Origin of the sequence: uncultured Arthrobacter sp., from assembly GCF_947495145.1 — a bacterium.
Classification (GTDB): domain Bacteria; phylum Actinomycetota; class Actinomycetes; order Actinomycetales; family Micrococcaceae; genus Arthrobacter_D.
Genome location: NZ_CANLXP010000009.1, coordinates 1 through 55,366, shown reverse-complemented (window position 1 = coordinate 55,366; position 55,366 = coordinate 1). Strand labels below are relative to the sequence as shown.

Here is a 55,366-nt window from a genome sequence, read left to right as displayed (position 1 = left end):
GCCGCCCGGGTACCGGCACGGTATGGATCGTCCGAAGTGGCTCCTGCACGGGCAACCCAGGACCGCATCGACATCCCTGAGTTCGCCCCGAGCCTGCTGCCGGAAGGTGAAATTTCCGCCGACCGCTTCCTGGACCGCGAGCTGAGCTGGCTCCACTTCAACGCCCGCGTGCTCGATCTCGCGGAAGACCCGGATCTGGCGCTGCTCGAGCGGGTGAACTTCCTCTCCATCTTCGCCTCGAACCTGGACGAGTTCTTCATGGTGCGTGTAGCCGGCCTGAAGCGCCGCATCGCCACCGGCCTCGCCGTGCCCTCGGCCGCCGGGCTGAGCCCCATCGAGCAGCTCGAGACGATCATGACCGACGGGCTGGCGCTTCAGCGCCGTCACGCCGCCATTTTTGCCGAGCACATCCGGCCGGCACTCGCTGAGGAAAATATTCACCTCACTACCTGGGACCAGCTTGACGACGTTGCGCGGCAGGATCTGAACAAGCTGTTCGCGGAGAAGGTCTTCCCCATCCTGACCCCGCTCGCGGTGGATCCTGCGCACCCGTTCCCGTACATTTCCGGGCTCTCGCTGAATCTCGCCGTCGTCGTGCGCAATCCGGTGAGCGATAAGGAACTCTTTGCACGCGTCAAGGTGCCGGATCAGTTGCCGCGCCTCATTTCCGTGGATGGGCCGCGCGCCGGAAACGTGGCCGGCAGGACCGCACGCTTCATCCCGCTCGAAGAGGTAATAGCAGTCCACCTGGACCAGCTGTTCCCCGGCATGGAGGTCCTGGAGCACCACACATTCCGCGTCACCCGCAACGAGGACCTCGAGGTCGAGGAAGACGACGCCGAGAATCTGCTGCAGGCGCTCGAAAAGGAGCTGCTGCGGCGCCGGTTCGGCCCGCCTGTACGGCTCGAAGTGACCACCGACATCAACCCCAGCATCCGGGCGCTGCTTTCCCGGGAGCTGGGCGTCGAAGAAGACGAGGTCTACGATCTGCCCGCCCCGCTGGACCTGCGCGGCCTCAGCGTGATCGCGCGGATTGACCGCGGCGACCTCCACTACCCAAAACATGTGGCGCACACCAGCCGCGACCTCAACGAGAGCGAAACCTCGAAGGCCGCGAACGTTTTCGCCGCGATGCGACGCCGGGACATCCTCCTGCACCACCCGTATGACTCCTTTTCCACCTCCGTGCAGGCGTTCCTCGAACAGGCCGCTGTGGACCCGAAGGTCCAGGCGATCAAGCAGACCCTGTACCGCACGTCCGGGGACTCCCCCATCGTCGATGCCCTGATCGACGCGGCGGAGGCGGGCAAGCAGGTCCTGGCCCTTGTGGAGATCAAAGCCCGGTTCGACGAGCAGGCGAACATTTCGTGGGCGCGGAAGCTGGAGCAGGCAGGCGTGCATGTGGTGTACGGCATCGTAGGCCTGAAGACGCACTGCAAGCTCTCCCTCGTAGTGCGCCAGGAAATCGACGGGCTCCGCCGCTACTGCCACATCGGCACCGGCAACTACCACCCCCGCACCGCCCGCTACTACGAGGACCTGGGGCTGCTCACCGCCAACCACGAGGTGGGCGAGGACCTCTCCCGGCTCTTCAACCAGCTCTCCGGGTATGCGCCCAAGTCGACGTTCAAGCGACTGCTCGTCGCGCCCCGCTCAGTCCGCTCGGGCCTCATCGAACGCATTGAGCAGGAGATCGCGAACAGCCAGGCAGGCCTGGAATCCCGTGTGACCATCAAGGTGAACTCGATCGTTGACGAAGCGCTCATCGACTCGCTGTACCGCGCGTCGCAGGCCGGAGTGAGGGTCGACGTCATTGTTCGCGGCATCTGCTCCGTGCGCCCCGGCATTCCCGGGCTGAGCGAAAACATCACCGTGCGTTCAGTCCTCGGCAGGTTCCTCGAACACTCACGCGTCTTCGTGTTCGCCAACGCGGGTGATCCGGCGGTGTTCATCGGTTCGGCCGACATGATGCACCGTAATCTCGACCGCCGCGTGGAGGCGCTGGTCCAACTGTCCTCACCGGAGCACATCACCTACCTGATCTCACTGATGGACCGCTACCTCGACAGCGGTACCGCGAGCTGGCACCTGGACAGCGACGGCGAGTGGATCCGGCATCACAAGGACGACGACGGCAATCCGCTCAGCGATGTGCAGTCCTGGCTGCTGGCATCCCGCTCACGCAGTCGTCTGCGACCTGCCCGCCAGTGATGACGCAGCCTGACACGGCGGTCGACAGGGAGCACAGCAGGGAGGGCGCCGCCGTCGTCGCTGCCGGTGCGCTGTGTTGGCGCAAGCGATCCGGTGCACTGGAAGTCCTGCTCATCCACCGTCCCCGCTACGATGACTGGTCCTGGCCCAAAGGCAAGATCGACGCCGGTGAAACAACCCCGGAGTGTGCCGTCCGTGAGGTCCGCGAGGAAATCGGCATCACGGTGAAGCTCGGCATCCCGCTGCCCACCATCGAGTACCCCGTAGCCTCCGGGCTCAAGGTGGTTCACTACTGGGCCGCCAAAGCCGACGGCTTGACGCTTACGCCGGACGGCAAGGAGGTTGACGACTTCCTGTGGTGTTCTCCGGAGCGTGCAGCCGGGCTGCTCAGCAACCCATCGGACCGGGAGCCGCTGGAGGCCCTGGTGGAGGCGTTTGCCGAAGACAATCTGGCTACCTGGCCGCTGATCATCGTCCGTCACGCAAAGGCGAAGCCCCGCTCGTCCTGGACCCGGGCGGAAGGCGAGCGCCCGCTGGCTGCAACCGGGCGGCGGCAGGCACAGGCAGTGAGCCGCCTGCTGCAGGCTTGGTCCCCCGAACGGATAGTGAGCAGCCCCTGGGACCGGTGCGTGCAGACGGTGATGCCCTACGTCAAGAGGTCCAACGCCAAGCTGAAGTTGGTCGACGCCATCACCGAACACAATGCAGCCCGCAAGCCCGCACGGGCGGGCAACACGGTGGAGAAGCTGTTCGACCGGCGCGTTCCGGTGGCCGTGTGCAGCCATCGCCCGGTGCTGCCGCTGCTGTTCGACGCGCTTCGGACCCACATGCCGGCCAGGCTGGGGAAGATGCTGCCGGTGTCCGATCCGTACCTGGCGCCGGGTGAGGCCATCATCTGTCAGGTAAGTTCCAAAAAGGCGGGGAAAGTCGTCTCGGTTGAGCAGTTCCGCGCCTACGACGACTGAGCGGGAAGCGAACTTCGAACGACCTTGGGGGAACGATGGATCCGGTCACGTCAACATTGCTGGGGCTCTGTATCGGAGCGCTGCTTGTTTATGGAGTTCTTCGATTTGCGTCCTACACGCCGTCCAGGAATTTTGACCCTCGTCAGGCGGCGCGAACTCACGGCTTGTGGACCGCGGTCATCGCGCTGTTCGCGAGCGGAGCAACCAACAACCAGCGGTTTCGAGAGCTGGGGCCGGTGTGGGTCGATGAGCGACTCGCCTATCTGGAGAGCCAGGGGTTTCTCACCGTCCTTGTCCAGACATCCGCTCCCATGATTGCCCTGGGCGGAATCTACGTCACCGCCCAGTTCACCTGGCCTCGATCGAGGGCAGCAGTGCGCATCGCTGATCCGTCCGCTCGAAGAGGAATCGACTTCCTACCCCGGAACCTCGCTCTTGCCACCGTCGTCGTCGCAATTTTCGCTGGATCGCTGATTGCTGCCTCTGCATCCCTCCCCGGAGTTTCCGGTGAATCCCGGACTCGAGGCGAAGCGGTAATTCCCGTCGCCGACCGCGTGGATGGCGCCTATTTCGCGACAGTGCTCGGCGCAGCGCTTGTTGCTCTCCTGACAGGCGTGCTGCTGGCAGTGCTGGTGATCGTACGACGACGGCGGATTCCGACACTGAGCGCCGAAGACGACGTAGTGGTCCGGAAAATCGCTATCAATCGACTGCTGCGCACAACGATCCTTTCACTGACCGGCATGGCGACTGGCATCAATGCTGCTGATCGTGCCCGGGATACCGATCGTGCTGGCAATTTGGTACTCGTCAGACAGCGCGGCTCCGCTGGTTCTGATCGTCAGTGGGTATGCGGCATTCCTCGCGATCCAAATCGGCGTCGAGGCCCTGCTTCGCAAAAACCACGCCCCCGGGGTCAGACATCGCGTGCCTATCCGCGGTCTCTTACCAGTCTGGCTGTGCGTGGCCCTTCCTGCATCCACCTGCATCGCTCTGGCGACTGCTGCGGTCCTGGTTCATGCGTCGTCGTCGGTATCTGCACGATCGATTCTGTGGCTCGCAGCTGTGCTCCTGCTCTTCGTGTTGGCTGCGGCGGGGGCATGGTTATCCCTCACCCGGCCACCGCTGTCGCACGCGGACGGTGCGCAGGACCGATTGCTGAGGGCAGTGACCCTGTACAGGGTTTTCAGGGCGCTCACCTCGGCAATGCTGATGCTGACCGCGTCCCTGATCAGCACCCATGCGCTGACTCTGTCCACGGTGCTCGGGGTCTACCAACCGCCGTCGGCCGGGGTATCAACGGCGGTGACTACCGCGAACGCACTGCTTTTTGCACTCGCCGCCATCATCGTGCTGCTTCCCGGACCGGTTCGACCGCCAGCCACCGAAGAGGCTGGCGAGGCGAAGGCCCTTTACCCATGACGAGGTCAGCGCCGCCGGAAGAACATTAGACTTGGTGCCGTGACTACCCCGCTTCCCACTCCTTACGAAGACCTGCTCCGCGATGTCCTGGCCAACGGCACGCCGAAATCGGACCGGACTGGGACCGGCACCCGCAGCGTTTTCGGACGGCAGCTGCGGTTCGATCTGGCGAAGTCCTTTCCCCTGATCACCACCAAGCGCGTGCACTTCAAGTCTGTCGCCCTTGAGCTGCTCTGGTTCCTTCGCGGTGACTCAAACGTCCGCTGGCTGCAGGAGCGCGGAGTCCGGATCTGGAACGAATGGGCCGACGACGACGGCGAGCTGGGCCCTGTCTATGGCGTGCAGTGGCGTTCCTGGCCCACGCCCGACGGCGGCCACATCGACCAGATCGAGCGCCTCATCGAAGGGCTGAAGGCCAATCCCGATTCCCGGCGGCACATTGTCTCGGCCTGGAATGTCGCCGAGATCGAGAACATGGCGCTGCCGCCCTGCCACGCCCTCTTCCAGTTCTACGTTGCGGACGGCAAGCTGTCCTGCCAGCTGTATCAGCGCTCCGCGGACACCTTCCTTGGCGTACCGTTCAATATCGCCTCCTACGCGCTGCTCACGCTGATGGTCGCGCAGCAGGTGGGACTGGAGCCCGGCGAGTTTGTCTGGACCGGCGGCGACGTCCACATCTACGACAGCCACCTCGAGCAGGTTGCCGAGCAGCTGTCCCGCGAGCCCTACCCCTACCCGGCGCTGCGCCTGAACCGGAAGCCCGAGAGCATCTTCGACTACGAGCTCGAGGACTTCACGGTCGAGAATTACCAGCACCACCCCACCATCAAGGCGCCGATCGCCGTATGAGTGAGCCTTTGAACGCAGCGGCGCTGGTCGGGTCGCCTGTCATCGGCATGATCTGGGCGCAGACGGTCGACGGCGTGATCGGCAGAGATGGCAGCATGCCCTGGCACCTGCCCGAAGACCTCGCCCATTTCAAACGCACCACTGAAGGCCACCCCGTCATCATGGGAAGGCGCACCTGGGAGTCTTTCCCCGAGAAGTACCGTCCGCTGCCTCGCCGCACCAACATCGTGGTGAGCAGGCAGGAACTGGACGGGTCAGACTATCCGGGTGCCGTCGTCGTCGGCTCGCTTGAGGAGGCCCTCAGGGAGGCACGCGGCAGCGAGGGTGCTGACGAAATCTGGATTATCGGCGGCGGACAGATATATGCGGAGGCGACCGAGCACGCCAATGCTGCTCTCGTGACGGTGATCGATACTGCTGTTGAGGGCGACACTTACGCGCCCGCGTTGGCTCAGTCGTGGAACCTCACGGGAGTTGAACCGTCGGAGGGTTGGACCACCGCCCGGAACGGCACCCGCTTCCGGATCAGCCTGTGGACCCGGGCCGAGGGCGGTGGGCAGCCCTCCCCATCGCGGGACACCCCCTCCGCTGGGTAGTCTCAGGGTCGGGACGAAGATCAGGCGCGGGAAAAGACACGGGGAAAAATGACTGGGACGCTGGGGGCCAACCCGGATCAGCTGCGCTCGCTGGCGCAGCACTGCGGTACAGGAGCACAATCGCTGCTCGACATCTCGGCCAGCGTTTCCGCGGTGGTCAACAATCCCGGGTTCTGGAAGGGCAGCGACGCCGATCGCACCCGCCAGCAGTGGAACACCGTGTTGCGGATGCAGATCCTGTCTGCCTCCACGAGCCTCGACCGGGCCAAATCCGAGCTGTTGGAGCAGGCCGCCGACCAGGAGCGCACAAGTTCGGACGCCGATGGCCCCGGAGGACCAGGTGCCCCGGGAATGACGCGCGCGGGGAACCAGGAGCGCGCGCCCCTGCCTGGAGAAGACGTCCCCGGGCCGGATTGGCTGCTGGGGCCCGACTCCCCCTTCCGTGACGGCTGGGACATCTACCAGCTCATCAAGGCGTTCCCGAACATACGCGCCGGGCTCTTCGACATCGGCGCGATGCTGACGCCGGCTCTGCGCAGCGGGTTCGGAGACCCTGCCGCCTGGACGGCTTTCCGCAACTCGAACATGCTCAGCGGATTCTTCAACACCTCCGGTGACCTGTTCGACGGGAACTGGCATACGGCGCTGAACCTGACAGAAGGCTCCCGGGCGTTCACGGCCTTCGACATCCTGGGCAAGGGGCTCGGCGTCGTCGGCACCGGGCTGGACCTGTACGACACGATCAACCACCTGAATAACGGGGACACGGGCGATGCGATCTACTCTGGCGCCAAGACGGCTCTCGGGGTGGCCTCCTTCTTCCCCCCGCCGGTCGGCACCGTCGCCATGGTGGCCAGCGGAGCACTTGCCATCTATGACAACGTCCCGGTGGTGCACGACGCCGTCAATGCGGTGGGCGGGGCAATCGCCGACACCGCTGAGGACGTGGGCGGCGCTCTAGTCGACGGCGCCGAAGCTGTAGGTGATTTCTTTGGTTTCTAGGACTTCAATTGCACGAGGAGCAGCACGATGACCGAGACCGTGTCGAAGCCTGAGCAGGCCGACAGCCCGTATCCCGACGCCATTGGGTTCGGGTTCGCCGAGGTGGCAGCACTGCTGAACCTTGCGCCGGGCGCAGCCGCAACCGCGAGTGCCGCGGCATTGCGGGTGAGCGATGAAATCGGGGAGACCCGCATTGTTGCGGCGGGCGGCTCCTCACTGGTGGCGCGCGGGCTGGCTTTCCCCGACAACGACGGCGTGCTCTCGGTCGGCGGGCCCGTGGCCGCCGTGACCCGTGCGCTTACCACCGCCCAGCGCAGGATCGAGATCAGCCTGATTGCGCCCAGCTACTCGGACAGCGTGATTTCCATCGAATCTGCGGAGTACGAGATCCTGATGCAACCGCGCAGCCATCTCACCTGGTTCGCGATGGCCAAGCGGCCGGACATCACCGGCGCCGAAGCGAATCTCTTCATCGTGCAGTCGCACTGTGCCGAACATCCGGACGGCGGTGCAATCGTGAAGAACCGCGAAACCCCCGAAGCCGCTGACCTGCTGATCAAGGTTGAAGAGGGCGCCTGGACTGTTGGACACCGACTGCCGGGGGCAGATTCCGTTGAATCCGAGCGGGGCCTGTCCGAAAGCGATGTGCTGGCCCGACTACGCGCACTACGACAGGACTGAAACATTGGTTTACGACGCCGAGCGGGAACGTCGAGATACCCGGACGAGGGCCGCACACGAGGAGCAGGTAGCGCGGACCGGTGAGAATCGTGTGCTGACGCGCGGGATCAACGGTGAGCTGGTGAGCTACACACGGGAGGAGTACGGGGTGGGCCGCACCGGATTGGGCCCGCGTATCAACACGCGCTGGGGTCATCTCGTCTACGTGGTCGCTATCGCGGTCATCATCGGCATCTTTCTCTACCTCCCGCTGCAGAATGTCCTGGTTGAAGGCAATTCAGAAATGATCGGGTTCCTGGTAATTCCGGCTCTCCTGATCCTGTTCGAGGTGTACGCGGTGCGGAATCTCTTGCGGGAGTGGCGCGCGCACAAGCTCCGTGAAGCGCGTGGGCTACCGCGGCCGGCGTACTAGGATCGGCGTCGTTGTTTGACGTCATTCGTGTAACGGCTGCGGGCAGTTTGACCGGTTCCCCTAGACTTAATCCATGACTTCCGCAGCAAACTCGCCTTCTTCCGTGCCCTCCGTCGGTCTGGTCGGCTGGCGTGGGATGGTCGGCTCAGTCCTGATGCAGCGCATGCAGGACGAGGGCGACTTCCGCTTCATCAACCCGGTCTTCTTCTCCACGTCCAACGCCGGTGGAGCAGCGCCGTCGTTTGCCGAGGGCGCTGCTCCGCTGCAGGATGCGTACGACGTCGAGACCCTGGCAAAGCTGCCCATCATCGTGACCGCGCAGGGTGGAAGCTACACCTCGGAGGTGTACCCCAAGCTGCGCGACGCCGGATGGGACGGCCTGTGGATCGACGCCGCTTCCACACTGCGCATGGAGGAAGCGTCCATCATCGTGCTTGACCCGGTCAACCGCGATGTCATCGACGCGGGACTGGGCCGGGGTGTACGCGACTTCATCGGCGGCAACTGCACGGTCTCGTGCATGCTGATGGGCCTGGGCGGACTGTTCAAGAACGGCCTGGTGGAGTGGGGCACGTCCATGACGTACCAGGCGGCCTCCGGCGGCGGAGCCCGGCACATGCGGGAGCTGTTGAACCAGTTCGGATCGATTCACGGCGCCGTAGCCGAGAATCTTGCGGACACAGCATCAGCCATCCTCGACATCGACCGTGTCGTGCTGGCCCAGCAGAAAGACCCCCTTCTGGACGCGTCCCAGTTCGGAGTGCCTCTCGCCGGTTCAGTCATCCCGTGGATCGACGCGGACCTCGGCAACGGGCAGTCGAAGGAAGAGTGGAAAGCCGGCGCCGAGACCAACAAGATCCTCGGCAAGGACATCGACGGAGCCCGGATCCCCTTCGACGGCCTCTGCGTGCGGATCGGCGCCATGCGCTCGCACTCGCAGGCCCTCACTCTGAAGCTCACCGAAGACCTGTCGGTGAACGAAATTGAATCTCTGATCGACCAGGACAACGAGTGGGCAACCGTGGTGCCCAACACCAAGGAAGCCACCGTTGCCGGGCTCACCCCCGTGGCTGCCAGCGGATCGCTGCACATCCCCGTTGGACGCATCCGCAAACTGGAAATGGGCCCGGAGTACATCAGTGCTTTCACCGTGGGTGATCAGCTCCTGTGGGGTGCAGCCGAACCGCTGCGCCGCATGCTCCTCATCGCCACGGGCAACCTCTAGGGCTGCTCCTACCTCTTCGAGAGCTCTCTGGCGAGGAAGTATTGCAGCGTCCAGCATCCTTCGAATGCGCGTTCTAGAAAAATGTCAGAGGTGCGGTGCAGACTGTGCTGCATGAATCAGATTCCGGTAGATCAGGTCCTGACGCGGTACTTCTCTGCAAGCGCCGCAGGACGCCACCCCGCAACAGTTGAACGCTACGGGCGCGTACTGGCCCACCTGCGGCTCTTCCTCGAGCAGGAAGGGGACTGCACCGTCAGCACAGAGACGGCCACGCTGCTCGCCCTTGAACGGCAGTTTGAGTCGGAGGGTGCCTTCGAACGACTTCTTGGCGCCGAGCAGCTCGTGTTCGCGCTTCCCCGCTTCCTCAGCAATACCTGGCTGCTGGCCGATTTCCATGACCGGCTCGCCCAGATCAGTCTGGTCTCGCGCCTGGTGCAGTGGCTGTGCAGCCGCGAACTGGTGGACAGCCGGTGGCACCGCCACGCGGTCATGCAGACCCGCGCGGCCGCTGAGAAGGCACGGCGACGGGCAACGACATGAGCTGCTCAGTTCAGAGAACAGCCGATCAGTAACGGCTCCGGGTGCAGCCGGATCCCGAAACGCTCCTGCACCCCGTCCGCCACCAGCCGCGCGATGCTCAGGAGATCCTCCGATGAAGCCTCTCCCCGGTTGGTGACGGCAAGCGTGTGCTTGGTGGAGAGGGAGGCCCTGCCGCCGGCTGCACGGTAACCGGCGTCGTCGGCGAGCCCGAAGCCCTTGCCGAATCCTGCCTGCTCAATCAGCCAGGCAGCACTCAACTTCACCGAGCCGTCAGGCATCGGGTACCTCGGAGCACCCTCCGGCAGTGATTCCGCTGCCGTGGCCTCCACTATCGGATTGGTGAAGAAGGATCCGGTGCTGTAGGTGTCCCGGTCAGCGGAGTCCAACACCATACCCTTGGCTGCCCGGAGCTTGAGCACGGCGCGGCGCACGTCATTGGCGTAGGTTCGCCCGCCCACCTCAATGCCGAGTTCCCGTGCCAGTTCTGCATACCGCACCGGTGCGCCCATACGCCCGAGTCCCAGCTGGAACTGGACCGTCAGCACCACATAACGGGGAGATCCGGCATCGGTGGTGCGCTTGAGGAGGGAGTCGCGGTACCCGAACTTGAGGTCGAAGTTGGCCAGTGACTTGATCGACCGGGTTTCGCGGTCGTAGGTGCGCACCATGGCAACGGTTTGGGATACTTCGGCGCCGTACGCACCGACGTTCTGCACGGGTACCGCGCCGGTCGAGCCCGGAATACCGGACAGCGCCTCCAGCCCGGAGTAGGCGTGGCGCACCGTGTATTCGACGAGCTCCTCCCAGGGCTGACCCGCTTGCGCGGTGACCATCACCCCTCCACAGGTGGCGTCGTCGTCGTTCACTGTGAAGCCGGTGGAGGCAATCCGGACCACCGTGCCGGCCAAGCCGCTGTCCGCGATCAACAGGTTCGAACCCCCGCCGATCAGCAGGAGCTGTTCCCCCGCGTCATCGGCGGAGCGGACAGCCTCGATGATTTCGGCTTCCGTGCGCGCTTCCACGAACTTGCGGGCGGGCCCGCCAACCCGTGACGTGGTGAACTGGGCGAGGGACGTCACCAGATCCGCACCACTGCCTGTGCCTTGACGAGCACCTTTTGTCCGTCGGCGGAGACCGTCAGATCGATGCGTGCGGTCGAATTGTCCGGATCCACCTTGCCTACGACGCCGACGACTTCGATGACCGCGCCGGCCTGGCCGGGCTGCGCGGTGGTGTCCGCGACCACCACCGGTCGGGTGAAGCGGGTCTGGTAGTCGATCACGGCGGCCGGGTCGCCGATCCAGTCAGTGACCAGCTGAACGGCAGAACCCATGGTGAACATTCCGTGGGCGATGACGCCCAGCAGGTCCACGCCGCGTGCGAAGGTTTCGTTCCAGTGGATGGGATTGAAGTCGCCGGATGCGCCCGCGTACTTCACGAGGTCCAGCCGGGTGAGATCAATCGAGGAGCGGCCAATCTCCTGGCCCGTTTCAAGGTCTGCCAACGTAATCGCCATGCTTACTGCTCCTCCCCACGCACCAGGATGGATGACATGGTTGTTGCCGTCTTCTCGCCCTCCACGGTGGAGATTTCTGCGCGGGTGGTGATCATCGCTCCTCCGCCCATGGCGCGGACCTGGTCCACGTGAAGTTCGGCGACCAGCTCGTCGCCGGCAACGATCGGCCGGTGGTGGATGAACCGCTGGTCAGCGTGGACAACACGGGTGAAGTCAATCCCAGCCTCCGGGTCGTTGATCAGTTGCGCGTCGGCCCGCTGGGCGATGATGATGGCGAACGTCGGCGGGGCCACGATGTCGCGGTGGCCGAGCGCCCTCGCCGCCTCAGGGTCGAAGTGCGACGGATGCGTCGCCTTGACGGCCTGTGCAAACTCGCGAATCTTCTCGCGCCCAACGGTGTAGACCTCGGCGGCGGGATAGCTGCGCCCCTGAAGGTCGGGATTGATCGTCATGAAACTCCTTGTTTCCGGGCTTTTCCGGCGCTCGAATTGCTTGTCCCAGCCTAGCTGTCCTGGTGTGCCGACGGACTGCCGCGTTACGTCCCTCAGGTCTGCGGCGGGCGGATACGGCGGCGGGCATCACGGCCGCGGACAATGAGACCTGCCAGGTGCGCTGCCATCCCCGCGATGATGATGGGCAGCGCTGCGAACACCATCGGATCTGTCTGGAGCATCGCTCCGGCGATGGCCAGCAGAATGCCGACGCCGGTGAGGATCAGTGCGGTGATCACGAGCTTCCGGTACAGCGGCGATCCGGTGTCCCAGGGTGTGTTGAGCATCCCTCAACCTTACCGAAGCGCTAGAACAGCTCGTCCTGGACGGCGATCGGCGGGGAACGGAACTCGCCAAGCTCAATGCGGCGGCCGCGCAGCAGCGCTAGGTTCAGCAGGAACTGCCCTTCTGCTACGTCCAGCAGCGCCGTCTGACCGAGCAGGGCCTGCACGGTCCCGCCATGGTCCCCGGACTCAAGGCTCGGCGGATAGACCGGTGCCCGCGCCGCCAGGATCCGCTTCCAGCTCTCTGGCGGGCGCCACTGCTCCTCCACAGCTGTGAAGCCGTCGATATCCATCCCCTCCGCCAGCAACCCGCGCACGACGCCGGCTGCCTCCTCATTCACGTTGTCCAGTTCCACCTCAGCCAGAGGACGGGCGAGGGCCGCCGTCTTCGCCGCTGATCGGACCGCCTGCGGCAACCCGGCATGGCGCGTCACGGCGTCTTCAAGGACCCGCACCACCCGACCATCGTCGGCGTGAGCGACATAGCGGGCGACGACGGCGCCCTGCTCGGTCAAACGGCTCCACTTGCTGCGGTGCGAGGCTGTTCCGACCTTGGTGGAACCGTCGGCGAAGGTTGCAACATAGAGCCAGTGCTCCTGCGCGAGGTAGGCGGCGAGCCCGTCGGGTGCTACACCGGAACGGTGAACGTCGTGCATGAACCGGAAGTCATCCCGCGCGAAACAGGGCCCGCACTGATAGCCGCGTGCCGCCGTCGTCTGTTCCGGGCAGGGAAAGGCCCGCCGGTCGGTGGGTCCCAGTACCTTCGCGTAGCCGAGGCAGAACCTTTCACCCCTGTCGCTGAGGACGCGAAAGCCGAGAAATGTCGGCAACTGAGTCAACTGCATCGACGTCGGAACACCCTGCGGGGTAGCGATCGCCAGGGACGGGCCGGACCGGCTCCAGGACACGCCGTGGCAAAGGAAAGGTCCGGTGAGCATGTCGCCACGCTACCGGACCGTCCTGGTCAAACCGTCTAAGGGGAGGTCAGGCTGTCTGCCCCTCGTGCTGACCTTCGGCAATCTCTTCGAGCATTTTGTCGTTGAACGCCGGAAGGTCATCGGGGTTGCGGCTGGTGACGAAGCCCTTGTCCACCACAACCTCGTCGTCGGTCCACTGGGCACCGGCGTTACGGAGGTCGGTTTCGAGCGTGTGGTAGGACGTCATAGAGCGGCCACTGACCACACTTGCCTCAATGAGCAACCACGGTGCGTGGCAGATAGCTGCAACGGGCTTGTGCTGCTCAAAGAAGCTACGGGTGAAAGCCTGTGCGTCCTTGTCCACGCGAAGATGGTCAGCGTTCACTACGCCGCCGGGCAGTACCAGCGCGTCGAAGTCCTCGGCCTTTGCCTGGCTCACCGTGAGATCGACCGGGAACGTATCACCCTTGTCTGTGCCATTGAAGCCCTGCACCGAGCCCTCGGAAGGGGCTACAAGCGTCGGTACTCCGCCGGCGCCCTTGACCGCTTCCCAGGGGCTGGTGAGCTCAACCTGTTCGACGCCGTCCGTGAGCAGGAAGGCCACTTTCTTTCCGGAAATATCGTGCATAGTCATGCTTCCTCCATTCCGTTGGCTTACCTCTCCAGCCTAGGAATGATCGGAATGATAAGCAACCTGACTATTACAGTCCGTCCGCCACCGCGGCCGCCGCGGCAAGCCATGCTGCCTGTGTTGCCGGCTTGAGCGCGCCCCAGCGGATGCGGCCCTTCAGCAGCGCCACATCGTAGGGAATGGTGACGGCGCTACGGGCAAGCTGCGCAAAACCGTCGGCAATGTGCTGGGCCTGCGCAGCGGTACCGTTCTTGTCCGACTGGCTGACAATGACCACGGCGTTCTGCGACAATTCCGCGTACTGACCGCCCCGTGCGCGGAGTGCTTCAAGGAGGAGCGCCCCCGCCTCTGCATGCTCCTCAAGTGTGGTGGTTGCGATGACCAGCTGGTCGGTGTGGCTGATCATGCGAAGCCAGCGCTCTGCGGTTTCATCGTTTCCGGAGTCCACGATGTTCAGCCGGAAGTATTTGGAGGCCACCTCGTGCAGCGCATCAAAATCGTCCGCGGTAATTTTCTGTTCCGACGCCAGGACGTCCGGCTTGGAACGCAGGACGTCGTACTTGTCTTCCGTCTGGTGGTGGACGTAGCGCGCCAGCAAGGCGGATTGCGCCGAGGGTGCCAGCAGCTGGCTGGTCTCCGGCAGGAGGTCCATCACCGAGGAGTTGTGCGGGCCCTGCTCAGTGCGCCACCCCAGGGTGCCGCGGGTTTCATTGTTGTCCCACGCGAGCACCGGTCCCCCTCCGTTCCGGGCGAAAACCGCTGCGAGCATGACCGTGGTCGGTGTTTTGTTTGCGCCGCCCTTGCCGTTCACAACCGAGATGGTTCGCGGGCCGGGCCAGTGCTGGCTGACCGCGCGGGTATGTGCGCGGGTGGTCAGCTCCCTCTGCGACGGCGCAATGCGGATACCAATCCGTGACAGCAGTCCGCGGAACCCTGTCTCCGCGGGAACGGTGCCGTTGTCGGGGGCAAGAAAGGAGCGACGCCGTCCTTCGGAGGCCTCCTGCCGTCGCGATTGCCGCGGCGGATCAGCCGGCGGATGCGGCACTGCCGGATCGGCAGGCAGGGTGGTGACTGGCGTCGTCGTGCTGGTGACAGGTTCTGGATGCATCCGGTCCTCCGATGCGTTGGACGGTGCTGTTACGGGAACGGAAGGCAGGTTGCCGGCTGGGGACGCCGACGATGGAGGCTCAACCGGGGTCACCGACGGAACGGTGCCGGTGACAGCCGATTCCTGCTGGGGTATCACGACTGGAACGGACATGGTGCGGACACCGTGGGCTGACTCGTCGAAGCGGATGTCGAGTACAGGACGACGCACGGCGTCCTCGTTGGCGTCTTCCGCCTCCGCTGCGGAGCCGGGCTGGGAGCTCTGTCCGGCAGACGGCGAGAAACGGTCCGCAAAACGCGGAACCTCGGAAATGGGCCCAGTTCCCGGCTCACGTCCGGAGCGGCGTCGGCTTGCGCGGGTTGGGAAATCTTCCGGGTTCTCGCCCGGCCCCCAGGCCGAATCGTTGTCAGTCATGGTTCCTGTCCTGTCGATGTGCCTCGCGCCCCATACTATAAGGAGGCTGACCACAGCCCGATTCCGGCATTGCGGCGGGAAAGCGACAGGCCGACAGCTCGTTGCGAGCCGCCGGCCTGTTTATCTGTAGCGGTGGCGGGACTCGATCCCGCGACCTCACGATTATGAGTCGTGCGCTCTAACCAGCTGAGCTACACCGCCATAAATGAGACTGCCCGCATTCAATCTTACGATCTGCAGCGGGCCTCCCATTTGAGAGCCCCCCACCGGAATCGATCCGGTGACCTCGTTCTTACCAAGAACGCGCTCTACCACTGAGCTAGGGGGGCAACAGCAGAAAACTTTACCAGCTAAATCGCGTGCTGAAAAATCGGGTCGCGGGGTGCTTTTCACTTCGCTGATGGACCCTGGAAACGACGACGCCGGCCCCCGCTGCATACAGCGAAAAGCGCCGCTGTTGCGCAGAAACGTGGGGAACTTCCCACGAGCCTGCACAACAACGGCGCTTCTACGGATGCTGCAGTCGGCGTCGAATCAGGGTACTGGAACTACCACTTTTCGCGGCGTCCGTTACCGGCGCCTGCGCCCTTCTGGTGACGCGGCTTGCGCTCGCCTGAGGCCGCTCCACGGTCGGACCGGAAGTCGCCGTCGTGGGAGCGCTCGGCGCGGAAGCCGCCGTCGTGTCCGCGGTCACCGCGGTAGCCCTCACCCTTGCGGTGCGGCTTCTTGAAGTCGCCGGCGGGGCGGTCGCTGTTGGGGCGCCGTCCCTTGTCCAGCTCGAGGTGGATCAGTTCGCCGCCGATGCGGGTCTTGGACAGCGCGCGCCACTGGTCCTTGGAGAGCTCAGCAGGGAGCTCCACCAGGGTGTGGTCCGCGCGGATGTCAATTCCGCCGATTTGCGACGACGACAGTCCACCTTCGTTGGCGATAGCTCCAACGATGGAACCGGGCATCACGCGCTGGCGACGGCCGACCGCGATGCGGTAGGTGGCGTTGCCCTCGGTGAGGGTGCGCGTGGGTCCGCGGGAGCCGAAGGCATCCTTGCGTCCGCCTGCGCGCTCCTTCTGGCCTGCCGGTGCCTGCGGGATGTCCTTGACCAGGATGGGATTACCGCCCTGGGACATGACGGCAAGCGCTGCGGCGATCTCCGCGGCGGGCACGTTGTGCTCGTTCTCGTAGTTGGCGATCAGGTCGCGGAAGATTGAGACGTCCTCAGTGGCGAGGGTTTCGGTGATGCGCTCCGCGAACTTGTTCAGGCGCAGCTCGTTGACGGCCTCGGTGGAGGGCAGGTGCATCTGCTCGACCGGCTGGCGCGTTGCCTTCTCGATAGAACGCAGCAGGTACTTCTCACGCGGGGTGATGAACAGGATGGCATCGCCTGAACGGCCCGCGCGGCCGGTGCGGCCGATACGGTGAACGTAGGACTCGGTGTCATGCGGGATGTCGTAGTTGACCACGAGGGAGATGCGCTCAACATCAAGGCCACGGGCTGCTACGTCCGTTGCCACGAGGATGTCGATCTTGCCGTCGCGCAATGCCTCGATGGTGCGCTCACGCTGCTGCTGGGGAATGTCACCGTTGATGGCAGCAGCCTGGAAGCCCCGGGAACGCAACTTGTCCGCCAGGTCTTCAGTGGCCATCTTGGTGCGCACGAAGGCAATGATTCCGTCGAAGTCCTCGACCTCAAGGATGCGCGTCATCGCGTCGAGTTTGTGCGGGCCCATGACCTGCAGGAACCGCTGCCGGGTGTTGGCGCCGGTGGTGGTCTTCGACTTGACCGTGATTTCCTGCGGGTTGTTCAGGTACTTCTGTGCAATGCGGCGGATGGCGCTCGGCATGGTCGCCGAGAACAGCGCAACCTGCTTGTCCTCCGGGGTACCTGCGAGGATCTGCTCCACGTCGTCGGCGAAGCCCATGCGCAGCATCTCGTCAGCTTCATCGAGCACGAGGTACTGCAGGTTGGACAGGTCCAGCGATCCCTTGGACAGGTGATCGATGACGCGGCCGGGGGTGCCGACCACTACCTGTGCGCCGCGGCGAAGGCCTGCCAGCTGGGGGCCGTACGCGGATCCGCCGTAGACCGGTAGCACGGTGAAGTTGTCGATGTGCTTGGCGTAGGAGGCGAACGCCTCTGCGACCTGCAGCGCGAGCTCACGCGTCGGAGCGAGAACGAGGACCTGGGTGAACTTGGCGGGACCGTTGAGGTCAGCGAGCTCCGCCATTCTGGAGAGCGCGGGGATAGCGAACGCTGCGGTCTTGCCGGTTCCGGTCTGCGCGAGACCGACGACGTCGCGCCCTTCCAGCAGTGCCGGAATGGTTGCGGCCTGGATGGGTGAGGGCTTTTCGTAGCCGACGTCGGAAAGAGCGGCGAGCACGCGGCCGTCCAGGTTGAAGTCGGTGAACTTCACATCCGGAGTTTCGGTTTCAGGAGTGGCAGTAACGTCAGGGGACAGGTTTTCAGGCATGGGGAAGTTGACCTTCACTAGGAGCCGGGCGGCGTCTGATGAGCCGCATGAACAGGAAATCCAGCGCTGTTTCAATCCCGCGGCAGGACCATACATTCCAGCTTTGCACCGCTATCACAGCGGTGAAGTGCAATGTTTCTGACCGGCGCTCCCTGAATGAATCTGCCCGCTTCGCTAAACGCTGCGGGCCCCAACACAACCAATCCATGCCGCTTGAGGGCAGGAATAAAGGGAAAACCGGTGTGGGGGATGTTTCAAGTGTACCCCACATAGTTCCGGCCCCGCTCGGTCAGGGCCATGATCGGCACGTGAGGCTGCCCACAGGCCCTCTCCACAGGCGTTCATTTGGCACGACACGCCCCTTTTGCCGCCGGATAAGGGGCGTGTCCTGACGAATGAACGCGGGGGATGAAGTCGGGTCAGGCGGGGACCTGCTGTGCCTGTATCTGTGCTTGTGCCCGGGCGAGCACTTTGGTGACGTCCGGCGTGAGCTGGGCGCCGCCGTCGTGCGCTGCCTGCAGCCTGGCCGCCTGCTCAGGTGACATGCCGGCGAAAAGCTGACCGATGGTCACCCCATGCTCCGGCCGGTGCTCGACGACGACGGCGTCCCCCGCCTCGATGTGCCCGCCCTTGAGGACGCGGAGGTACGTGCCGATCCTGCCTTCAGCAGCGAAGCGCTTCACCCAGTTGGGTTCCCCCAGGTAGCGGGCGAAGTTCATGCACGGCGTTCGCGGCTCAGTCACCTCGAGGAGAACATCCCCGATCCGCCACCGCTCGCCGATCACCGCGTGGGTGGCCTCGATCCCGGAGACGCGGAGGTTCTCGCCGAACTTGCCCGGAGCCATGTCGCGCCCCAATTCGGCTGACCAGAAATCGGCGTCTTCCTGCGAGTAGGCGTACAGGGCCTTGGACGGGCCGCCGTGGTGCTTCCGGCTGGCCTGGATGTCGCCGGTCAGCCCAAGCGGGTGCACCTTCACCGGCCCGGCGGCTGCACGCTTGTCGATTGCCGTGACGCCGGTGGAATCCTTTGTGGGCAGCAGGGCGTGGACGCGGCATACCGCAAGGAGGGCACCTGTTGTCATGTCTCGATCGTATCGGGCGTGAGTACTTCAGGAGGCTGAAAAGCCGCCGTCGGCCTTGAGGAGTTGCCCGCTGATCCAGCGGCCGGCCGGCGATAGGAGGAAAGCGACGACGCCGGCGACGTCGGCCGGTGTACCCAGGCGTCCGGTCGGCTGTTGGGCGGTGAGCGCCTCGCGTATTTCGCCGGTCATCCAGCCGGTGTCCACCGGACCGGGATTGAGCACATTGGAACTGATCTTCCGCTCACCGAGTTCGCGGGCGGCCGCAATCACGATCCGATCCAGCGCACCCTTCGACGCTCCATACGGAAGGTTGTGCACCGTGTGGTCGCTGGTGAGCGCAACGATGGCGCCTCCGTCGTCGGGGCATTGCAGCGCGAACGCGCGGATGAGCTGCCAGGCAGCGCGTACATTGACAGCGAAGTGACGGTCGAAACTCTCGACCGTCGTATCAAGGATGGACGAGTCCACGCTTTCCGTGTGCGAAAGCACCAGCCCGGTCAGCGGGCCCAGTTCCGCCGCGTCGCGCAGAAGCGCGTCGGCAGTGCCCGGCTGTTCCAGGTCTGCGGGCAGGAGGGTCACTCGGGAGCCGATCGCCTCCAGTTCTGCGGCGAGGTCCCGCAGCGGGGCGTAGGGGTCTGTTGCCTGGTTGACCCGCTCGTCGTAGGGGTGCCAGTAGGAGAGCACAAGGTTCCATCCCTCGGCAGCGAGCGCACGGGCGATGCCGGCGCCGATGCCCTCGGGACGTCCCGCGCCGGTGATCAGGGCTGATCGTTGCGTCATCGCATCAGTGTAGGCAGACGGTAAGTTTGACTGTGACCCCCACCACCGGCGAAAGGTCTGCATCCATGACTGTCACAGCAATCATCAACGCGCACGTCGTACCCATTGAAGGCGAACCCTTCGACGGAACCGTCGTCATCGAAGACGGCAAAATTTCCGCACTCGGAGCGGACGTTACCGCTCCCGAGGGCGCCGACGTCGTGGACGCCGGCGGCAAGTGGCTCCTCCCCGGCTTCGTCGACGCACACGTACACCTCGGCACGCATGAAGAAGGCGAAGGCTGGGCGGGCGATGACACCAACGAGATGACGGACCCGGTCACCGCCGGCGTCCGCGCGTTGGACGCGGTGAATCCCTTCGATCCTGGGTTCGACGACGCCCTCGCTGGCGGAGTGACCTCGGTGAACGTGAATCCCGGATCCGGTAACCCGATCGGCGGCCTCGCCGTTGCAATCCACACCCACGGCCGGTACATCGAAGAGATGGTGCTGCGCTCCCCCAGCGGCCTGAAGTCCGCCCTCGGCGAGAATCCCAAGCGCGTGTACGGCGAGAAGAAGCAGACGCCCTCCACCCGGCTTGGCACCGCCATGATCATCCGCAAAGCCTTCATGGAGGCCCAGAACTACATGGGCAAGGCGGACGAGAACGCCCGCGACCCGAAGCTCGAAGCCCTCGCCATGGTGCTGCGCCGTGAAATTCCCTGGCGCCAGCACGCCCACCGCGCCGATGATATCGCCACGGCCCTGCGCATCGCGGACGAGTTCGGCTACGATCTGGTGCTTGACCACGGCACCGAAGCACACCTGCTCGCCGACGTGCTGGCCGAGCGCGGTGTGCCCGTCCTGATCGGACCCCTGTTCACCACCAAATCCAAGGTGGAACTGCGCGGCCGCTCAATCGCCAATCCCGGCAAACTGGCTGCCGCCGGCGTTGAAATTTCGATCATCACCGACCACCCCGTCATTCCGATCAACTTCCTGGTTCACCAGGCCACCCTCTCAGTGAAGGAGGGGCTGGATCCCAGTACGGCGCTGCGCTCGATCACGATCAACCCCGCGAAGGTGCTGGGGCTGGCTGAGCGCATCGGTTCCCTCGAGCCGGGCAAGGACGCCGACGTCGTCCTGTGGAGCGGTGATCCGCTGGATGTCATGCAGCGCGCCCTCACCGTCTGGATCGGCGGCAAAGAGGTGTACCGGTACGACGAGGCCGCGCGCGCCGGCGTCGTGGCTCCCCGGGGCTGACGTGGCGCGACAGCCCCGCCTCAAGCTTCCACCACGGCCGCTGACCATTCGGGCGGCGATTGCCGTGGAGGTGCTGGTCAGTGTCCTGTTCCTCATCGCCGGAGGGTCTTTCCTGATCTCCGCTGCTACCCAGGAAATCGACCGGGCGGGGCTGATCGGCCTCGGTGCGCTGTTGGGCGGACTCGCCGTCGTTCAACTGGTTCTCGTGCTGGGGCTCCGGCGAGGCAAACGCGGCGCCCGCGAGCTGCTCACGACCATCGGACTGATTGTCGGCGTCCCGATTCTGGTCCGCCGGACACCCGGATTGTCCGTCGTCTCAGTGGTCATGCTGATCGGAGTGGTGCTCATGTGGCTGCCGACGTCGACTGCCTGGTTCCAGCGCATCAGCCCGAAGCCGCAGAATAAGTGGCTCCGGCTGGCCAGCCGGACCGTAAGTCCGTTCCGGAAGCGCTGATCCCTGAATGTTGATCGCTAGAGGTTTGTGAACGCCTTCTCGAGGTCTGCGATGAGGTCTTCAACATCCTCGATGCCTACGGACAACCGCACCAGGTTCTCCGGCACGGCCAGCTCAGTTCCCTTCACGGACGCGTGCGTCATCTCGGACGGGTAGTTCATCAGGGACTCGATGCCGCCGAGGGATTCCGCGAGGGTGAAGAGTTCGGTGGACTCAGCGACGGTGCGCGCGGCACGCTCGCCGCCCTTGAAGGACACCGAGATCATGCCGCCGAAGTCGCGCATCTGCCGGGCCGCCAGTTCATGGCCGGGGTGGTCTGCAAGGCCCGGGTAGAACACCCGCTCCACCTCGTCGCGGCCGGAAAGCCACTGCGCTATAGCGAGGGCGTTGGAGCTGTGCCGGTCCATCCGCACGCCGAGGGTTTTCAGCCCACGCGTTGTCAGCCACGCTTCCATGGGGGCAGACACCGCGCCGACCGCGAACTGGATGAAGCCCACCTTCCCGGCGAGGTCAGCGTCATTCAGGACGACGGCGCCACCGCTGGCGTCCGAGTGCCCGCCGATGTACTTGGTGGTCGAATGAACAACCACGTCGGCGCCGAAGGAGAGCGGCTGCTGCAGGTACGGGGTGGCGAATGTGTTGTCGACGACCAGCAGTGCGCCGGCCTGCCTCGCGATCCCCGCAATTGCTGCGATGTCGGTAATTTTCATCATCGGATTGGACGGCGTCTCCACCCAGACCATCCGGGTATTTCCGGACTTCACGGCGGCTTCGACGGCGTCAAGATCCGACATGTCGACCGCTGAGTTGGTGATGCCCCAGTCTGCGAGCACGCGGTTAATGAGCCGGTACGTTCCGCCGTAGGCATCGTTGCCCAGCACAATGTGGTCGCCGGGCCGCAGAGCCGCACGGATCAGTGCGTCCTCCGCCGCCAGACCCGAGGAGAAGCTGAACGCGTGCGCTGCGCCCTCGAGTGCCGCAAGTTGGGCCTGGAGTGAGTCACGGGTGGGATTGGTGCCGCGGCCGTACTCGTAACCGTTGCGCAGCTTGCCGATGCCGTCCTGGGCGAAGGTGGTGGTCTGATACAGCGGCGGAATGACAGCACCCGTTGTGGGGTCAGGTGTCTGTCCCGCGTGAACCGCCCGGGTGTTGAAGCCGTTTGATGAAGGCACTGCTCACCTATCCAATCGTTGTGAAGCTTTAGCTGCTCAGATACGTCAGCAGATCGTGACGCGTAAGTATTCCCACCGGCGCCCCAACGAAGGTGACCATCAACGTGTCGCTGGCCTGCAGGCGCTCACGCGCAGTGGTCACCGACTCGAGCGAACCGATGATCGGCATCTTCTCGCCCATGTGCTCGGAAATCTTGTCGGTGAGCTTGGCCGTACCGTGGAAGATCTTTTCGGTGAGGTGCCGCTCATCAACTGAGCCGAGCACCTCCCCCATGACCACCGGCGGCTCCTGGGACAGGACCGGGATGTTGGAGACACCGAACTCATTCATGATCATGATGACGTCGCGGACGGTCTCATTCGGGTGGGTATGCACCAGGTTCGGCAGCGCGCCGTTCTTCGAGCGGAGCACCTCGCCGACCGACGCCTCGTCGCCGCTGTCCATGAAGCCGTAGGACTTCATCCAGTCATCGTTGAAAATCTTTCCCAGGTAACCGCGTCCGCTGTCGGGCAGAAGGACGACGACGACGTCGTCCCCGGTCAGGTCCTTCGCCGCCCGGAGCGCGGCCACTACCGCCATACCGGACGATCCGCCGACCAGCAGGCCCTCCTCACGGGCGAGCCTGCGGGTCATGGCGAAACTCTCGGCGTCGTTCACCGGAATGATCTCGTCCGGAACCGACGGATCATAAGCGTCCGGCCACATGTCCTCGCCGACACCCTCGACGAAGTACGGGCGCCCGGTGCCGCCGGAGTAAACGGAGCCTTCCGGGTCAGCGCCGATGACGCGCACGGCGCCCGACTCGCGGTCCTTCGAGATGTCCTTGAGGTAGCGGCCGGTGCCGCTGATGGTGCCGCCGGTTCCTACGCCGGTGACGAAGTGGGTGATCCGGCCGTCGGTGTCCCGCCAGATTTCGGGGCCGGTGCTCTCGTAATGGCTGAGCGGGCCATTGGGATTGGAGAACTGGTCGGGCTTGAATGCTCCGGGGATTTCGCGGGTGAGGCGGTCAGAGACGCCGTAATAGGACTGCGGGCTGTCCGGCGCAACGGCGGTAGGCGTAACGACAACCTCCGCACCGTAGGCCGCCAGTACGTTGCGCTTGTCCACGCCCACCTTGTCCGGGACCACGAAGATGCACTTGTAGCCGCGCTGCTGGGCAACGAGCGCAAGCCCGACGCCGGTGTTCCCCGAGGTGGGCTCGATGATGGTGCCGCCGGGCTTCAGCTTGCCCTCTTTCTCTGCCGCGTCAATGATCTTGACGGCAATGCGGTCCTTCACTGAACCACCCGGGTTCATATACTCCACCTTCACCAGGACCGTTGCGGCAATCCCCTCGGTTACCTGGTTCAGCTTGATGAGAGGGGTGTTACCGATCAGATCCACGACGGAGTTGGCGAACTTCATGGTTAACAAGTTACCGCGAGCCACTCTGTAGAACTGACGACGCACTGGACCTGACGGGGCGCTCACCAACGGATGAACTGTCACCACGGCGTGCGAGCATTAACGTCATGACGCTCACCGCTTCCGCTCCAGCCGCCCTGTCGGCAGAGTGGGAGCTTGATCAGCCTTATGCGCTGCTGCCTTCCGTCGGGCCGCTGCAGTGCGGTCCGCATGATCCCACTGTCATCTTCCGCGACGGCGCGGCGTGGCTGGCTTTCCGCAACGACGACGGCGCGGCCACCCTCCGGTTGTCCCAACGCGGCGGGCTGCGCTCGTCTTCAGTGCACGCGGCAGCGTGGGGTCCGGGTGCTTCACTTGCCCTCTCCTCAGTACCCCGGTTGGTCGGCCTGGTCGATGACTGGCGCGGGTTTGACTCTCCGGAATTTGCAGCTGAGCTGCCCGAATTGGCCCGGAAGGGCCGCTATCTTCAGCCCGGTCTCCGGTTGCCTGCGACCGGAAGGATGCTTGACGCCGTCGTGCGCGTCATTCTGGAGCAGAAGGTCACCGGGCTGGAGGCAAAGCGGGCATGGCGATACCTGGTGAACCGCTTCGGGGATCCGGCACCCGCAGCGCCCGGCGCCCCGCGCGAGCTTCGGTTGCCGCCCACTCCTGCGCAGTGGCGACGGATCCCGTCGTGGGAGTGGCACCGCGCCGGGGTTGATGCGAAGCGGTCGGCAGCGGCGTTGCGGGCGGCCGGCGTTGCGTCCGGATTGGAGCGGCTGGCCGGCCTCGACGCTGCCGCTGTGCACGCCGGGTTGTGCTCGATCCCCGGGATCGGCGTGTGGACCACCGCCGAAGTACTGCAGCGGACGCATGGGTGCCCCGATTCCATTTCGGTGGGCGACTTCCATCTCGCCGCGTTTGTTGGGGCGGCGCTCACCGGCGAGCGCACTGACGACGCCGGGATGCTTGAGCTGCTCAAACCCTGGGCGGGCCAGCGGCAGCGTGTGGTACGGATGCTCTACGCGAGCGGATTCCGGAAGCAGGCGTACGGTCCGCGGCTGTCGCCGGAGGACCACCGGCGGAGGTAGGTTTCTGTTCAGAAGGTTCTGTTTGCGCACCAGGAGAAAGTTCGTGCCGTGAGAATTGCCGTTGCTGGAGGTACAGGAACAGTCGGTCGGCACGTAGTTGAGCGGGCGCGGGCCCGCGGACATCACGTGGACGTGCTCAGCAGATCGGGAGGCGTGGACCTCGCCACCGAGCGGCCGCTCGATCTGAACGGTGTCGACACAATCATTGATGTGACGTCCATCGAAACCGCCAGCGCGGTGAAGTCGAAGGCATTTTTCTCGGCGGTGACGCGCAAACTTCTTTCGGCGGGACAAAGCGCAGGGGTGGAACACCATGTGCTCCTGTCGATCGCCGGTATTGACGAAGCACCCTACGGATACTATTCGGGGAAGCTCGAGCAGGAGCGGCTGGTGACAAACGGTTCGTTGCCGTGGACCATTCTGCGCGCCACTCAGTTTCACGAATTCTCCGGCCAGATCTTCACCAGGATGAAGGTCGGGCCCGTCGCGATGGTGCCGTTCATGCAGTCGCAGCCTGTTGCCGCGGTTGAGGTGGCCGATCGACTCGTTGACCTTGCCGAGGCAGGCCCCTCCCGTCGTGTCCCCGACCTCGCAGGGCCCCGGGTCGAGCGCATGGCTCAACTGAGCCGGCGCTGGGCTGCCGCAACGGGAGAGAAGGGCAAGGTTCTCGAAGTTCCGCTGCCGGGCGGGCTCGGGCAAGCCATGCGGGACGGAACTCTCCTGGCACGGCCAGGGTCCGAGCTCGGCACACAATCCTTCGACGAGTGGCTGGCTCATACCGTCCAGAAACCCACTTAACGCACGAGAGCTCCGGCTCCCGCTGTTGACGGGGGCCGGAGCCTTCGATGAAGTCTTGTTAGGCCTGGGGCTGCGCGCCTTCAGGCTGTGCGCCCTCAGCGGAGGCCTTGGCCTGCTGCTCGGCGACCTGCGCGTGGACTTCCTTCATGTCCAGTGCCTTGACGGCGTCGACAAGCTCGGTGAACTGGTTGTTGTTCAGTGCGCCCGGCTGCGAGAAGACGAGGACCTTCTCGCGGAACGCCATCAGCGTGGGGATGGAGGTTATGCCTGCTGCCGCAGCGAGCGACTGCTCGGCTTCAGTGTCCACCTTCGCGAAGGTGACGTCGCTGTGCTGCTGGGACACGGCGTCGTACACGGGAGCAAACTGCTTGCACGGGCCACACCATTCAGCCCAGAAATCGACGAACACAATGTCGTTCGATTCGATGGTCTCGGGGAAAGTTGCCTCGGTGATGTCAATAGTTGCCATACCTTCACGCTAACGAGAATCGGCGGAGATGTCGCGTCCTGTTCGCTCTGCGCGAGGCCGCTTGGTACAACCGGGCACGACGACGCCTGCATCAGTCGCGGCACACCTCTGGCAACTGACCTACAAACAGGCGCATACTATGACTCTTCGTGCCGTTCGAGGGGGATAAGAACAATGGTGAAGCTCGCCCCGACTTTCATTGCCGTGATACTGCTGACCACGGCCTGCACCGGTGAGAACACACCGGTTAGTGAAACTTCGCCAGGGGCGGGTCCTACTTCCTCCGCTTCTTCCACTTCGACGACGGCACCCAGAGCGGAAAGTCCGTCGCCGACGACAACTCCAACTTCCTTGCCCTCTCCAACAACTTCTCCCACAGCAACTCCTGAAACCGTGGATCCAAGTGCTGCGCCGCCCGAGCAACCGCCCGCCGATCCAGGCGGGCCGGTCCTGTCCCCTCGCGGGAACTTGGTAAAAGAAATCGGCGAGAGTGCCGGCATCATCGACGGGAATGGCGTCCGGCTTGTCAACTTCTCGGTCAACAGCATCACTTCGGATGTCCAGTGCACGGAAGAGTTCGCTGAACCAGCGGAAAACGGCCTGTTCGTCGCGTTAGACGTGACTGTCCAAACCTCACCTGAAATGGCGGCTCCGGACGCTTTTATCACGACCTTCGAAATGTCGCCCTGGATGTTCAGCGCCATTTCACCCGAGGGCATCTCATCAAACGCCAGCCCTGAAACGTTCGCCAGCTTCACCTGTCTTGATGATTCAGTTCTCCTTCCCAGCTCGATCGGCCCAGGAGAGAATGCGCAGGGCATTGTGCTACTCGATGTGCAGCACCCATCAGGCATTTTGATCTTCGAGGATTTTTACACTGACAGTGCGTGGGAATGGACCTACCCGGCATGAGGCAAGACCCAATGCGAGAATGCATCTGCTAGACACCACATTGACTCATGAAGCACATTAAGTAACGTTCGAGCATCATCACGTGAAAGTCGTCAGAGGCCTCACCTACACTCTGGGGGCAAGGGCATAAACGTGCCTCCACATTCGCATCGTTGAATACAAGGGGAACCAAATCATGGCTCAGCAGTACCCAACTACACAGCAAGCGCCCACCAAACAAGGCAACGGGTGGGGGGTCGGAGCGCTGGTCGTCGGCATCGTCGCTATCGTGGCAGCGGTCGTCCCCATTCTCGGGATGGTGGCGTTCATTCTCGGCCCGGTTGCAATCATCCTCGGAATAATTGGTGTCACCCGTAAATTCCGCCCTCGTGGAACTTCAATCGCGGGCATTATTCTTGGCGTCCTGTCGCTCATCATTGCCGGTATCGTGACTGCCCTTACAGCCAGTTTTGTCCAAGCTGTCGATGATGAACTCAATGGCCAGGCATCGTCGACTGCCGATTCAAGCGAAGTAGCGGCTGGTAGCACTGTCCTTTACGAAGTGGAAAGCGATGGGGCCACCGCGTCCATCACTTACGGCACCCTCGAAGGTGACAGCTTCGGTACGGAGCAGGCAAACGGAGCCGAAGTACCATGGTCCACCGAATTCCAGATCGAAGAAGCGGGAGCGTTTGATCTGAACGTCTTCAATATCACTGCTCAAGCTGAGCAGGGAGCAACGGAGATTACCTGCAGGATCACCGTCGACGGAGAGGTCATTGCGGAGCAGACGTCGACAGGGGAGTTCGCCGTCGTGAGCTGCAGCAGCTCCTAGCGCTCGCTGCGTTACCTGCACTGGGGGTCTATACCGGTAATCTCGTCAGCGGCATCGCTGAATCCGAAGCGTCATCGAATCGCCAACAAAGAATTCCCAAAGCGAAAGGCCCGCACTCCCCGTTTTTCCGGGGAGTGCGGGCCTTCGTGGCGAGTGGCAGATGAGGGATTCGAAACCTCTCATCAGCGCAGGTCAGCGACCAAAACCCCGGAAATAAGCCGTTTTCAGTTGCTCTAGATCACTCTGATTGCATCCAAATGTGGGCAGAGTGTGGGCAAAATGTGGGCAGAGAGTGGGCTCAGGCAGAGAGCTGCTCGCGATACTTCATCCACCGCTCGCGAGATTGATCCTTGAGGCCGAGATACCGGGCGAAACCCTGGGCCGGGTTCGAGTCGATCAGCTCCTCTCGTTGAGCGGCGGACAGCGCCCGCTTGAGATGCGTCAGCACTGACTGCACGGTGCTCTTTGAGAGCGGCTTCCCCCTCTTGCCCTTCATTGCCAACAGGGACGCGGCCAGCTCCTCGACGTCGGATTCGTTGAGGTCGAACAGGAGTAACTCCGGCAGCTGCGGGATGAGGTATTCGGTGACCTGTTGCCGGCGTCCCAGGAGAAACATTCGGGCGCGGCCTGCGGCTGTCTCTCGAAGTATATGGCGATCGGTGCCCGTGTAGATTTCGCCCTCTGTCGCCGCCTGCTCGTCTACGAGATCGAGCCAGAGTAGCATCCACCGCCCAATGGTGAGCTGCGAGCGCGGAACGCCCCTGGCGGCTCCTGTGGCGGTCAGCTGGCGCAGTGGGCGCCGGATGGGCTGCAAAACGCTCAGATCGCCGGAGACCGGCCAAGGGTGGCCGAACGCTTCCATTTCCTCGGCTTGTGCCACTGTGACAAGGTTACCTACCGGCTGGGGGTTAGTCTCGAAGATTCCATACAGCTCAGCATCACCCATGCTTGAAGTTTAAATGAGTGACCCCGGCAGCCGTGAGAGGTTGCCGGGGGTGGTGTCGGCGAGCGCTACACCGCTACCAGGGGGGGCGACTCATAAGGATCTGGCGCCCCTCCGGCGTATCGGGGATAACGATTGCCCAGGCCTTACCTATTACGCCGTCGTCTGGCATTTCTGCGACGGTGCCCCACAGTCGGCGGATGCTTTTCCCGGCCCAGTCACTCCAATTCGCGCTGTTGGCGAACCACTCGGCGCGGCTATCCATACTGAGGACGGTTAGGCCATTTGAGCGAGTCTCGATGTCCAATTCCGACGCCTCCAAATCGTAAGGGGGGTGGGGGGTACGGGGAGGGGGAGGCCACTACCGGGCGAAGTAGACTAGCCCGATTTTTCCCAGGGATTCAGACCCCCCCTAGGGGTGTGTGTCGGCTCCCCACCCAGAGAGCCGACACACACTGTGTCCCTGCCGTGCCCAGCGGAGCAAGCTGAGAATGACACCGGGCCGGCAGGGAGTCTCATCACGCGGCCGTCAGGTCAACGCTCACGAACGCGCTGGGTCGCTTCACAGCGAGTCCGAAGCGGCCCTCGACTCGGAAGATGGCCTGATTCTGCTTGAACAGCTCGCCGCTCGTGTCGACGTGCAGCGTCGCGTCCTGCCGCACCTGGAGTCTCGCCTGCGTCCAGTCCGCAAGCACCGCAGTACCGACAGGGACAGCGTTCGAGGGCACGCGCGGGATCGTCCACAGGCTCGACGCTGCGCCGCTGCCTGGGCCGCCCAGGAGGAACGCGCCGTCTCCGGTGCCTTCACGCAGGAGGTCGAACTTCTCCGCGTCTGCGGGGTTTACCGCCCAGGCGGTCGGCGTCATGCCGCGCACCTGCAGCTTGGTCAGCGCCTGCCGCGTGGTTGTGAGCAGATCGGCGGCGTAGGCCTGTATCTGAATGCCAGATGTGGAGAGAATGCCTGTGAGGTTCTCCCCCGTGCCGTCGCCCGAGAGCGCCTGCGCTTCGACTTCCCACTCAAGCCCAAGAGCCATCTCGGAAGCCAGGAACTCGCCAAGGCTGCGGTCATCATGGAAGTACCGCTGCGGGATCGCTTCCGACAGGTGAGCGATCACGCGGTAGCGGTCCTCGATCTCGGACACGGTGTAGATCGACGTCGGCTTGAGTGCGTTATCAGCTACCGGCGCGGCGTTGTTCGTGCGGACAATCTGGCGCAGGTACGAGAACGTATTCGAGCCGCCGCCGTCCCCACCGAACAGCGAGGATGCCAGCTGCTCGGCAGACTGGTACAGGACTGACCCCGGCTTGTCGGGGTCACCCACGCCGATGCCGACGCGGGCCAGATCTTCCGGTGATTCCCCACGGAGCAGATCGAGGATGGTGCGAGGCGCAGCGCCGTCCGTCGTGATGCCGTCGCCTACGGGGTTGGCAACGCCGATCGTGCCGGACACGAGAGCCTTGATGCCGGCTCCGCGCTGATCGGTCATGGATCCGCGCAGCGACTTCACGGTTTCATTGGCCCAGCCCTTGCGGCCAAGATCGCGCCGGCTGACACCGAACGGCCCGCCGATACCGTCGGCGAGCGCCTTGGATGCCGCGATGATTTCCTCATCTGCCTTGGCCTGCTCGATCTGTGGGAAGAGGGCGCGTGCTTTTTCCTGGTGTCCTTTGAAACTGGCCCGCTCATCTGAGGTGAGATCGCGGCTTTCCGTGTGGGCCTTTTCCGCGATCTCTCGTGCTGCTTTGGCTTCCGCGCGGGCTGCGTCTTGGAGGGTCTTGAGCTTTGACATGGTTTCCCCTTTCGCTGGGGGCGACAGGTGGCAATCGATCCGGTGAGGGTGCTGCCACACAAAGTGAATGTGGTTTGCATCCCGGCGATGCTCTACGCTACGGCCGCTTGCGGGAGCGGCTGGCGGAGCTTGCGTCCGGGTTTGCTACGACTGGCGGGCGGGTTGGCTACCGATGGCCTGTCAGAAAGTTTCCTCACGACCCGTTCTTCGCTTCGATCCTCGGACTTGACCCCCGCCGGGGTTCCTCGTCCTTGTCTCAGCTGAAACGTATGGCGATTGCTTTCTGTGCTAGAGCGTATCAGCACCGGATGACGCTCGGCGGTCATTGTGGGCCTGGTTCCTCGACGTCGTGTCGCGGCATTGCTTCGAACGCGCCGAGCAAGCCCACTATCGCTGCTTCGAGCTCGTCACGGCTCATGCGTGCGATCATCCGGGCCAGCCCTGCCCGGTCGTCATTCGCGTGAGCTGTGAGCAATGCGGCGGCGTCAAGGAATCCGCCGGCTGCGGCTTGATATGACTGGGCGCTCATGAGGTCTGTCCTTCCTGCTGTTGCGGGAGCATCCCCTGGGAGATGCGCCGTCGTCTCTGTGGTTCGCGGTCGTCACGGTGGCGTTTTTCCCTGTAGCCGGCGAGCGCTTGGCGCACCGCTGCTCTGCCTGGTCCAACCATCCAGTCGGGATCTCGGGCGCATTCGAGGCAGAGCGTTTCGGATTGCATCAGGCGGGGATCTCGGACCCTGCGGCATCTGCCACAGGTTGGACCGGCTGGCGGTTGTGTTGGCATCAGCCTGCCCGCCTTGGTGATTGCCTGGTGTGGCTCATGGTGTGGCTCATGGTGTGGCTCATGGTGTGGCTCATGGTGAATCCAATCAGTTGAGCTGGTGAGTGGTAGCGCTTAACCCAGTAAGAAACCCTGCCCTGCCCTGCCAGCGCCCGCGCGATCACCCGCGCACGCGAGGAGACCTTTTCACTGTGGTTTCAGTGCTGATACCACAGTGGTTTCAGTGCTGATATCAGATCTCGATCCGGGTCCCAGCGTCACTCAAGGTGGCGAGACCTGCTGCTAGTCCCAGCGTCACTCAAGGTGGCGAGACCTGCTGCTAGTCCCAGCGTCACTCAAGGTGGCGAGACCTGGGGAAGTTCGTAGTCTCAGCGTGTGCCAGCTGAGGCGCTCCCGCGCCTTCTGGCTATACCCGCCCCGACCCTCCCCGTACCCGGTTGCGCTAGCGCCCGTAGTCTGGCGTCCTGCGGATTCTGCTGAGCTCTGCAGAGCGCTGCCAGGAGGCCCGCGCGGCCGTGAGAACAATGGGCGCTCGGTGACTCTCCTACGGGCCGTCTGGCGCGTCTGCGGCGTACGCGGGCCGGGTGTTGCTTCCGTTGCCTGCGAGCACACTGGAGCGGCCGGCGTGGGCTGCTGGCCGGGTGTTACTTCCGTTGCCTGCGAGCGCACAGCTGGCGGCTGCTCGACGGTGCGGGCGACTGCTGCTAGATGGTCTGGGGTCTCACGAGTGACCAGGCGGCGCACAATCCCGAAGGCAGCGACAATCGCGGTCAGTATCCATGAGTGTTTCAAGGGGGCTCTTCCTCCTTTCGCCTGCTCGTGGGGTTGGTTCAGCATCGGGACGGTTACCCCCACCTCGAGGAGCGACGTGAGGACTTGGCCGGGATAGCTACCTCCGGCAGCGCGTCGAAACCACCGCGCACCTGCTCGTCGTCGACCTTGAGATAGTGGTTAGTCGTGTTCGCCATTTCGTGGCGCATGCCCTGCTGAATCGTGAATGAGGAGACGCCGGCACGGTGCATCTGCGTTGCCGTCGCTGCGCGTAAGTCATGCGCCCGGTGGGAAAGCCCGGCGCGCTTGATCGCGTTGCCCAGGAGTGCAGACACGGAGTTGCCGAGGATGTGCCCCTCACCGGCCGCGTACTTGGCGTTTGCCGCCCGGTTGGGGAACCAGTAGCCGTCCGTGGGCATCTGCTCCACGAGGGGCCACAGAGCCGCCGGGATCGGCAGCGTGACGAGCTTCTGCCCCTTGCCCAAGGTGGTCAGCGTCCGGCGAGCGCGGTTGATTTCCTGGCCGTGCACTTTGGCGATCTCGGAGACCCTCAGGCCAAGGTAGTAGTGCAGCGCAACCATCGCCCTGGTCTTGCGGTAGATCCCCGAGTTGAGCAGCGTCTCGATCTCGTCCAGTTCGAACGGGTTCGGCTGCGTCCGCTGCACTTTCACCTTTGGGAGCCGAGCAGCAGGGTTGTCAGAGCGGAACTCCTCCTGTTGCAGCCAGTCAAAGAACGTATTCAGCAGAGCCCTGTACGTCTGCCTGGTCTTATTCGTCCAAGCCTTCCCTGACATCCAGAGGATGAGATCGCGCCGCGTGATTGTGAGGACGGTCCCGCACTCTCGCTGCAGCTGCCGGACAAACTGCAACCGCCCGGTGATCGTCTTATCGGTGTTGCCCTCCACCGTCATAAAGTGCCGCCAGTACGTGAGGATCTCATCGAGCGACGCGGGGCCGGCGCCGTCGGCGAGCGCCGGCACGACGGCGAGCTGCGGGCGGCTCATGCGTCGATTCCTTCAAGGAGCGACGGGAGCTCCGCCGCGAGCCAGCGTGCTTGAGCGAGTGTGAGATAGTCCCTCGGCAGCACGTCGACGTCGAAGGTAATTCCATCGTCCGGCGTCCAGCTGGTGCTTATCCCGATCTTGAGCTCGTCGTGGTACAGAGATGGGCCCGAGTGCAGATCGATGTCATTGAGGAACTGCTCATCCTCAGTGACGAACTCGAAGCCCTCAGGAGAGTCTCCGAAATCGGCAGGCGGGACCTGCTCGAAACCAACCGGAGGCGTGCTCTGCTCGGCCGCGGCGCTCATCGGATGAACACCAGGTCATCGACGTGCAGCAGCTGTGCTTCCGCGCCGTCGTCAAGCTTCACCTTCACACCGGATGCGGTGACGTCAGCTATGCGCCCTGTTCGTTCGCCGTTCCCCAGCAGGCCGGCGAAGCGCACGCGGGAGCCGATCAGCTGCCGGCGGACGGTCGCGGCCGCTTCGACTGCCTGCCGCCATTCCTGGAAGGTGCCGCTCGGTGTGCTGGCCTGTTGCGCCGCTGGACGTGTTGGTATGCTCGTATTCATCTCTACAAGTGCCCTTTCCTTGCTGCCGTGATCTGAGGGTGCTGTCGGCGCTTCTGGTGCAGTTCTTGGCGGAACAATTGCACCGGGAGCGCTTTTTCGTTGGTCTGTCAGGCTCCAACTGCTGAGCCGCTCTGCTGCCGAGTCTGGGCGTCCATCCATGACTCGACGTCGGAAACTCGGTACCGGATGGTTTTGCCGGCCTTGATGAACTTGGGGCCTACTCCCCTGTAGCGCCACTGGGAAAGCGCGGCGACGGACATGCCCAGCCGCTGAGCGAGGTCTTCCGGTGTGAGGAGATCAAGCATGATCCCGCCATCCTTTCGTTTTGATCCCGCAATCTCTATTTTTGATCGCGTTGCACTCATAAAACCACAGTCAGCGGATGAGATCAAGAATGATCTTGGTATCTTCATGTTTGATCTGTACCGTTTACGCCATGGCAGGCAAAGAATTCGATCTTGGACCCACTGGGCGCACCGTGGCGGAGAACATCCGCAGGCTGCGCGGATCCACGTCCTACGCAGAGCTTTCCCGGTGGCTCGCTGACCGGAAGCGCTTCATACCACCGCTGGGTCTCCGCCGGATAGAGGCCGGCGAGCGCCGCGTCGATGTTGACGAGCTGCTCGCCCTCGCCCTCATCTTTGATGTCAACCCGAACGCGCTCCTATTCCCGCCCGCTGACGACGAGACTGAGTATGAGCCAACGGGAGCCGGGCGAGGTCAATCCTTGGAACGTGTGTGGGATTGGGCAGACGGACGCCGCCCGTTTTGGCGCGATGATGAACACGGCATCACGTCATTCGTCCTGCACGCGCGGCCGCCCGGGCGACAGTTTCCGGGCACCGATACTGATCTCACTGTCGAGCATCTGCAGGAGCTGGCTCGGACGCTGGAAAATATGACTAAGCAGCTGGGGAAGCGCAGCGATGGCGACGATTGAGCCCTACGAGACCGCCAGCGGCCGGCGGTACCGGGTGCGCTACCGCCGGCCGGACCGGAAGCAGACGGACAAGCGGGGGTTCCGGACCAAGAGGGAGGCGGAGGCGTTCGCCTCCTCGGTCGAGGTCTCGAAGCTCAAGGGCGAGTACATCGAGGTGCAGGCAGGCAGAGCAACCATAGGCGAGCTTGGGCCGCAGTGGCTCGGCCGGCAGACGCATCTCAAGCCGTCGTCATTCCGGACGGTGGAAGCCGCGCTGCGGAACCACGTCCTGCCTGTTTGGGGTGCACACAGCGTCTCGGAGATCCGCAAGACGGCCGTACAGCAGTGGATTGCGGAGCTCACGACCGGCAACGGCGAGCGCAAGCCGAAGTCGGCAACCGTGGTAATCCGCGCATATGGAGTCCTAGCGGGAATCCTGGACGACGCCGCGGAGGATCGCCGGATCACGTCAAACCCTATCCGCGGCGTGGATCTGCCCAGGAAGGGACGCAAACCGCACATCTACCTGAACCATGAGCAGGTACACGCTCTCGCTGATGAGGCGAAGCACGGCACGCTCGTGCTCGTGCTTGCCTACTGCGGCCTGCGGTGGGGCGAGGCGGTAGCGCTGCGGGTGCGACACCTGGACATGCTCAAGCGCCGCATCAGCGTTGAGGAGAACGCCGTCGAGGTCGGCGGCCGCGTCGCCGTTGGAACTCCGAAGAACCACAAACGACGGACGGTGCCCTTTCCCCGGTTCCTGGCTGAACGACTGGCAAAGCAATGCGAGGGCAAGGGGCGCGATGATCTGGTATTCCCTGGCGAGGACGGGGCCGGCTACCTCCGCTCCACCCGCGTGCAGGCGCACCGCGGCGGTTGGTTCACTGGCGCGGTGCGCCGTGCCGGCCTGCCCCGCATCACACCGCACGATCTACGGCACACCGCTGCCAGCTTCGCTGTCTCGGCAGGGGCGAACGTGAAAGCCGTTCAGCGGATGCTCGGCCACAGCTCGGCCGCGATGACACTGGACATCTACGCGGATCTCTTCGACGAGGACCTGAACGCTGTTTCAGACGCCCTAGATCAGGCTGTTTCGCTCTCAAGTGTGGGCAAAATGTGGGCAAACAGCCCCGCCTGACAAAGCAAAAGGCCCGCCTTTCCCTGTAATTGCAAGGAAGTGCGGGCCTTCGTGGCGAGTGGCAGATGAGGGATTCGAACCCCCGTAGGCTGTGCCAGCTGATTTACAGTCAGCCCCCTTTGGCCGCTCGGGTAATCTGCCGAACGTCTCGTGAAGAAAACTCTTCAGGAAGACCACCTGCGGATCGCCGTCCGCAGGCAAAATAACTTTACAGAACATCCCGCGCTTTATCGAATCGTGAGCCGGTGCACCTGAATTCAGCGCCCGGATGCCACCCGACGCTCGATCTGAACGAAGAAACCTTCCGCCTGCTCAGCGGTCACCAGGCCCATACCGACAGCGTTCCTAAGGTCCGAGCGGACCCCCTCCAACCGGTCGGCTGAGGATGCCCTTCGAGTATCCGGTTCCTGTGGTCGAGTGACAGTCGGCGACGCAGCGACCGACGGCGACATCCCCACTCCGGTCAGCGATGAGGCCACAATCAGCGACCCCGCTACGGCATGTCGGGCACGAACAAAGTAGCGACGCGGTTGCGCGGTCAAGGGTTCCTCCTGAGAATGACTGAGGTCTTCACCGTTTCACCATCAAATGTGAGCCCCCTGTTCCGACGCTGTGAATTAGGGTAGAAGCAGGAAAACACCAACCCAGAAGGAGGCAAAGGTGGCCAGCGAATCCACATTCGACGTTGTGAGCAAGGTAGACAAGCAGGAAGTCGCCAACGCGCTGAACCAGGCGCAGAAGGAGATCGCTCAGCGGTATGACTTCAAGGGTGTCGGCGCCGAGGTCGATTTCAGCGGCGAAATGATCCTCATGAAGGCGAACTCCGAAGAGCGCGTCCTGGCGGTGCTCGACGTTCTGCAGTCCAAAATGATCAAGCGCGGCATCTCGCTGAAGTCCCTCGACACGGGTGAGCCCTACGCCTCAGGCAAGGAATTCCGCCTCGAGACCACCATCAAGGAGGGCATCGCACAGGACATCGCCAAGAAGATCAACAAGCTCATCCGCGACGAGGCTCCCAAGGGCGTCAAGTCGCAGATCCAGGGTGACGAGCTGCGCGTCAGCTCCAAGTCCCGCGATGATCTGCAGGCCACCATGGCGCTGCTCAAGAACTTCGACGAGGCTGACCTCCAGTTTGTGAACATGCGGTAGGAATTACAGCCAACCAACGACGACGGCGACGCTCCCTTGAAAGGGGGCGTCGCCGTCGTCGTACTGGGTCTTTCAGATGGGCCGGTTACCCTGGGACTATTGCAGCGCGCGGCCGGCCATTCCCTCGAGGCGCTGGATGCGCTGGGCCATCGGCGGGTGGGACGCGAACAGCTTCTTTACCCCGCCGCCGCGGAACGGGTTCGCGATCATGAGGTGCGAGGTATTGACCAGCTGCTGACTCTGCGGCAGCGGCGCCTGCTGCGTTCCCCGCTCGAGTTTCCGCAGGGCTGAAGCGAGGGCCAGCGGGTCGCCGGTGAGGCGGGCGCCGTCTTCGTCGGCGTCGTACTCCCGGGTGCGGCCGATTGCCATCTGAATCAGCCCCGCAGCAAGCGGTGCAAGGAAGGCGAGCAGCAGAGCGGCGATCGGGTTCCCACCCGAGTTCCGGTTGCCGCCCATCAGCCCGGTGAAGGCGAACATCTGAGCAACCGAGGTGATGACGCCGGCAACTGCGGCCGCGACTGAACCGGTCAGGATGTCGCGGTTGTAGACGTGCATCAGCTCGTGCCCGAGCACACCGCGCAGCTCCCTCTCGCTCAGGATCTGCAGGATGCCCTGGGTGCAGCAGACCGCCGCGTTCTCCGGGTTACGGCCCGTGGCGAACGCGTTGGGCGCCATGGTCGGCGATACGTACAGCCGGGGCATCGGCTTGCCCGCCTTCGTGCTGAGCTCACGCACGATCCGGTACATCGCCGGGGCCTGCTGCTCCGTCACCGGAACAGCCTTCATGCTGCGGATCGCCAGCTTGTCGCTGTTCCAGTAGCTGTACGCGATGGAGCCGACACCGATCAGCGCGAAGATCCACAGGAATGCCGAGCTGCGCGTGGCCGAGGCGATGACCGCACCGAACAGCAGGAAGATCCCCATGAGGGATCCGAAAAGCAGGGCCGTCTTGGCCCCGTTGAAGTGGTTGTGCACCTGTTCTCCTTGTTGGCTTGCCTACCCGTACAACGGCCCTGCGCCTCGCGCTGTTCCAGCGTTCTTCCGCAGCTGCTCAGCGTGACAGGGCTGTGCACACGCAGGCGCGGTTACCCTCCCCATCGGCCAGCACGGTGAAGGACGGCGCCTGCGAATCATCGATGACGGAGCCTCCTGCGGCGACGGCTGCGGCGATGCGGGCGTCAGCCAAGTCGTGCGGCACCCACACGTCAAGATGGAACCGTTGACGCGGGGTCTCGTGCGCGTCCGTGTCCTGGAACCAGAGCAACGGAACCCGGCCCGAAGGATCGACGACGTCGTTCCCGTCCACCTTGTCGGCGTTCCCGGTGAGCAGCGCCGCCCAGAACGGCCCCGCCGCGGCGAGGGCAGCAGTGTCGAGCGCCAGTTCCACTTCGGCGAGCGCTTCCGGTTGAGGCGTCAGGCCCTGCTCCCGGGCGATGGAACTGATGGCCTGCGCGAGGTCCACGTCGCGCTGGGTCAGTGCACCGACGTCGTGACTGATCAGCTTCAGGTCCACGTACGGGTAGGTGAGCGTGACGTCAGGGTGGTGATTGGCTGCCTCGGCGGCCTCCGTCACGGCGGTCACGAACCGGAGCCCTGCCGTGAAACTGCCGGTGCGGAAACGGGCGTGGATGCCCTGCGCCAGTTGGCGCCAATCGTTGAGCCCGGCGTCGAGAATCTGCATGCTGGTGAGCTTGTCCATGACCCCAGTATGTCCCGGTATGGGGCGGCTGTAACCGTGGTGGCAGGACCTTTAGCGACCGCTTACTTCGCTCCCATTGAATAGGGTGCCGCCGTCAGGGTTCGGGCGTGCGCGAATCGTACTGGCCGAAACGCGGCTGAAGGCGGGCCAGGAGCAGCACGAGCAGGATGCAGACGATCCCGCCCCACAGTGCCGTCCAGCCTTCGCCGATCCACTCGGCGAAGCCGCCGCCCACCAGCTCACCCAGTCGGGGACCACCGGCGACGACGACGATGAAGACGCCCTGCAGGCGCCCTCTCATGGCGTCGGGGGTGGCTGACTGCAGGATGGTGCTGCGGAACACCCCGCTGACGGAATCGGAGACGCCTGCGAGCAGGAGGCAGGCGGCCGCAGGGACGATCCACGGCGTCATCCCACCGTCGGGCGATCGTCCGGCCAGGATCACCACCAGCCCGAAACCGCTGATGGATGCACCCCACCCGACGACGGCCCATTGAACGGCCCTGCCCTGCCGGTGGACGTGCCCCAGCGGACCTGAAAACAGACCCGAAAGCACCGCGCCGAACGCGCTTGCCGCGAGCAGGATTCCGACGGTCAGTTCCCCGCCGCCGATGAACACCGCCCCTACCGCGGGCAGGAGAACCCTTGGCTGGGCCATAACCATGGCGGCGAGGTCGATGAGGAAGGTCATCCGGATGTTCGGCCGCGTGCCGAGGTAACGGAAACCTTCGACGACGGTGGCCAGGCCTGCGCGGCGCACCTGCCCTTCCGGCGGCATGGCCGGCAGGCGGAACAGCGCCCACAGCGCGGCGGTGAAGGTGACGACGTCGATGGTGTAGGTCCAGCCGTAACCCACCTGGGCGATGAGCAGGCCCGCAAGCATGGGACCCACGGTGAAGGCGAGTCCGAAGGTGATCATCGAGAGGGCATTGGCGGCCGGCAACAGTTCGGGACGCACCAGGCGCGGGATGATCGCGGTACGGGTGGGCTGGTTGATGCCGGCGAACCCGCTGTGCACAGCGATCAGGATGTACAGCAGCCAGATGTTGTTGGCGCCCGTCCAGGCCTGCAGTGCGATGCCGATGGTTGATGCCCACAGTCCGAGCCCGGAGAGCAGCGCCACCTTGCGGCGGTCGTGTGCGTCGGCGACAGCACCCCCGTACAGTCCGGCGAAGACCAGCGGCACCAGTGCGAACAGTCCGATCAGGCCGACGTTCAGGCTGGACCCGGTGATGTCATAGACCTGCAGGCTGACCGCAACGAGGGTGAGGTTGGTGCCGATCGCTGACAGCGCCGTACCGAAGTACAGTCTGCGGAATGCCGGACTTTCCTTCAGCGGAGTGATATCGGCGAGGAGTCTGGGCACCGGGTAAGTCTACCGGCGGAGCGGTTACCTCCGGCAACGACTCGCGCTCCTCATGCCGCTTCATCAGCCTGCTGACTTTCACTCGTGTGATGACTAGGGTTGCTCTCACAGTGCCGTGCGTCATCGATCGTCAAGCAGAGGAACCGCCATGCTCACCAGCGAGGTTGCTGAAGGAATTCACTGGCTCGAACACGCCCACGTGAACGTCTACTTCGTCGAGCAGGACGGCCGTGTGATGATCATCGACTCGGGCCTGCCCGGAATCTGGCCGCGCATCAGGAAAGCCCTCCGCGAACTGGGATTCGAGGATTCCGTGGTGGCGCTGGTCCTCACGCACGGCCACTTTGACCACGTGGGCGTGGCTGCGAAGCTGCGCACGCACTACCGTCTGCCGATCCTCGTCCATCCTGACGACGCCTACATCGCAGCCCACCCCTACCGCTACAAGCACGAGCTGAACCGGGTTGCGGTCGTGCTTCGGAACCCCCGGAGCTTCCCCATCATCGGCCGAATGAAGATGGCCGGAGCGCTCACCGTCCGCGGTGTCACCGAGACGCTGCCGCTTGTCCCGGGGATAGCAAGCAACCTTCCCGGAACCCCGGAGGTCATCCACGTTCCCGGGCACACGGCCGGCCACGTCGCGCTTCACTTCCCGGACCGTCGAGCGCTTCTTGTCGGTGACGCCTTCGTCACGCTCAACCCCTACACGGGCATCAAGGGACCGCAGATCGTCTCCGGGGCCGCGACGGCCAACTCACCGCAGGCACTAGATTCACTCGACCGGATTGCGGCGCTGCCCGCTGACAAAGTATTGACTGGCCACGGCGAACCATGGCTCTCGAGTCCGGCAGACGCCGTCGCAATCGCCAAGCTGAACGGACCCTCCTGAGGAGTCAGTCCACGGGATCCGGAACATGGCCCGCGATGGCGGCGTCAATGGCGTCCAGCAGCCCATCGTCCCCGAGAATGCGAAAATGGCCCATGACATCCAACTGCACGTTGGTGGCCCCGACCAGCTCGCTCCCGCCCGGAATATGCGGGTCGAACGTTCCGTAGATCGACGTGATGCGGGAATTCACCGCCAGGTTCGCGCGCAGCGCATTGAGCGTGCGGTTGCGGGGCGAGAAAGCGCGCAGGCTGGGCAGCAGCGCGAACATCGCGTACACCGAACCTGAGAAGGGCGAGTTCACCGCGATGAGCTGGCGCACACGCGGCGCCGAGTCAGGAAGGGTCATCACGTATTTGCCGATCAGCCCGCCCTTGCTGTGCGCCAGGAGGATCACGTCGGTCAGGTTGCGCTCACGCAGGTACCGCGCCACCAGTTCCGCCATCGCCGGCACGGATCCACGGTTGTAGCCCAGTGCGGTGACGGCATGTACGGGGTGTCCCGCCCCGTGAAGGTGGGACGCCACCGGATGCAGAAACTGCCATGGCTCGTAGATGCCGGGCAGCAGGATCACCGGCGCCTTGTTCCCGGACAGCTGCCGGGTAGCGTAACCGCGCAGAAGGAAGCCGCGGACCTGCCAGAAACCCACGTAGGCGTAGTCGAGTGCCCACGCCCAGCCCCGCCTAAGCAGTCGCACGGGAGGTCCCGGTGAGGAATCCCCGGGCTGTCTCCCCCGGGCGCGTGTACATCAAAACATGCGGCACGCCCGGAACCTCAACGATCGTGGCGTTGGGAGTGATGGCAGCCAACCTATGCAGCCAGTCCGCGGGCACGATGGGATCACGCGCGCCGCGCATCAGCACCACGGGACAAGTGACCCCGGCCAACGCTTCCTCCAGCCGATGATTCACCATGGCCGGCAGCGTTCTTACGTACGGGACTATGGAACGCAGGTAGTCCGTGAACACCACCAGATTCACTACCGGCGACTCCCGGGTGGTGTCCTGTGCAAGACGGAGCGCCTGCTTTGGAATGGAGCGCTCGCGGTCGTTGGTGGTAGGACCGAGCAACACGAGCTTCGACACCCGCTCCGGGGCGCGCAACACCGTTTCCGTTGCCACCTGGCAGCCCATCGAATGACCCACCAGCACGACGCCGGTGAGCTCCTGTCTGCTCAGGAAAGCCAGAACAATCTCTCCCAGCTGAGGTACGGACAGCGCTCGACGCGGCCCCGGGGACGAACCGAACCCCGGAAGCTCGATCGCGTAGACAGAGTTGGTCCGGGCGAGTTCCTGCGCCAGCGGCTCAAAGTACCGGGCAGACACTCCAATCCCATGGACGAGCACAACGGGCTGCCCGCCGCTGCCGATCCTGCGTATTGTCACCGGGCAATCGAGCAAGCTCTCCTGGTGTACTTCATCCCATGGCCCGCGATGCATCCCAAAACCTCTCATGAATATCATCTTCGTCAAGGGTAGCCCGTCAACCACGATTTATTATGAATTACTCAGAATAGATGATTGACTGGTTGCATGACCGAAGCCACTTTGCCTGCGAGCCCCTGGGCTGGTTCCCTGCGTTCGGCCGGGCGCAGGGTGACAAAGCAGCGCCTGGCGGTACTCGCCGCTGTTGAACGGTCGCCGCACTCAACCGCCGACGACGTCGTCTCCGCGGTCCGCGCGGAACTCGCCGACATCACGGTCCAGTCGGTGTATGTAGTGCTCGCCGACCTCACCGTGAGCGGACTGCTGCGCAGGATCGAAACACCCAATTCGCCCGCGCGCTATGAGACCCGGGTCAACGACAACCACCACCACGCCGTGTGCACGGGCTGCGGCCGAATCGAAGACGTCGACTGCGCTGTCGGACACGCCCCCTGCCTGACACCCGCCTGGTCCCCCGGATCCGGCCAGATGACCATCCAGATTGCCGACGTCGTTTATCAAGGCGTATGCAACGACTGCCGCGAGGCGTCCCGCGAAGAATCCCCCGAACTTCCCGAACTAGAAAAACACTGAAAGAAGGAGAATCCATGACTGTAAACTTCAGCACCACCCAATCGGGTGCGCCGGTTGTCGACGACAGCAATTCCTCGGCTCTGGGCCGCGACGGCGTCATTCCGCTGACTGACCACTACCTGATCGAGAAGCTCGCCCAGTTCAACCGCGAGCGCGTGCCCGAGCGCGTTGTGCACGCCAAGGGCGGCGGCGCCTTCGGCGTGTTCGAGGCCACCGAGGACGTCAGCAAGTACACGAAGGCAGCCCTTTTCCAGCCGGGCGTCAAGACCGAGACGCTGCTTCGCTTCTCCTCCGTTGCAGGCGAGCAGGGCTCTCCCGATACGTGGCGCGACCCCCGCGGTTTCGCACTGAAGTTCTACACCTCTGAGGGCAACTACGATCTCGTGGGTAACAACACCCCGGTGTTCTTCATCCGCGACGGCATCAAGTTCCCCGACTTCATCCACTCGCAGAAGCGCCTTCCCGGCTCCAATCTGCGTGACGCGGACATGCAGTGGGATTTCTGGACCCTCTCCCCCGAGTCGGCACACCAGGTCACCTGGCTGATGGGCGACCGGGGCCTCCCGGCTTCCTGGCGCACCATGAACGGCTACGGCTCACACACGTACCAGTGGATCAACGAGGCCGGCGAGAAGTTCTGGGTCAAGTACCACTTCAAGTCCAACCAGGGCCACGAGACCCTGACCGGGGATGAGGCTGAGGCGCTCGCCGGCTCGGACGCCGACCACCACATCCGCGACCTCTACGAGAACATCGAGCAGGGCAACTTCCCCAGCTGGGATCTCAAGGTTCAGGTCATGCCGTATGAGGATGCGAAGAACTACCGGTTCAACCCGTTCGACCTCACCAAGGTGTGGCCGCACGCTGACTACCCGCTGATCCCGGTCGGCAAGCTGACTCTGGACCGCAATCCGGAGAACTACTTCGCGCAGATCGAGCAGGCTACCTTCGCGCCGTCGAACTTCGTTCCAGGCATCGCCGCTTCACCGGACCGGATGCTGCAGGCTCGCATCTTCTCCTACGCTGACGCGCACCGCTACCGTGTGGGCACCAACCATGCGCAACTGCCCGTCAACGCTCCGAAGAGCGAGGTGCGCAACTACTCCAAGGACGGCGACTCACGCTTCTTCTTCAATTCGCCGCAGACCCCGGTCTACGCGCCGAACTCCATGGGCGGCCCCGCTGCTGACCCGTCCCTGACCGGTCCTGAGGGCGGCTGGGAGAACGACGGCGACCTGGTGCGTGCTGCCCACACCCTCCACACCGAGGACGACGACTTCGGCCAGGCAGGCACACTGTACCGCGAGGTCTACAACGACGCGGAGAAGGCCCGCTTCCTGGAGAACATCACCGGTGCGGTCAGCGGCGTGACCATCGATGAGATCCGCGAGCGCGCTATCCAGTACTGGACCAACGTAGATGCCGACCTTGGTGCGAAGCTTCGCGCCAACCTTGGCAGCGCGTCGGGCGCCGCACAGAACTCGGACGCTGAGGCCGCGAACAAGTTCTAGGCTCCAGCGCTAGCGCTTAGGCTCAATCGAGCGGGCGGGCGGAAATGGCGGATTCCTTACCGGAGTCCAGTCATTTCCGCCCGCTCATTTGCGTTAACCGCCCTTACCGCCCTGGCGTTGGTGAAGCGGCGACATCCAGGCCGTAGAAGAACCGGTCCAACAGGAGCTCGAGCGCCTCTTCCACGGCTGTTCGGTCCTGATTCAGCACGTAGTCGTACTGAAGGCCGTACAGACTTGAGATGAACAGTCGCGCAAAAGGGTCTGCCTGCCGGCGTTCAATTCCCTGGCTCACCAACCATTCAGCGGTGAAGGATTGCCAGTAGACGAACTTCCGCACGGCGCTGGCCCGCGGAGTGGGGCTTACGACGTCCTGGACAGAAGCTTCAAATTCAAGACGCTGCAGGTTGCGGTTCCGGTCCACGAGCAGCCAGTTCCAGGAATCGACGATCCAGCTGCGGAAGTCCTCCCGGGTGAACTTTTCGGGATTCGCGGGTTTGAGAGCATCGTGACGTGCCTCGATGTGCCGGACGATCTCGTTGATGAGTTCTTCGCGGTTCCCGAAGTGGTACACGAGCACGTAGGAGCTGATACCCAGGCCGTCAGCCAGCGTGCGGAAGCTCAGCGTCGCGAACGTCTTGTCGAGGAGGTAATCAACAATCTGATCGAGAAGCTCGTTCTTGCGTTCCGGTTTCGGAGGGCGCCCCATGGCTGAATATTACAGGCCGTTTGGGCGCCCTCCGTTTCGGCTCCTAGCGCCCCGCCCGGGACTCCTCGCGCACAGGCTCGCCCGCATCGATCTTTCCGGCGAGGCGCGAGTGGCGCTGCCCGTAGGCGAAGTAGATGGCGAAACCGGCTATGAGCCAGATGCCGAAGAACACCCAGGTTACGGTGGCGAGGTTGAGCATCAGGTACACGCAGAGAACCGCTGACAGGATCGGAATTACCTTGCCGAAAGGCACACGGAAGGACGGCTTGAGGTCCGGCCGCTTCTTCCGGAGGACCAGGATGCCGAGGCTGACGGTGACGAATGCGGAGAGCGTGCCGATATTGATCATCTCGGCGAGCAGTTCAACTTCGGTGAAACCTGCCAGCAGGGCGACGACGACGCCGCACAGAATCTGCGTGCGCGCCGGTGTGCTGCGCTTCTCGGATGTCCGGCTCAGCCCGCGCGGCATGAGTCCGTCACGGCTCATGGCGAAGATAACGCGGGCAAGGCCCATGAGCAGGACCATGATGACTGTGGTCAGCCCGATAAGGCTTCCGACGGAAATGATTCCGGCGGCCCAGTCGGCGCCAACGAGTTGGAACGCGGTAGCCAGCGACGGCGATTCAGTTGCCGCCAGCTCCTTATAGGAGACCATGCCGGTCACAGCCAGGGTCACGAGGATGTAGAGCACCGTCACCAGTGCAAGACCACCGAAGATGCCGCGCGGGAGAGTTTTCTGCGGATTCTTCACTTCCTCCGCGGAGGTGGCGACCACGTCGAACCCGATGAACGCAAAGAACACCAGTGCCGCTCCGGAGATGATGCCGGTGAAGCCGTACACCGCGGGGTTGGCGCCGCTGAGGAAGGAAAGGAACGGCTGGGACTGCCAGCTGCTGTCGAGCTCGGGCGGCGCCTCGGAGGCAGGGACGAACGGCGTGTAGTTCGCGCCGTCGATGTAGAAGAATCCAACAACGATGACGAACAGGACAATGGCGATCTTGATGATCGTGAAGATGTTGTTTACGCGGGCGGAAAGCTTGGTTCCCAGCACCAGGATCATCGTGAAGACGGCGACGATGATCAACGGACCCCAGTACACCGTGATGCCGAGAAGGTTGACCTGGGACGGAACGTCCAGGTTGAGCACGGCGAACAGGTCGCTGAGGTACACACCCCAGAACTTTGCGATGACCGCGCCGGCCATCAGCAACTCGAGGATCAGGTTCCAGCCGATGATCCAGGCAATCAGCTCACCCATCGTGGCGTAGGTGAAGACGTAGGCGCTCCCTGCGACGGGGATGGCCGTGGCGAACTCGGCGTAGCACATGATGGCCAATGCACAGGTGATTGCGGCGAGCACAAACGAGATGGTGACAGCCGGGCCCGCATTGAAGGCGGCTGCCTGGGCGCCAACGGAAAAGATGCCCGCGCCGACTGCAACGGCAACACCCATGATCATGAGGTCCCAGGTGGTCAGTGACCGCTTGAGTGTGCGGCCTTTCTCGCCTGAGTCTGCGATCGATTGTTCGACCGATTTGGTACGGAAAAGATTCACGGCTTTGTGTCCTTCGTGGGGAAACTAACCGGTCAATCGTAGTAATTCCGTAACAACGCTCAGCATTCATCTCACCAGGTGAGACGAATGCCGAGCGTTGGCGGGTCAGCGCCCTGTCGTGACGGGGTCCGACGACGGAACCTGGCGAGCGCCGTCGTCGTCCGTTTTCTCCACCAGGCGGGCGCCCTCGACATCGACGTCCGGGAGGATCCGGTCCAGCCATTTCGGCAGCCACCAGGCCGAGCGGCCGAGCAGGTGCATGGCGGCCGGAATGAGGGTCATCCGGACAACGAACGCGTCGAGCAGCACTCCGAACGCGAGGCCGAAGCCGATCGGCCGGACCATGGTCAGGTGCGAGAAGACGAAGCCCGCGAACACGGACACCATGATGATCGCGGCCGCGGTCACCACCCTCGCACCGTGGCTGAATCCGACGCGGACAGCTTCCTTCGCGGGACGACCGTGAACGAAGGACTCACGCATGCCGGAGACGAGGAACATCTGGTAGTCCATGGCCAGGCCGAAGAGCACGCCGATCAGGATGATCGGCAGGAAGCTCAGGATGGGCCCGGGATTGTTCACCCCGAAGAAGTCGCCCATCCAGCCCCACTGGTAAATCGCAACGGTGGCGCCGAAGCTCGCCATCAGCGAGAGCAGGAAGCCTGCGGTCGCGATGAGCGGGACGAGGATGGAGCGGAAGACGAGGAGCAGCAGGATCAGTGACAGCCCGACGACGATGCCCAGGTACAGCGGCATGGCCTCCATCAGCTTGGCGGACACGTCGATGTTCGCAGCGGTCTGCCCGGTGACGGACACGGTGACGCCGGTGGCGTCCTCGATGCTGGCGGCCTCGGCGCGAAGGTCTCGCACGAGTTGCTCGGTGCTTTCACTCGCGGGGCCCTTCTCGGGGATGACCTGGTAGATGGCCGTGCGGCCGTCATCACTGATACCGGCAGGAACAGCGGCCGCGACGTCGTCAATACCGGCAAGGCGATCGGCTACGTCGAGCTGGAGGTCGGTGCGCTCGCCCTCATCCTCGATTGCCGGCAGCTCACCGACGGCAAGCAGCGGACCATTGGTACCTTCACCGAACTTCTCCCCCACCAGTGTGTAGGCCTGGTAGGCTGTGGAGTCCGCCGGCTCGGACCCGCCGTCTGGCAGCCCGACGCGCAGTTGGAGCGCAGGCAGAGCCAGCACACCGAGCACGAGGACACCGGCCAGCACAGTGAGGATCGGTTTCCGGGTGACGATGCCGCCCCAGCCGCGGCCGGCGGCGTATGAGTCATCAACCGTGTGCTCGTCGGCCTCTGCTTCGCGGGCGGTGTGCGCGGTCTTCCAGCGTCGCTTCGAGATGACCTTGCGGCCCATGAAGCCGAGCAGCGCCGGCGTCAGGGTAAGCGCTACAAGCACAGCGACGGCGACGGTTCCGGCTGCGGACAGTCCGAGGATGGTGAGGAACGGCAGGCCGGGGACGGCGAGCGCGGCCAGCGCGATAATGACCGTGATACCCGCGAACAGGACGGCGTTGCCTGCAGTGCCGGTGGCACGGGCGATGGATTCCTGCAGGGGCATGCCGCGCAGCAGCTGGGTGCGGTGGCGGTTGACGATGAACAGTGAATAGTCGATTCCGACGGCGAGGCCCAGCATCAGCGCGAGCACCGGTGAGATGGAGCTCATCTGGATGAGTCCGGTGAGTGCGAAGGTGATACCAACGCCGACTCCGACGCCGACGATTGCCATCAACAGCGGCAGGCCGGCGGCTACGAGTGTTCCGAGCATGACGATGAGGACAATGGCAGCAACCAGGAGGCCGATGACTTCGGCCGGGCCGAATATCTCTGAGATGTCCTGGACGATCTCTTTGCTGTACTCGACGTTCAGTCCGGCCTCGGTCGCCGCGTCGGCCGCTTCCTGGACCGCCTCGCGGGTCTCGACAGTGACTGCGTCGACCGCGGTAGTGAACTGGACACTCGCAACCGCGGTGGTGCCGTCGTCGGACACGAACTGCACTCCGGAAGAGGCCTCGAGGAGGCGCTCTCCACGCTCGAGTTCCACGCGGGCGGCGTCCAGTTCGGCCTGGCCCTCGTCGAGCTGCGTGCGCTGGGCATCGATCTCGGCCTGGGCGGCGTCGAGCTGCGCCTCAGTGGCCTCGACTTGCTGAGCGGGGAGGAACGCCCTGCCTGCTTCGAACTGCGCCCGCTGCTCATCGAGCTGCGCCTGGGCGGCGTCGAGCTGGGCGGCACCGTCTGCTAGCTCTTGGGCGCCGGCAACAAGTTCGGCCCTGCCGCTCTCGACCTCCTCGCGGCTGGCGGCAATCTGTTCGGCGGTCTCGAAGGGATCAATAACCGATTCGACGCCGTTGAGCCCCTCGACGTCGGTGAGCGCCTCATTGACAGCACCCTGCTGTTCCGGGGTGAATTCGCCGTCTGTGCTCTGGAAGACGATGGTGCCCATGCCGCCGATGGCTTCGGGCATTTCCTCCTTGAGCTGGTTGAGGACCCGCTGGGACTCAGTGCCGGGGATGGTGAAGTTGTTGCTCAGCGTGCCGGAGAAGGCGACGGCGGAGCCGCCCACCGCGAGCATGATCGCCAGCCAGGCGGACACCACCCACCAGCGGCGGCGGTAGGCGAAGGAACCGAGTCGGTACAGGAGGAATGCCATGGTGTTGTGCGTCCTGGGTTAGAAGGCTTGATTAGGAAAAAGGACGGGAGAAGCCGTCGCGCAGCATGGTCAGCGTTGCGACAATCGAGTTCTCGAGGCTTTGCGCGTCGTTATTGTCATTGCCGCTGTCCGCGGTTTCGCTTGATGCCCACTCACTCATTGCGGCCTTGGCGCAGGAGAGCAGTGAACCGACCAGTGCATGGACATAAAGTGTTGAGGCCTGATCGCGCAGCCGGTGCTCCACTGCGCTGATGATGCGGGCTTCAGCCCGCTCCCAGGCGAGGAGGTGAGTGCCGAGAAGGTCAGGATTCCCGGCGGCCATGCGGAAGAGGTCGCCGCAGTCCTTCAGGTTTTCCACCTTGGTGGTGGCGGCGAGCGCAGCGATCATGGCGTCGAGGATGGGTTCGTTCTGTGGACGGGCAGCCAGCTCGGCTTCCGCCCGGTCCAGGAACGACTCCGTAGAAACGATCAGTGCTTCTTCCGGGCTATGGAAATAGTTGAAGAAGGTGCGGCGGGAGACGTTTGCCTGGTCGGCAATCTGCTCTGCCGTGAACCCGCCCATACCGTGGGTGCGCGCGAGGTCGAGAGCCGCCTGGGCAATGGCCCGCCGTGTCTCGAGCTTGTTCTGCTCGCGGCGGCTGATCTGCTGTTCTGTCACATACTTACACTACGTGCAACTTTGCACGCTGTGCAAGTTTACCTTCCTAGGACTGGACCATCCTGCCTCAGGCGGCGCCGCCGTCGTTCGCTGGCTGCTTCATCTCGACGAGCTGGATCAGGTTGCCGCAGGTATCATCCAGGACGGCGATGACGGCGTCACCAATGTCAGTCGGTTGCTGGGTGAACACCACTCCGAGGTTGGTGAGCCGTTCATGTTCGGCTGCGAGGTTGTCCACGGCAAACTGCGCCAGCGGAATCCCGTCCTCAATGAGGGCGTCGCGGTACGGCTTTACGGCGGGATGACCTGCCGGTTCCAGGAGCAGCTCCGGCCCGTCCGGTGATTCGGGAGAGGTAACGGTGAGCCAGAAGTCGTCCCCAATCGGGATGTCGTGGCGCTTCTCGAAACCGAGGACGTCTGTGTAGAAGGCAAGCGCCGCGCGCTGGTCGTCGACGAAGATACTGGTCATGGCGATTCTCATTGGTCAATCCTCTTTCCGGGAGGCCACCGTCGGGCAATTTCCGCGATTGGCTCGGGCTTGAAGTAATGAAACTTGGACCGCCCACGCCGCTCAGTTGCCACGAGCCCCGCAGCCTCAAGCACGGCGAGATGCTGTGAGATCGCTTGCCGGGAGCTAGAAACGCCGTGGCGCATGGTGAGCGTGGAGCAGATTTCGAACAGCGTCTGGCCGTCGCGCGCTGCAAGTTCGTCGAGGATGGTGCGCCTCGTCTCGTCGTCGAGAGCACGGAAGACGTCGGACATGCCTCCATGATACGCAAGTGGGAGCTTGCATATCAAGAGAACGCACGCCTCAGCGTGCCGGATTGCCCGGGTGCTGAGGAGCAGAGTGCGTGTCGCATCCCGACGCGCCGGCTATCGGCCGATCAGCGAACAGAACGCGGGCAAACTGGCCCGCGAAGACCCAGGGAGGAACTACTCCCCGCGGGAAATCGCGATCATGTCCTCACGCGGAACCAGCTTCACACGCTCGCGGACCAGCTCCGGGAGGCTGTCGCCGTCGTGCATGTAGTTCGCGCCCAACTTCAGCTCATGGGCATCCAGCTTCAGCCAACCTTCCCAGGTGGTGTAGCGGACGCCGCGCTCCTCCAGAAGGTTGATGATGGCGTCTTCCGACGGATGCTCGGCCGGCGGCAGGTTCAGGCGGTCTTCGAGGAGGTAACCGATAGTCTCGAGGGCGTCACCCTTGGTGTGGCCGATCAGGCCGACGGGGCCGCGCTTGATCCAGCCGGTGCAGTAGATGCCCGGGACAGCGTTGCCGGATTCGTCGATGACCCGTCCGCCCTCGTTGGGAATGACGCCGTTCTGCTCGTCATAACCGACTTCCGGCAGCTCCGAACCGAAGTAACCGATGGCCCGGTAAACCGCCTGCACCGGGTAGTCGAGAAATTCACCGGTGCCCTCGACGGAGCCGCTGCCGTTGAGGCGGGTGCGTTCGAAGCGGATATTCGCAACCTTGCCCGGTGCCTCGGGCGCATCGGTGATCTCGACCGGGCTGTGCAGGAAGTGGAGGTGAAGGCGCCGCGACGCGGTGAACTCGGCCGGGTCTTCGGGCTGCTCGACCAGCCAGTTGGTCAGCGTCTTGACCATCGTCTTGGTCTGGTTGTTGCTGGCGATCTGCTGTTCGGAAGCCTCGTCAAAGTCGAAGTCCTCCGGGTACAGCACAATATCGACATCGCGGGAGTGGGAAAGTTCGCGGAGCTCCAGCGGAGTGAACTTCACCTGCGCGGGACCACGGCGACCGAAGACGTGGACGTCCGTCACCGGCGACTTCTTCAACGCAGCATAGACGTTCGAGGGAATTTCGGTGACCAAGAGGTCATCTGCGTGCTTCGAGAGGACGCGGGCGATGTCCAGCGCCACGTTGCCGTTGCCGATCACGGCGACCTGGCTGGCATCGAGCGGCCAGTCGCGGTCAACGTCGGGGTGCCCGTCATACCAGGAGACAAAATCCGCTCCCCCGAAGGAGCCCTCAAGGTCTACGCCCGGGATGTTGAGATCGGCATCCTTGACCGCGCCGGTGGCGAAGATGACGGCATCGTAGAAGGTGCGGAAGTCTTTCAATGTGAGGTCACGGCCGTAGTTGACGTTGCCGAGGAAGCGGATGTCCCCGCGGTCCAGGACTTTGTGCAGGGCTGTGACGATGCCCTTGATCCGCGGGTGGTCAGGTGCCACACCGTAGCGGATGAGACCGTACGGCGCCGGGTAGTGGTCGAACAGGTCGATGGAAACTTCGAAGTCTCCGCCCTTGACCTCCTGCGACTTCGTCAGGATGTCTGCGGCATAGACACCGGCCGGGCCTGCGCCGATGATGGCGACCCGAAGTGGACGGACCGACGTCGTGCTGGACACTGATGCCTTCTTCCTGGTGGATTACCTGGGGCTTCCCGGGATGACAAACGCCTACACATTAGCGCACAGTTTCCTATTCTAAATCCCCCGTTCGATCAGCGTCGAAACCAGTGGCGAGGCTCACCCGCGGGCACCCGGAATAGGAACGGCACGACGGCGGTTGGCACGCATGTGAGCCGCACCCCCCTTACCAGTCCGCGCCCTGCCCGCAGCGAGAACGCCACGGGCGTCCTCTTTGGTATCGGCGCCTACGGCCTGTGGGGCATGCTCCCCCTGTACTTCCTTATTCTGCTGCCCGCCACCGCCGTGGAGATTGTGGCGAACCGGGTTCTGTGGTCGCTGATTTTCTGCGCCCTCCTGCTGACCGTTCTGCGGTCGTGGGGCACGCTCCGCACCGCCGTCACCAATCCCAGAATACTGGGCACCCTTACCGTGGCCGGGCTCCTCATTGCCGTGAACTGGCTCGTCTATACCTACGGTGTCACCAACGGCCACGCCATTGAGGCCTCGCTGGGCTACTTCATCAACCCCATCGTGTCGGTACTTCTCGGGGTGCTCGTGCTGCGGGAAAAGCTGCGCCCACTGCAGTGGGCGGCCGTCGGAATGGGGCTTGTCGCCGTCATCGTCCTTGCGGTGGGGTACGGGAACGTCCCGTGGATCGCCCTTGCCCTGGCGTTTTCGTTCGGCTTTTACGGCTTCGTGAAGAAGCGGGTGGGGCCGAGTGTCGACGCGGTGTCCAGTCTGAGCATCGAGACGGCGGTGCTGACACCGATCGCGGCGGCTGTCATGATCTGGCTGGCCCTGTCCGGCGGCGCAACGCTGACCACTGAGGGCCCGGGCCACTTCTGGATCATGGCGGCGTCGGGAATCATCACCGCGGTGCCGCTGATTTTCTTTGGAGCAGCGGCCCGCCGGCTTCCGCTGACCACCATCGGGATGCTGCAGTACCTGGCGCCGATCCTTCAGTTCATCCTGGCCTTGACGGTGTTCCGTGAGGAGATGCCGCTGGAGCGGTGGATCGGTTTTGGACTGGTATGGGTGGGCCTCGCGCTCCTCACCGTGGACATGGTTCGTACGGTGCGGAAGAACGCGAGGCCCCACAAGCGCGAGCTGCAACAGCTGCCCGCGAGCGCCTAGCTACTCGGCCACCTCCAGCGCCGGGGTGTCGCGGCGCAAGGTTTCCCCACGGAAGAACCCGGGATGCGAGCGGCGGACGATGAACATCACCAGTACGCCGAGGGCGATGATTCCGACACCGATCACAAACACCAGTCCCACCCCGAAGATTTCCGAGCCGCTGCCGAAGGCTGGATCCCAGCTGTCAACGGCGGTCTGCAGGAACACGATTACAAGGCCGGTTCCGCCGAGCAGGGGCGCAAGGAGGCGGAACACGAAGTTCCGTGCTGAAGTGAACGCCGTCCGGCGGAAGTACCAGACGCACGCCAGCGCGGTCAGGCCGTAGTAGAAGCAGATCATCAGGCCGAGCGCCATGATGGTGTCGTTAAGGACGTTGTCGCTGATGACGCGCATGAGCGAGTAGAAGCCTGCGGAGATGACGCCGGCAACAACGGTGGCGAACACCGGCGAGCGGTACGTCGGATGCACTGTGGCAAACTTCTGCGGCAGCGCCTTGTAGTAACCCATCGCCAGCAGGCTGCGGGCCGGGGAAAGGAAGGTTGACTGCAGCGACGCGGCGCAGCTGGAGAGCACGGCGAGCGAGAGCAGGATGGCGAACGGCCCCATGACCGGAGCTGCGAGCGCCGCGAAGACGTTCTCTGAGATGTCAGCGTTGTTGAGCCCAAGGCCCTCGGTACCAATACCGGCGAACATCACCGTTGCGATAGCGCCGAGCAGGTAGATTCCCAGCACGACGACGGCGGTCCAGGTCGCTGCCCGGCCTGCGGTGCGCTTCCCGTTCCGGGATTCCTCGCTCACGGTAAGGCAGACGTCCCAGCCCCAGAACGCGAAGATGGACAGCGACAGCCCCAGCGCGAAGGCGGAGAAGCTCTCGATGGCGAAGGGGTTGAACCAGTCCCAGCTGAAGGCAATGGTGTCGGCAGCAGCGCCCTGCTGGATCCGGCTGAATGCGGCGATCACGAACCACGCGAGCACGCCGACCTGAAGCCCCACGAGCGCGTACTGCACGGCCTTGGTGGTCTTGACACCGCGGCACGAAACCCAGACTGCAGCTCCGACGAACACCAGGCAGGTCAGGATGTTCAGCCACCGGATGCCGGTAAGGTCCGCGATCGCGTCCTGCCCGGTGAGCTGGGCGAGGAACAGGTAGAAGAAGTCGACGGCGACGCCGGCCAGGTTGGACAGCACGATGATGTTCGCTGCCAGCAGCCCCCAACCGCCGATCCAGCCGATGTAGGGACCGAAGGCCTTGGTCACCCAGGTGAAGGTGGTTCCGCTGTCCGGGCTGTCCGCGTTCAGTTCGCGGTACCCCAGCGCCACCAGGAACATCGGGATGAACCCGACAATGAAGATCGCCGGAAGGTGCACACCGATGCTCTGCACGGTCGGACCGAGCGTACTGGTGAGGACGTAGGCCGGTGCAATGGTGGAGATACCGATGACGACGACGGCGAGCAGGCCGAGCTGCCCCGTTTTCAGTCCCTTGCCGGAGTACTTGGGTGTGCTGTCTGGAGCGCCGGTGCGCACTTTCATAGTGCTCATGGGTTCCTTACCTCTTTGTTAGGAATTGTTTGGGAGTCTGGTTCTCCGGTGAGGACCGCCATGTGCGGAGCGGGTTCTCCACTATCACCTGGATTCCATAAAACGAATTGCGTTCGTTTAGTATGCAGGCTCCCGGCCCGCTGTGCAAGAGACACCCACCTGTGAGTTGGCAGGACACGCCCCTAATGCCTCTGGCAAAGTCATATGGTCGAAGCAACGCTCTGATTGATGGAGCGTTTGATGGTCAAGTTGTTTCCTGTGAATGCGCG

At 63.8% G+C, this 55,366-nt stretch carries 59 protein-coding genes and 3 tRNA genes (1 of these 62 cut by a window edge); 24 read left to right on the top strand and 38 right to left on the bottom strand.

All coding sequences use genetic code 11. The features are described 5' to 3' along the window. From Q0877_RS08675 to Q0877_RS08630, 10 genes are all read left to right on the top strand, one after another. On the top strand, positions 1-2,211 hold the 3' portion of the coding sequence (locus tag Q0877_RS08675; RefSeq protein ID WP_299167023.1) for an RNA degradosome polyphosphate kinase. It extends 15 nt beyond the left edge of the window; 2,211 of the gene's 2,226 nt are visible here — the last part of the coding sequence; its start codon lies off the left edge, out of view; its stop codon occupies positions 2,209-2,211. Beyond that, on the top strand, positions 2,211-3,176 hold the full coding sequence (locus Q0877_RS08670) for an NUDIX hydrolase (protein ID WP_299167021.1): 966 nt from the start codon (positions 2,211-2,213) through the stop codon (positions 3,174-3,176). The genes Q0877_RS08675 and Q0877_RS08670 overlap by 1 nt, the downstream gene beginning before the upstream one ends. Before the next feature lie 759 nt (positions 3,177-3,935). Continuing rightward, a complete protein-coding gene (locus tag Q0877_RS08665; protein ID WP_299167020.1) occupies positions 3,936-4,598 on the top strand; it encodes a hypothetical protein in 663 nt (220 codons plus the stop codon). 39 nt (positions 4,599-4,637) lie between these two features. After that, complete coding sequence (locus Q0877_RS08660; protein ID WP_299167018.1) at positions 4,638-5,447, top strand: thymidylate synthase; 810 nt, start codon at positions 4,638-4,640, stop codon at positions 5,445-5,447. Beyond that, a complete protein-coding gene (locus Q0877_RS08655) occupies positions 5,444-6,043 on the top strand; it encodes a dihydrofolate reductase (protein WP_299167017.1) in 600 nt (199 codons plus the stop codon). The genes Q0877_RS08660 and Q0877_RS08655 overlap by 4 nt, the downstream gene beginning before the upstream one ends. A 48-nt stretch (positions 6,044-6,091) precedes the next feature. Then, a complete protein-coding gene (locus tag Q0877_RS08650; protein WP_299167016.1) occupies positions 6,092-7,045 on the top strand; it encodes a hypothetical protein in 954 nt (317 codons plus the stop codon). Positions 7,046-7,072: 27 nt separating this feature from the next. Beyond that, a complete protein-coding gene (locus tag Q0877_RS08645; protein WP_299167015.1) occupies positions 7,073-7,726 on the top strand; it encodes a hypothetical protein in 654 nt (217 codons plus the stop codon). A gap of 4 nt (positions 7,727-7,730) precedes the next feature. After that, positions 7,731-8,138, top strand: a complete 408-nt coding sequence (locus tag Q0877_RS08640; RefSeq protein WP_299167014.1) for a hypothetical protein — start codon at positions 7,731-7,733, stop codon at positions 8,136-8,138. 73 nt (positions 8,139-8,211) lie between these two features. Beyond that, on the top strand, positions 8,212-9,363 hold the full coding sequence (gene asd / locus Q0877_RS08635) for an aspartate-semialdehyde dehydrogenase (protein WP_299167012.1): 1,152 nt from the start codon (positions 8,212-8,214) through the stop codon (positions 9,361-9,363). 111 nt (positions 9,364-9,474) lie between these two features. Then, positions 9,475-9,903: a hypothetical protein gene (locus Q0877_RS08630; RefSeq protein ID WP_299167011.1), complete on the top strand. Its 429-nt coding sequence runs from the start codon at positions 9,475-9,477 to the stop codon at positions 9,901-9,903. A gap of 5 nt (positions 9,904-9,908) precedes the next feature. Here Q0877_RS08630 and Q0877_RS08625 read toward each other — a convergent pair whose 3' ends face one another. From Q0877_RS08625 to Q0877_RS08570, 12 genes are all read right to left on the bottom strand, one after another. Further along, positions 9,909-10,982, bottom strand: coding sequence for a UDP-N-acetylmuramate dehydrogenase (locus tag Q0877_RS08625; protein WP_299167010.1), 1,074 nt, complete (start codon positions 10,980-10,982; stop codon positions 9,909-9,911). Next, the gene (locus Q0877_RS08620; RefSeq protein WP_299167009.1) at positions 10,979-11,419 is read right to left on the bottom strand and encodes a MaoC/PaaZ C-terminal domain-containing protein; all 441 of its coding nucleotides are present in this window, start codon (positions 11,417-11,419) and stop codon (positions 10,979-10,981) included. The genes Q0877_RS08625 and Q0877_RS08620 overlap by 4 nt, the downstream gene beginning before the upstream one ends. 2 nt (positions 11,420-11,421) lie before the next feature. Next, positions 11,422-11,871 (bottom strand): MaoC family dehydratase N-terminal domain-containing protein, encoded by a 450-nt coding sequence (locus Q0877_RS08615; protein WP_299167008.1) that lies wholly within the window; start codon positions 11,869-11,871, stop codon positions 11,422-11,424. 92 nt (positions 11,872-11,963) lie between these two features. Then, entirely contained in the window at positions 11,964-12,197 is a 234-nt protein-coding gene (locus tag Q0877_RS08610; protein WP_299167007.1) for a hypothetical protein, read from the bottom strand. A 20-nt stretch (positions 12,198-12,217) separates the two neighbouring features. Beyond that, positions 12,218-13,132 carry a DUF2797 domain-containing protein gene (locus Q0877_RS08605; protein WP_299167006.1) on the bottom strand — a complete coding sequence of 305 codons (915 nt, stop codon included), beginning with the start codon at positions 13,130-13,132 and terminating at the stop codon, positions 12,218-12,220. A gap of 46 nt (positions 13,133-13,178) precedes the next feature. Beyond that, positions 13,179-13,745, bottom strand: a complete 567-nt coding sequence (locus Q0877_RS08600) for a type 1 glutamine amidotransferase domain-containing protein (protein ID WP_299167005.1) — start codon at positions 13,743-13,745, stop codon at positions 13,179-13,181. Positions 13,746-13,812: 67 nt separating this feature from the next. Continuing rightward, complete coding sequence (locus Q0877_RS08595) at positions 13,813-15,264, bottom strand: ATPase (RefSeq protein ID WP_299167004.1); 1,452 nt, start codon at positions 15,262-15,264, stop codon at positions 13,813-13,815. A 127-nt stretch (positions 15,265-15,391) separates the two neighbouring features. Further along, a tRNA-Met gene (locus Q0877_RS08590) sits at positions 15,392-15,465 on the bottom strand. A gap of 56 nt (positions 15,466-15,521) precedes the next feature. After that, positions 15,522-15,593 (bottom strand) — tRNA-Thr (locus Q0877_RS08585). A gap of 219 nt (positions 15,594-15,812) precedes the next feature. Then, the gene (locus Q0877_RS08580) at positions 15,813-17,729 is read right to left on the bottom strand and encodes a DEAD/DEAH box helicase (RefSeq protein ID WP_299167003.1); all 1,917 of its coding nucleotides are present in this window, start codon (positions 17,727-17,729) and stop codon (positions 15,813-15,815) included. Positions 17,730-18,148: 419 nt separating this feature from the next. Beyond that, positions 18,149-18,811, bottom strand: coding sequence for an MOSC domain-containing protein (locus Q0877_RS08575; protein WP_299167002.1), 663 nt, complete (start codon positions 18,809-18,811; stop codon positions 18,149-18,151). A gap of 27 nt (positions 18,812-18,838) precedes the next feature. After that, positions 18,839-19,591, bottom strand: coding sequence for an SDR family NAD(P)-dependent oxidoreductase (locus Q0877_RS08570; protein WP_299167001.1), 753 nt, complete (start codon positions 19,589-19,591; stop codon positions 18,839-18,841). Positions 19,592-19,656: 65 nt separating this feature from the next. On the opposite strand from Q0877_RS08570, the gene Q0877_RS08565 reads away from it, so the two are divergent. Both Q0877_RS08565 and Q0877_RS08560 read left to right on the top strand, forming a co-directional pair. Then, positions 19,657-20,832, top strand: a complete 1,176-nt coding sequence (locus Q0877_RS08565; RefSeq protein WP_299167000.1) for an amidohydrolase — start codon at positions 19,657-19,659, stop codon at positions 20,830-20,832. Between the two features lies 1 nt (position 20,833). Then, positions 20,834-21,286, top strand: coding sequence for a hypothetical protein (locus Q0877_RS08560; RefSeq protein ID WP_299166999.1), 453 nt, complete (start codon positions 20,834-20,836; stop codon positions 21,284-21,286). 17 nt (positions 21,287-21,303) lie between these two features. Here Q0877_RS08560 and Q0877_RS08555 read toward each other — a convergent pair whose 3' ends face one another. Beyond that, a complete protein-coding gene (locus tag Q0877_RS08555) occupies positions 21,304-22,458 on the bottom strand; it encodes a cystathionine gamma-synthase (protein ID WP_299166998.1) in 1,155 nt (384 codons plus the stop codon). A 28-nt stretch (positions 22,459-22,486) separates the two neighbouring features. Next, entirely contained in the window at positions 22,487-23,863 is a 1,377-nt protein-coding gene (locus tag Q0877_RS08550) for a cystathionine beta-synthase (protein WP_299166997.1), read from the bottom strand. Between the two features lie 107 nt (positions 23,864-23,970). Between Q0877_RS08550 and Q0877_RS08545 the strand changes: the two genes are divergently transcribed. Together Q0877_RS08545 and Q0877_RS08540 are read left to right on the top strand one after the other, a co-directional pair. Continuing rightward, on the top strand, positions 23,971-24,933 hold the full coding sequence (locus tag Q0877_RS08545; RefSeq protein ID WP_299166996.1) for a DNA-3-methyladenine glycosylase: 963 nt from the start codon (positions 23,971-23,973) through the stop codon (positions 24,931-24,933). Between the two features lie 48 nt (positions 24,934-24,981). Continuing rightward, positions 24,982-25,731, top strand: coding sequence for an SDR family oxidoreductase (locus Q0877_RS08540; RefSeq protein ID WP_299166995.1), 750 nt, complete (start codon positions 24,982-24,984; stop codon positions 25,729-25,731). 58 nt (positions 25,732-25,789) lie between these two features. Here Q0877_RS08540 and trxA read toward each other — a convergent pair whose 3' ends face one another. Beyond that, positions 25,790-26,200, bottom strand: a complete 411-nt coding sequence (gene trxA, locus Q0877_RS08535) for a thioredoxin (RefSeq protein WP_299166994.1) — start codon at positions 26,198-26,200, stop codon at positions 25,790-25,792. Between the two features lie 137 nt (positions 26,201-26,337). Beyond that, the gene (locus tag Q0877_RS08530; RefSeq protein ID WP_299166993.1) at positions 26,338-26,577 is read right to left on the bottom strand and encodes a hypothetical protein; all 240 of its coding nucleotides are present in this window, start codon (positions 26,575-26,577) and stop codon (positions 26,338-26,340) included. Positions 26,578-26,593: 16 nt separating this feature from the next. Here Q0877_RS08530 and Q0877_RS08525 point away from each other — a divergent pair, with 16 nt between their 5' ends. Together Q0877_RS08525 and Q0877_RS08520 are read left to right on the top strand one after the other, a co-directional pair. Beyond that, positions 26,594-27,112 (top strand): hypothetical protein, encoded by a 519-nt coding sequence (locus Q0877_RS08525; RefSeq protein ID WP_299166991.1) that lies wholly within the window; start codon positions 26,594-26,596, stop codon positions 27,110-27,112. A 175-nt stretch (positions 27,113-27,287) separates the two neighbouring features. Further along, the gene (locus Q0877_RS08520) at positions 27,288-27,926 is read left to right on the top strand and encodes an MmpS family transport accessory protein (protein ID WP_299166990.1); all 639 of its coding nucleotides are present in this window, start codon (positions 27,288-27,290) and stop codon (positions 27,924-27,926) included. A gap of 298 nt (positions 27,927-28,224) precedes the next feature. Here Q0877_RS08520 and Q0877_RS08515 read toward each other — a convergent pair whose 3' ends face one another. The 3 genes from Q0877_RS08515 to Q0877_RS08505 form a co-directional block, all read right to left on the bottom strand. Continuing rightward, the gene (locus Q0877_RS08515; RefSeq protein ID WP_299166989.1) at positions 28,225-28,872 is read right to left on the bottom strand and encodes a phage integrase SAM-like domain-containing protein; all 648 of its coding nucleotides are present in this window, start codon (positions 28,870-28,872) and stop codon (positions 28,225-28,227) included. 515 nt (positions 28,873-29,387) lie between these two features. Continuing rightward, complete coding sequence (locus Q0877_RS08510; protein WP_299166988.1) at positions 29,388-30,659, bottom strand: phage major capsid protein; 1,272 nt, start codon at positions 30,657-30,659, stop codon at positions 29,388-29,390. Between the two features lie 322 nt (positions 30,660-30,981). Further along, entirely contained in the window at positions 30,982-31,188 is a 207-nt protein-coding gene (locus tag Q0877_RS08505; protein ID WP_299166987.1) for a hypothetical protein, read from the bottom strand. 20 nt (positions 31,189-31,208) lie between these two features. On the opposite strand from Q0877_RS08505, the gene Q0877_RS08500 reads away from it, so the two are divergent. Beyond that, complete coding sequence (locus tag Q0877_RS08500; protein ID WP_299166986.1) at positions 31,209-31,535, top strand: hypothetical protein; 327 nt, start codon at positions 31,209-31,211, stop codon at positions 31,533-31,535. Positions 31,536-32,284: 749 nt separating this feature from the next. Here Q0877_RS08500 and Q0877_RS08495 read toward each other — a convergent pair. From Q0877_RS08495 to Q0877_RS08480, 4 genes are all read right to left on the bottom strand, one after another. Further along, entirely contained in the window at positions 32,285-33,214 is a 930-nt protein-coding gene (locus Q0877_RS08495; RefSeq protein ID WP_299166985.1) for a tyrosine-type recombinase/integrase, read from the bottom strand. Continuing rightward, entirely contained in the window at positions 33,211-33,519 is a 309-nt protein-coding gene (locus Q0877_RS08490; protein WP_299166984.1) for a hypothetical protein, read from the bottom strand. The genes Q0877_RS08495 and Q0877_RS08490 overlap by 4 nt, the downstream gene beginning before the upstream one ends. After that, the gene (locus Q0877_RS08485; protein WP_299166983.1) at positions 33,516-33,782 is read right to left on the bottom strand and encodes a hypothetical protein; all 267 of its coding nucleotides are present in this window, start codon (positions 33,780-33,782) and stop codon (positions 33,516-33,518) included. Before Q0877_RS08485 ends, Q0877_RS08490 begins: the two co-directional genes overlap by 4 nt. Positions 33,783-33,889: 107 nt before the next feature. Continuing rightward, the gene (locus Q0877_RS08480; protein WP_299166982.1) at positions 33,890-34,087 is read right to left on the bottom strand and encodes an AlpA family transcriptional regulator; all 198 of its coding nucleotides are present in this window, start codon (positions 34,085-34,087) and stop codon (positions 33,890-33,892) included. Positions 34,088-34,218: 131 nt separating this feature from the next. On the opposite strand from Q0877_RS08480, the gene Q0877_RS08475 reads away from it, so the two are divergent. Together Q0877_RS08475 and Q0877_RS08470 are read left to right on the top strand one after the other, a co-directional pair. Next, positions 34,219-34,722 carry a helix-turn-helix domain-containing protein gene (locus Q0877_RS08475; RefSeq protein WP_299166981.1) on the top strand — a complete coding sequence of 168 codons (504 nt, stop codon included), beginning with the start codon at positions 34,219-34,221 and terminating at the stop codon, positions 34,720-34,722. Further along, complete coding sequence (locus Q0877_RS08470; RefSeq protein WP_299166979.1) at positions 34,709-35,839, top strand: tyrosine-type recombinase/integrase; 1,131 nt, start codon at positions 34,709-34,711, stop codon at positions 35,837-35,839. The genes Q0877_RS08475 and Q0877_RS08470 overlap by 14 nt, the downstream gene beginning before the upstream one ends. A 59-nt stretch (positions 35,840-35,898) precedes the next feature. Here the strand turns inward: Q0877_RS08470 and Q0877_RS08465 are convergent. Both Q0877_RS08465 and Q0877_RS08460 read right to left on the bottom strand, forming a co-directional pair. Then, a tRNA-Tyr gene (locus Q0877_RS08465) sits at positions 35,899-35,980 on the bottom strand. Between the two features lie 116 nt (positions 35,981-36,096). Next, the gene (locus Q0877_RS08460; protein ID WP_299166978.1) at positions 36,097-36,381 is read right to left on the bottom strand and encodes a hypothetical protein; all 285 of its coding nucleotides are present in this window, start codon (positions 36,379-36,381) and stop codon (positions 36,097-36,099) included. Between the two features lie 118 nt (positions 36,382-36,499). Here Q0877_RS08460 and Q0877_RS08455 point away from each other — a divergent pair, with 118 nt between their 5' ends. Then, a complete protein-coding gene (locus Q0877_RS08455) occupies positions 36,500-36,988 on the top strand; it encodes a YajQ family cyclic di-GMP-binding protein (RefSeq protein WP_299166977.1) in 489 nt (162 codons plus the stop codon). A 96-nt stretch (positions 36,989-37,084) separates the two neighbouring features. Here the strand turns inward: Q0877_RS08455 and htpX are convergent, their stop codons facing one another. The 3 genes from htpX to Q0877_RS08440 all read right to left on the bottom strand — a co-directional run bounded on the left by htpX (position 37,085) and on the right by Q0877_RS08440 (position 40,053). Then, positions 37,085-37,963 (bottom strand): zinc metalloprotease HtpX, encoded by an 879-nt coding sequence (gene htpX / locus Q0877_RS08450; protein ID WP_299166976.1) that lies wholly within the window; start codon positions 37,961-37,963, stop codon positions 37,085-37,087. Between the two features lie 76 nt (positions 37,964-38,039). Next, positions 38,040-38,687 carry a 4a-hydroxytetrahydrobiopterin dehydratase gene (locus Q0877_RS08445; protein ID WP_299166974.1) on the bottom strand — a complete coding sequence of 216 codons (648 nt, stop codon included), beginning with the start codon at positions 38,685-38,687 and terminating at the stop codon, positions 38,040-38,042. 94 nt (positions 38,688-38,781) lie between these two features. Next, the gene (locus Q0877_RS08440; protein WP_299166972.1) at positions 38,782-40,053 is read right to left on the bottom strand and encodes an MFS transporter; all 1,272 of its coding nucleotides are present in this window, start codon (positions 40,051-40,053) and stop codon (positions 38,782-38,784) included. 148 nt (positions 40,054-40,201) lie between these two features. Between Q0877_RS08440 and Q0877_RS08435 the strand changes: the two genes are divergently transcribed. After that, positions 40,202-40,942 carry an MBL fold metallo-hydrolase gene (locus Q0877_RS08435; protein WP_299166970.1) on the top strand — a complete coding sequence of 247 codons (741 nt, stop codon included), beginning with the start codon at positions 40,202-40,204 and terminating at the stop codon, positions 40,940-40,942. 4 nt (positions 40,943-40,946) lie between these two features. On the opposite strand, the gene Q0877_RS08430 is transcribed toward Q0877_RS08435, so the two are convergent. Further along, a complete protein-coding gene (locus Q0877_RS08430) occupies positions 40,947-41,636 on the bottom strand; it encodes a triacylglycerol lipase (RefSeq protein ID WP_299166968.1) in 690 nt (229 codons plus the stop codon). Beyond that, positions 41,623-42,324 (bottom strand): alpha/beta fold hydrolase, encoded by a 702-nt coding sequence (locus tag Q0877_RS08425; RefSeq protein ID WP_299166967.1) that lies wholly within the window; start codon positions 42,322-42,324, stop codon positions 41,623-41,625. The genes Q0877_RS08430 and Q0877_RS08425 overlap by 14 nt, the downstream gene beginning before the upstream one ends. Positions 42,325-42,471: 147 nt before the next feature. On the opposite strand from Q0877_RS08425, the gene Q0877_RS08420 reads away from it, so the two are divergent. Continuing rightward, positions 42,472-42,957: a Fur family transcriptional regulator gene (locus tag Q0877_RS08420; RefSeq protein ID WP_299166966.1), complete on the top strand. Its 486-nt coding sequence runs from the start codon at positions 42,472-42,474 to the stop codon at positions 42,955-42,957. 14 nt (positions 42,958-42,971) lie between these two features. Continuing rightward, positions 42,972-44,468 carry a catalase gene (locus Q0877_RS08415; protein WP_299166965.1) on the top strand — a complete coding sequence of 499 codons (1,497 nt, stop codon included), beginning with the start codon at positions 42,972-42,974 and terminating at the stop codon, positions 44,466-44,468. 103 nt (positions 44,469-44,571) lie between these two features. Here Q0877_RS08415 and Q0877_RS08410 read toward each other — a convergent pair whose 3' ends face one another. The 7 genes from Q0877_RS08410 to Q0877_RS08380 form a co-directional block, all read right to left on the bottom strand. Then, positions 44,572-45,174: a TetR/AcrR family transcriptional regulator gene (locus tag Q0877_RS08410; RefSeq protein WP_299166964.1), complete on the bottom strand. Its 603-nt coding sequence runs from the start codon at positions 45,172-45,174 to the stop codon at positions 44,572-44,574. A 43-nt stretch (positions 45,175-45,217) separates the two neighbouring features. Continuing rightward, positions 45,218-46,729, bottom strand: a complete 1,512-nt coding sequence (locus tag Q0877_RS08405) for an amino acid permease (protein ID WP_299166962.1) — start codon at positions 46,727-46,729, stop codon at positions 45,218-45,220. 105 nt (positions 46,730-46,834) lie between these two features. After that, positions 46,835-49,390 carry an MMPL family transporter gene (locus Q0877_RS08400; RefSeq protein WP_299166960.1) on the bottom strand — a complete coding sequence of 852 codons (2,556 nt, stop codon included), beginning with the start codon at positions 49,388-49,390 and terminating at the stop codon, positions 46,835-46,837. Between the two features lie 31 nt (positions 49,391-49,421). After that, positions 49,422-50,048, bottom strand: a complete 627-nt coding sequence (locus Q0877_RS08395; RefSeq protein ID WP_299166959.1) for a TetR/AcrR family transcriptional regulator — start codon at positions 50,046-50,048, stop codon at positions 49,422-49,424. 67 nt (positions 50,049-50,115) lie between these two features. Further along, positions 50,116-50,529: a VOC family protein gene (locus Q0877_RS08390; protein ID WP_299166958.1), complete on the bottom strand. Its 414-nt coding sequence runs from the start codon at positions 50,527-50,529 to the stop codon at positions 50,116-50,118. Continuing rightward, positions 50,526-50,810 (bottom strand): helix-turn-helix transcriptional regulator, encoded by a 285-nt coding sequence (locus tag Q0877_RS08385; protein WP_299166957.1) that lies wholly within the window; start codon positions 50,808-50,810, stop codon positions 50,526-50,528. Before Q0877_RS08385 ends, Q0877_RS08390 begins: the two co-directional genes overlap by 4 nt. A 171-nt stretch (positions 50,811-50,981) precedes the next feature. Then, on the bottom strand, positions 50,982-52,418 hold the full coding sequence (locus Q0877_RS08380) for an FAD-dependent oxidoreductase (protein ID WP_299166956.1): 1,437 nt from the start codon (positions 52,416-52,418) through the stop codon (positions 50,982-50,984). 171 nt (positions 52,419-52,589) lie between these two features. On the opposite strand from Q0877_RS08380, the gene rarD reads away from it, so the two are divergent. Next, on the top strand, positions 52,590-53,555 hold the full coding sequence (gene rarD / locus Q0877_RS08375; protein WP_299166955.1) for an EamA family transporter RarD: 966 nt from the start codon (positions 52,590-52,592) through the stop codon (positions 53,553-53,555). On the opposite strand, the gene Q0877_RS08370 is transcribed toward rarD, so the two are convergent. Beyond that, positions 53,556-55,097, bottom strand: a complete 1,542-nt coding sequence (locus Q0877_RS08370) for an APC family permease (protein WP_299166954.1) — start codon at positions 55,095-55,097, stop codon at positions 53,556-53,558. Between the last annotated feature and the right edge of the window lie 269 nt (positions 55,098-55,366).

What these genes read in the sequence shown, in the direction of transcription:
- Q0877_RS08485 (WP_299166983.1), bottom strand. Translation starts at nt 33,782, where the DNA reads ATGAATACGAGCATACCAACACGTCCAGCGGCGCAACAGGCCAGCACA.
- Q0877_RS08650 (WP_299167016.1), top strand. Translation starts at nt 6,092, where the DNA reads ATGACTGGGACGCTGGGGGCCAACCCGGATCAGCTGCGCTCGCTGGCG.
- Q0877_RS08435 (WP_299166970.1), top strand. Translation starts at nt 40,202, where the DNA reads ATGCTCACCAGCGAGGTTGCTGAAGGAATTCACTGGCTCGAACACGCC.
- trxA (WP_299166994.1), bottom strand. Translation starts at nt 26,200, where the DNA reads ATGGCAACTATTGACATCACCGAGGCAACTTTCCCCGAGACCATCGAA.
- Q0877_RS08610 (WP_299167007.1), bottom strand. Translation starts at nt 12,197, where the DNA reads ATGCTCAACACACCCTGGGACACCGGATCGCCGCTGTACCGGAAGCTC.
- Q0877_RS08385 (WP_299166957.1), bottom strand. Translation starts at nt 50,810, where the DNA reads ATGTCCGACGTCTTCCGTGCTCTCGACGACGAGACGAGGCGCACCATC.
- Q0877_RS08490 (WP_299166984.1), bottom strand. Translation starts at nt 33,519, where the DNA reads ATGAGCGCCGCGGCCGAGCAGAGCACGCCTCCGGTTGGTTTCGAGCAG.
- Q0877_RS08420 (WP_299166966.1), top strand. Translation starts at nt 42,472, where the DNA reads ATGACCGAAGCCACTTTGCCTGCGAGCCCCTGGGCTGGTTCCCTGCGT.
- Q0877_RS08655 (WP_299167017.1), top strand. Translation starts at nt 5,444, where the DNA reads ATGAGTGAGCCTTTGAACGCAGCGGCGCTGGTCGGGTCGCCTGTCATC.
- Q0877_RS08370 (WP_299166954.1), bottom strand. Translation starts at nt 55,097, where the DNA reads ATGAGCACTATGAAAGTGCGCACCGGCGCTCCAGACAGCACACCCAAG.
- asd (WP_299167012.1), top strand. Translation starts at nt 8,212, where the DNA reads ATGACTTCCGCAGCAAACTCGCCTTCTTCCGTGCCCTCCGTCGGTCTG.
- Q0877_RS08575 (WP_299167002.1), bottom strand. Translation starts at nt 18,811, where the DNA reads ATGACAACAGGTGCCCTCCTTGCGGTATGCCGCGTCCACGCCCTGCTG.
- Q0877_RS08545 (WP_299166996.1), top strand. Translation starts at nt 23,971, where the DNA reads ATGACGCTCACCGCTTCCGCTCCAGCCGCCCTGTCGGCAGAGTGGGAG.
- Q0877_RS08400 (WP_299166960.1), bottom strand. Translation starts at nt 49,390, where the DNA reads ATGGCATTCCTCCTGTACCGACTCGGTTCCTTCGCCTACCGCCGCCGC.
- Q0877_RS08520 (WP_299166990.1), top strand. Translation starts at nt 27,288, where the DNA reads ATGGCTCAGCAGTACCCAACTACACAGCAAGCGCCCACCAAACAAGGC.
- Q0877_RS08615 (WP_299167008.1), bottom strand. Translation starts at nt 11,871, where the DNA reads ATGACGATCAATCCCGACCTTCAGGGGCGCAGCTATCCCGCCGCCGAG.
- Q0877_RS08580 (WP_299167003.1), bottom strand. Translation starts at nt 17,729, where the DNA reads ATGCCTGAAAACCTGTCCCCTGACGTTACTGCCACTCCTGAAACCGAA.
- Q0877_RS08470 (WP_299166979.1), top strand. Translation starts at nt 34,709, where the DNA reads ATGGCGACGATTGAGCCCTACGAGACCGCCAGCGGCCGGCGGTACCGG.
- Q0877_RS08620 (WP_299167009.1), bottom strand. Translation starts at nt 11,419, where the DNA reads ATGGCGATTACGTTGGCAGACCTTGAAACGGGCCAGGAGATTGGCCGC.
- Q0877_RS08645 (WP_299167015.1), top strand. Translation starts at nt 7,073, where the DNA reads ATGACCGAGACCGTGTCGAAGCCTGAGCAGGCCGACAGCCCGTATCCC.
- Q0877_RS08445 (WP_299166974.1), bottom strand. Translation starts at nt 38,687, where the DNA reads ATGGACAAGCTCACCAGCATGCAGATTCTCGACGCCGGGCTCAACGAT.
- Q0877_RS08670 (WP_299167021.1), top strand. Translation starts at nt 2,211, where the DNA reads ATGACGCAGCCTGACACGGCGGTCGACAGGGAGCACAGCAGGGAGGGC.
- Q0877_RS08595 (WP_299167004.1), bottom strand. Translation starts at nt 15,264, where the DNA reads ATGACTGACAACGATTCGGCCTGGGGGCCGGGCGAGAACCCGGAAGAT.
- Q0877_RS08550 (WP_299166997.1), bottom strand. Translation starts at nt 23,863, where the DNA reads ATGAAGTTCGCCAACTCCGTCGTGGATCTGATCGGTAACACCCCTCTC.
- Q0877_RS08495 (WP_299166985.1), bottom strand. Translation starts at nt 33,214, where the DNA reads ATGAGCCGCCCGCAGCTCGCCGTCGTGCCGGCGCTCGCCGACGGCGCC.
- Q0877_RS08480 (WP_299166982.1), bottom strand. Translation starts at nt 34,087, where the DNA reads ATGCTTGATCTCCTCACACCGGAAGACCTCGCTCAGCGGCTGGGCATG.
- Q0877_RS08390 (WP_299166958.1), bottom strand. Translation starts at nt 50,529, where the DNA reads ATGAGAATCGCCATGACCAGTATCTTCGTCGACGACCAGCGCGCGGCG.
- Q0877_RS08415 (WP_299166965.1), top strand. Translation starts at nt 42,972, where the DNA reads ATGACTGTAAACTTCAGCACCACCCAATCGGGTGCGCCGGTTGTCGAC.
- Q0877_RS08630 (WP_299167011.1), top strand. Translation starts at nt 9,475, where the DNA reads ATGAATCAGATTCCGGTAGATCAGGTCCTGACGCGGTACTTCTCTGCA.
- Q0877_RS08605 (WP_299167006.1), bottom strand. Translation starts at nt 13,132, where the DNA reads ATGCTCACCGGACCTTTCCTTTGCCACGGCGTGTCCTGGAGCCGGTCC.
- Q0877_RS08410 (WP_299166964.1), bottom strand. Translation starts at nt 45,174, where the DNA reads ATGGGGCGCCCTCCGAAACCGGAACGCAAGAACGAGCTTCTCGATCAG.
- Q0877_RS08665 (WP_299167020.1), top strand. Translation starts at nt 3,936, where the DNA reads ATGCTGCTGATCGTGCCCGGGATACCGATCGTGCTGGCAATTTGGTAC.
- Q0877_RS08570 (WP_299167001.1), bottom strand. Translation starts at nt 19,591, where the DNA reads ATGACGCAACGATCAGCCCTGATCACCGGCGCGGGACGTCCCGAGGGC.
- Q0877_RS08515 (WP_299166989.1), bottom strand. Translation starts at nt 28,872, where the DNA reads ATGGGTGATGCTGAGCTGTATGGAATCTTCGAGACTAACCCCCAGCCG.
- Q0877_RS08475 (WP_299166981.1), top strand. Translation starts at nt 34,219, where the DNA reads ATGGCAGGCAAAGAATTCGATCTTGGACCCACTGGGCGCACCGTGGCG.
- Q0877_RS08565 (WP_299167000.1), top strand. Translation starts at nt 19,657, where the DNA reads ATGACTGTCACAGCAATCATCAACGCGCACGTCGTACCCATTGAAGGC.
- Q0877_RS08600 (WP_299167005.1), bottom strand. Translation starts at nt 13,745, where the DNA reads ATGACTATGCACGATATTTCCGGAAAGAAAGTGGCCTTCCTGCTCACG.
- Q0877_RS08505 (WP_299166987.1), bottom strand. Translation starts at nt 31,188, where the DNA reads ATGAGCGCCCAGTCATATCAAGCCGCAGCCGGCGGATTCCTTGACGCC.
- Q0877_RS08510 (WP_299166988.1), bottom strand. Translation starts at nt 30,659, where the DNA reads ATGTCAAAGCTCAAGACCCTCCAAGACGCAGCCCGCGCGGAAGCCAAA.